General features: G+C 31.4%; 36 protein-coding genes. 20 read left to right on the top strand and 16 right to left on the bottom strand.

What is annotated here, in order from left to right; all coding sequences use genetic code 11:
• Positions 1–207: 207 nt before the first annotated feature.
• The 8 genes from ACKTTV_RS01870 (at position 208) to ACKTTV_RS01835 (ending at position 16,792) form a co-directional block, all read left to right on the top strand.
• Positions 208–2,091 (top strand): tetratricopeptide repeat protein, encoded by a 1,884-nt coding sequence (locus ACKTTV_RS01870; protein ID WP_408029107.1) that lies wholly within the window; start codon positions 208–210, stop codon positions 2,089–2,091.
• 177 nt (positions 2,092–2,268) lie between these two features.
• Positions 2,269–3,987: a hypothetical protein gene (locus ACKTTV_RS01865; RefSeq protein WP_408029106.1), complete on the top strand. Its 1,719-nt coding sequence runs from the start codon at positions 2,269–2,271 to the stop codon at positions 3,985–3,987.
• Between the two features lie 410 nt (positions 3,988–4,397).
• A complete protein-coding gene (locus ACKTTV_RS01860) occupies positions 4,398–10,919 on the top strand; it encodes a hypothetical protein (protein ID WP_408029105.1) in 6,522 nt (2,173 codons plus the stop codon).
• Positions 10,920–11,307: 388 nt separating this feature from the next.
• A complete protein-coding gene (locus ACKTTV_RS01855) occupies positions 11,308–13,170 on the top strand; it encodes an autotransporter outer membrane beta-barrel domain-containing protein (protein WP_408029104.1) in 1,863 nt (620 codons plus the stop codon).
• A gap of 94 nt (positions 13,171–13,264) precedes the next feature.
• On the top strand, positions 13,265–14,131 hold the full coding sequence (locus tag ACKTTV_RS01850) for a hypothetical protein (protein ID WP_408029103.1): 867 nt from the start codon (positions 13,265–13,267) through the stop codon (positions 14,129–14,131).
• Between the two features lie 77 nt (positions 14,132–14,208).
• A complete protein-coding gene (locus tag ACKTTV_RS01845; RefSeq protein WP_408029102.1) occupies positions 14,209–14,373 on the top strand; it encodes a hypothetical protein in 165 nt (54 codons plus the stop codon).
• A gap of 17 nt (positions 14,374–14,390) precedes the next feature.
• Entirely contained in the window at positions 14,391–16,619 is a 2,229-nt protein-coding gene (locus tag ACKTTV_RS01840) for a T9SS type A sorting domain-containing protein (protein ID WP_408029101.1), read from the top strand.
• Positions 16,620–16,633: 14 nt separating this feature from the next.
• Positions 16,634–16,792, top strand: a complete 159-nt coding sequence (locus tag ACKTTV_RS01835; protein WP_408029100.1) for a hypothetical protein — start codon at positions 16,634–16,636, stop codon at positions 16,790–16,792.
• A gap of 194 nt (positions 16,793–16,986) precedes the next feature.
• Here the strand turns inward: ACKTTV_RS01835 and ACKTTV_RS01830 are convergent, their stop codons facing one another.
• The 3 genes from ACKTTV_RS01830 to mnmE all read right to left on the bottom strand — a co-directional run bounded on the left by ACKTTV_RS01830 (position 16,987) and on the right by mnmE (position 24,129).
• Positions 16,987–21,117: a P-loop NTPase gene (locus ACKTTV_RS01830; protein ID WP_408029099.1), complete on the bottom strand. Its 4,131-nt coding sequence runs from the start codon at positions 21,115–21,117 to the stop codon at positions 16,987–16,989.
• A gap of 519 nt (positions 21,118–21,636) precedes the next feature.
• Positions 21,637–22,353 carry a hypothetical protein gene (locus tag ACKTTV_RS01825; RefSeq protein ID WP_408029098.1) on the bottom strand — a complete coding sequence of 239 codons (717 nt, stop codon included), beginning with the start codon at positions 22,351–22,353 and terminating at the stop codon, positions 21,637–21,639.
• A 381-nt stretch (positions 22,354–22,734) separates the two neighbouring features.
• Positions 22,735–24,129: a tRNA uridine-5-carboxymethylaminomethyl(34) synthesis GTPase MnmE gene (gene mnmE / locus ACKTTV_RS01820; RefSeq protein WP_408029097.1), complete on the bottom strand. Its 1,395-nt coding sequence runs from the start codon at positions 24,127–24,129 to the stop codon at positions 22,735–22,737.
• A gap of 165 nt (positions 24,130–24,294) precedes the next feature.
• Between mnmE and ACKTTV_RS01815 the strand changes: the two genes are divergently transcribed.
• The gene (locus ACKTTV_RS01815) at positions 24,295–24,630 is read left to right on the top strand and encodes a DUF4870 domain-containing protein (RefSeq protein WP_408029096.1); all 336 of its coding nucleotides are present in this window, start codon (positions 24,295–24,297) and stop codon (positions 24,628–24,630) included.
• Positions 24,631–24,686: 56 nt separating this feature from the next.
• On the opposite strand, the gene ACKTTV_RS01810 is transcribed toward ACKTTV_RS01815, so the two are convergent.
• The 3 genes from ACKTTV_RS01810 to miaE all read right to left on the bottom strand — a co-directional run bounded on the left by ACKTTV_RS01810 (position 24,687) and on the right by miaE (position 26,414).
• Positions 24,687–25,169: a CAP domain-containing protein gene (locus ACKTTV_RS01810; RefSeq protein WP_408029095.1), complete on the bottom strand. Its 483-nt coding sequence runs from the start codon at positions 25,167–25,169 to the stop codon at positions 24,687–24,689.
• Positions 25,170–25,204: 35 nt separating this feature from the next.
• Entirely contained in the window at positions 25,205–25,642 is a 438-nt protein-coding gene (locus ACKTTV_RS01805; RefSeq protein ID WP_408029094.1) for a DUF4268 domain-containing protein, read from the bottom strand.
• A 190-nt stretch (positions 25,643–25,832) separates the two neighbouring features.
• On the bottom strand, positions 25,833–26,414 hold the full coding sequence (gene miaE / locus ACKTTV_RS01800) for a tRNA-(ms[2]io[6]A)-hydroxylase (protein ID WP_408029093.1): 582 nt from the start codon (positions 26,412–26,414) through the stop codon (positions 25,833–25,835).
• Between the two features lie 478 nt (positions 26,415–26,892).
• Between miaE and ACKTTV_RS01795 the strand changes: the two genes are divergently transcribed.
• The 4 genes from ACKTTV_RS01795 to ACKTTV_RS01780 all read left to right on the top strand — a co-directional run bounded on the left by ACKTTV_RS01795 (position 26,893) and on the right by ACKTTV_RS01780 (position 36,749).
• Positions 26,893–32,418: an alpha-2-macroglobulin family protein gene (locus ACKTTV_RS01795; RefSeq protein ID WP_408029092.1), complete on the top strand. Its 5,526-nt coding sequence runs from the start codon at positions 26,893–26,895 to the stop codon at positions 32,416–32,418.
• Between the two features lie 94 nt (positions 32,419–32,512).
• Positions 32,513–33,640 (top strand): metallophosphoesterase family protein, encoded by a 1,128-nt coding sequence (locus ACKTTV_RS01790; protein WP_408029091.1) that lies wholly within the window; start codon positions 32,513–32,515, stop codon positions 33,638–33,640.
• An 87-nt stretch (positions 33,641–33,727) separates the two neighbouring features.
• A complete protein-coding gene (locus ACKTTV_RS01785; RefSeq protein ID WP_408029090.1) occupies positions 33,728–35,269 on the top strand; it encodes a basic secretory protein-like protein in 1,542 nt (513 codons plus the stop codon).
• Between the two features lie 163 nt (positions 35,270–35,432).
• Complete coding sequence (locus tag ACKTTV_RS01780; RefSeq protein ID WP_408029089.1) at positions 35,433–36,749, top strand: DEAD/DEAH box helicase; 1,317 nt, start codon at positions 35,433–35,435, stop codon at positions 36,747–36,749.
• Here ACKTTV_RS01780 and ACKTTV_RS01775 read toward each other — a convergent pair.
• On the bottom strand, positions 36,746–38,155 hold the full coding sequence (locus ACKTTV_RS01775; protein ID WP_408029088.1) for a cytochrome P450: 1,410 nt from the start codon (positions 38,153–38,155) through the stop codon (positions 36,746–36,748). The two genes, ACKTTV_RS01780 and ACKTTV_RS01775, sit on opposite strands and share 4 nt — an antisense overlap.
• A gap of 156 nt (positions 38,156–38,311) precedes the next feature.
• On the opposite strand from ACKTTV_RS01775, the gene pbpC reads away from it, so the two are divergent.
• Both pbpC and ACKTTV_RS01765 read left to right on the top strand, forming a co-directional pair.
• Entirely contained in the window at positions 38,312–40,648 is a 2,337-nt protein-coding gene (pbpC, locus tag ACKTTV_RS01770; protein ID WP_408029122.1) for a penicillin-binding protein 1C, read from the top strand.
• Between the two features lie 57 nt (positions 40,649–40,705).
• Positions 40,706–42,526: a cation:proton antiporter gene (locus tag ACKTTV_RS01765; RefSeq protein ID WP_408029087.1), complete on the top strand. Its 1,821-nt coding sequence runs from the start codon at positions 40,706–40,708 to the stop codon at positions 42,524–42,526.
• A 169-nt stretch (positions 42,527–42,695) separates the two neighbouring features.
• On the opposite strand, the gene ACKTTV_RS01760 is transcribed toward ACKTTV_RS01765, so the two are convergent.
• The gene (locus ACKTTV_RS01760; RefSeq protein WP_408029086.1) at positions 42,696–44,417 is read right to left on the bottom strand and encodes a DNA polymerase III subunit gamma/tau; all 1,722 of its coding nucleotides are present in this window, start codon (positions 44,415–44,417) and stop codon (positions 42,696–42,698) included.
• A 149-nt stretch (positions 44,418–44,566) separates the two neighbouring features.
• Between ACKTTV_RS01760 and ACKTTV_RS01755 the strand changes: the two genes are divergently transcribed.
• The 3 genes from ACKTTV_RS01755 (at position 44,567) to ACKTTV_RS01745 (ending at position 47,550) form a co-directional block, all read left to right on the top strand.
• Positions 44,567–45,178, top strand: a complete 612-nt coding sequence (locus ACKTTV_RS01755) for an alpha-ketoglutarate-dependent dioxygenase AlkB family protein (protein ID WP_408029085.1) — start codon at positions 44,567–44,569, stop codon at positions 45,176–45,178.
• Positions 45,179–45,305: 127 nt separating this feature from the next.
• Complete coding sequence (locus ACKTTV_RS01750) at positions 45,306–45,833, top strand: hypothetical protein (RefSeq protein WP_408029084.1); 528 nt, start codon at positions 45,306–45,308, stop codon at positions 45,831–45,833.
• Positions 45,834–45,843: 10 nt separating this feature from the next.
• The gene (locus ACKTTV_RS01745) at positions 45,844–47,550 is read left to right on the top strand and encodes a tetratricopeptide repeat-containing sensor histidine kinase (protein WP_408029083.1); all 1,707 of its coding nucleotides are present in this window, start codon (positions 45,844–45,846) and stop codon (positions 47,548–47,550) included.
• A gap of 39 nt (positions 47,551–47,589) precedes the next feature.
• Here ACKTTV_RS01745 and ACKTTV_RS01740 read toward each other — a convergent pair whose 3' ends face one another.
• The 4 genes from ACKTTV_RS01740 to ACKTTV_RS01725 all read right to left on the bottom strand — a co-directional run bounded on the left by ACKTTV_RS01740 (position 47,590) and on the right by ACKTTV_RS01725 (position 50,922).
• Positions 47,590–48,168, bottom strand: a complete 579-nt coding sequence (locus tag ACKTTV_RS01740) for an NUDIX hydrolase (RefSeq protein ID WP_408029082.1) — start codon at positions 48,166–48,168, stop codon at positions 47,590–47,592.
• Between the two features lie 112 nt (positions 48,169–48,280).
• Positions 48,281–49,369, bottom strand: coding sequence for a M42 family metallopeptidase (locus ACKTTV_RS01735; protein ID WP_408029081.1), 1,089 nt, complete (start codon positions 49,367–49,369; stop codon positions 48,281–48,283).
• 40 nt (positions 49,370–49,409) lie between these two features.
• Entirely contained in the window at positions 49,410–50,213 is an 804-nt protein-coding gene (locus ACKTTV_RS01730; RefSeq protein WP_408029080.1) for a lysophospholipid acyltransferase family protein, read from the bottom strand.
• Between the two features lie 55 nt (positions 50,214–50,268).
• The gene (locus ACKTTV_RS01725; RefSeq protein ID WP_408029079.1) at positions 50,269–50,922 is read right to left on the bottom strand and encodes an NUDIX hydrolase; all 654 of its coding nucleotides are present in this window, start codon (positions 50,920–50,922) and stop codon (positions 50,269–50,271) included.
• 76 nt (positions 50,923–50,998) lie between these two features.
• On the opposite strand from ACKTTV_RS01725, the gene ACKTTV_RS01720 reads away from it, so the two are divergent.
• Positions 50,999–51,295: a hypothetical protein gene (locus ACKTTV_RS01720; RefSeq protein WP_408029078.1), complete on the top strand. Its 297-nt coding sequence runs from the start codon at positions 50,999–51,001 to the stop codon at positions 51,293–51,295.
• 49 nt (positions 51,296–51,344) lie between these two features.
• On the opposite strand, the gene ACKTTV_RS01715 is transcribed toward ACKTTV_RS01720, so the two are convergent.
• Genes ACKTTV_RS01715 through fdhD form a run of 4 tightly spaced genes read right to left on the bottom strand, consistent with a single transcriptional unit; the run spans position 51,345 to position 56,662 of the window.
• Positions 51,345–52,832, bottom strand: a complete 1,488-nt coding sequence (locus ACKTTV_RS01715; protein WP_408029077.1) for a hypothetical protein — start codon at positions 52,830–52,832, stop codon at positions 51,345–51,347.
• 47 nt (positions 52,833–52,879) lie between these two features.
• Positions 52,880–53,521 (bottom strand): SPOR domain-containing protein, encoded by a 642-nt coding sequence (locus tag ACKTTV_RS01710; protein ID WP_408029076.1) that lies wholly within the window; start codon positions 53,519–53,521, stop codon positions 52,880–52,882.
• 51 nt (positions 53,522–53,572) lie between these two features.
• A complete protein-coding gene (locus tag ACKTTV_RS01705) occupies positions 53,573–55,867 on the bottom strand; it encodes an FdhF/YdeP family oxidoreductase (protein WP_408029075.1) in 2,295 nt (764 codons plus the stop codon).
• Positions 55,868–56,662 carry a formate dehydrogenase accessory sulfurtransferase FdhD gene (gene fdhD / locus ACKTTV_RS01700; protein WP_408029074.1) on the bottom strand — a complete coding sequence of 265 codons (795 nt, stop codon included), beginning with the start codon at positions 56,660–56,662 and terminating at the stop codon, positions 55,868–55,870.
• A 104-nt stretch (positions 56,663–56,766) separates the two neighbouring features.
• On the opposite strand from fdhD, the gene ACKTTV_RS01695 reads away from it, so the two are divergent.
• Positions 56,767–57,504, top strand: coding sequence for a DUF4294 domain-containing protein (locus ACKTTV_RS01695; protein ID WP_408029073.1), 738 nt, complete (start codon positions 56,767–56,769; stop codon positions 57,502–57,504).
• Positions 57,505–57,671: the final 167 nt, after the last annotated feature.

The raw sequence follows: 57,671 nt of genomic DNA, 5'->3' as shown, positions 1-57,671 counted from the left end.
TTTCAATGGGTAAAGGGAATGTTTGTAATTAAATTTAAGATGAACAGTAATGGAAATTATCCTTTTAAAGAACAAATAGATTAGGAGAAATTGTATTAAAAAATTGCTTTAAAGGCGCGGTCAAAGTATTTTTGCACTATAATTTAGTTATCTCTTGTTAGAGTTGACAATAAAAACAAAAAGTATCCCTAAACTTTAAAATATTAAATGAGTAAGCAAATTTTAGTATCTATTCTTTTTTTTATTTTTTCCCTTCAAGTTTTCTCTCAAAAGTCGATAGAAGAATTAACTCAGCAGTTAAAAAGTACTTCTGATAAAGAAGTTCGATTTAAAATTTTAGAAAAATTAACTAATAAAACCACGAACGAAAATTCTGACAGAAAAGTTGTTTTCTTAAAAGAGTATCTGTTGTTGGCTAAACACTTTGAAGAATATGATTTATTAGCTCAGAAGTCACGCTTTTTAATTGAAAATTTTACCAGTTTAGGTCAACTAGATTCAACGAAGTATTATGTCGATAAAATGTTGAGCTATCAACAATATTTTAAGGATGCTACAACTGAAGCTCATTTATTACTCAAAAGAGCTAGTTACTATTATAATACGGATCAATACCAAAAAGCACTTATAGATTATAAGCGCTCTGGAGATATATTTATTGAGGAAAATAAAGGGGTTATTAATGCAGCTGATGCAAGACTTTTTGCAGCTCAAGTATATAATGATTTAAATGACTTTTTAAATGCAGTTACTTATTATGAAGAAGCATATAAGCTGTACGATAAATTAGAAGATAATTTTTATAAAAACTTCACATTATCGGAATTAGCTAGCATTTATGCGAAAAATGGTTTTCATCAAAAAGCCATCACTGAGCGTGAAAGAAATTTGGCTAACGCGAAGGAAACGAAGGATTACCAAGCTTTGTATTATGCGTATGGTAATTTGGCGAGGATAAATTTTAAAGTTCAAAAATATGATAAAGTTAGAAAGTATATTGATTCAACATTATTGTATACGGATAGTATAAAGAATAAACAGCAGCATATATTATCAGAGCTTTTTTTGGCAAGTTTAAATGTAGACTATTATTTAAAACAAGATAATATAACAGAAGCCGAAAAATACTTAGAAAAAACGGAAAAATTAGCAAAAGAAACGAGTGCTCCTGATTTTTTTCAAAGAATGAATTATGAGTACCAAGCAAAAGTATACACCCAAAAGAAAGATTATGTTAAAGCTGAAAGTGCATTAAAAAAGGTATTAGCTTTGAAAGGGGTAGAAGGGCAAGGTGAAAAAGTTAAAAGGGCAGAAAAGGAAATAGCAAAAGTATATGGTGCGACACAACGATATAAAAAAGCATACGAACATTTAAGCGCCTATTTACAATTAGAAGAAGCCAGCAATAAAATAATAAAAGATAATACGTTTTTATATTACCAAGCAAAGTTTGAGACAGATCGAAAAGATCAAGAAATATTTAAGAAGAAAACTGAAATTGAGCTATTAGAAAAAGATAAAGAAATTGAAAAATACAAAAGTAGAGTTACAGTAGCTATTTCACTTATTGTTGTTTTAATATTATTTATGGTTTTTTATGTGCTTTGGAGACGAGCAAAAAGAAAACGAAAAGCTTTAGCAAGAGAGATAGTAGATTTAAATACAGAAGTTACTACAAAAAAAGAAGAAGTTAACGAACTCCTTACAGAAACGCTAACCCATCTCCGAACTAAAGAAAAACTGGCTGATAATTTGAATAAGTTATCTCAGGAAAAAGAAGGTGTTACACTTAAGAGTATTATAGCCGATTTAAAGGCAGATAAATTAGAAGATTCAAAAATTTTGGTGTTGAGGAAAAATATCGAAACTCTAAATTATGAATTTTTGAAAAAAATAAAAGAGCTTCATCCCAATCTTACAAAAACGGATATTGAGGTTTGTTCTTTTATAAAAATTGGATTTTCGAGAACAGAAATAGCAACACTCCGACAGACTAGTATTGAGGCTATTAAATCGACAAGATATCGATTGAAAAAGAAGCTAAATCTTACAGCGAACGATTCTTTGGATGATTATATTCGTTCACTTTAAAGGTTGTTAGTTATAGATATTGTTCTAATTTTTTCAATATATTAATTGATAGTAATTCTTCTTAAAAGAAGAGTTTTTTATGTCTTATTTGAGTAAAGTTTATAAATTGAAAGCGTGACTTCCTTTAGTATTCATAATTCCTTTAATTTTGTACTAGTTAATTATTTCTAAGAGTTTATGCGAAGAATTATTTACTTTTTTTTAGTTTTTATATCCTTAAAATCTTTTTCTCAGGAAACCGATTCGTTATTATTAAAAATAAAAAAAGAGATTGCTAACTCAAAAAATGATTCCATTAAAATAGTTAATTATCTATGGTTAAATAAATATTATCATGCACGCGATTTAAAAAAGGCTGATTCTCTTTTAACTGAGATTTTAACGATGTTAGACACAGTTAAGTTTGATACTAGAAAACATCGTGGTCAAATATTTGAAAGACGAGGAATTATTTCTCGAATAAGATCCGATTACCCAGAGTCTCTGAAGAATTATAATAAAGCTAAATCTCTATATGAGGAAATAAAAGACACGAATAAAATTATAAATGTTAATATCAACATTGGTAATTTATATGACTATCAATATGACTATAGTGAGGGAGCCAAGTATTTTAAAAAGGCTATTGAGATAAATAAAAAACCTTTCAAAAAACAACTAGGAATAAGTTATAGATTGCTTTCTGGTAATTTTGACTTCAGAGAGATGAAAGATTCTGCTTTTTATTATTTAAAAAAGGCAAGAATTATTTTTAAAGATATAGGTGCTGATTTCGAGTATTTTGCATCTAATATTACATTTGTTAGATTTTCATTGGAAGATTTTGATCCCAAATTTTACTCAAAAAATTTGGATGGTAAATCGATATTGGATGTTTCAGCTCAAAAATATTCTTTGAATGATTTAGTAAAAATGGCCAGAAAAACCACAAACTATTTTAAAAAAGAAGAGCATAAACATTATTTAAGTGAATGCTATTATGACTTAACAAAGCTTTATTTTATGCTCAATAGGTTTTCGTTAGCAAAAACCTATGCAGATTCAACAATTCAGGTAGCTCATCGAGTTGAAAAGAAGCATCTAGAATCAATGACGTATAAATTGAGGGCACAGATAAATGAGAAATCGGGTAAACTTTATAAAGCTTTAGATGATTTTAAGGTATATGATAAAATGCAGAATGAAATTTATACCGAAAATAAAACTAGGGAAGTATTGGAGTTGGAATTTGCTAATAAAAAGACGAAGGACAGTATCCTTTTTGTTAAGCAAAAGGAAATATTTGTTTTAGAAAAAGATAAGGCATTAGCTCAAAATAAATTTATTCTTCTTTTAAGTCTTGTTGGGGTGTTTATTGCATTTTTTGTTATTAGGAATATAAGACTAAAATGGTTAAAAGAACGTAGAGAAGGGAAGAGGTTTAAGCAGCAGTTAAAACAAAGCGATAATGAGATTTTTGCTTTAAATACTGATAAGCAAAAATTGACAGAGGAAGTAAATGAACTCCTTACAGAAACTTTAACACATCTTCGAACTAAAGAAAAATTGGCTGATAATTTGAATAAATTATCTCAAGAAAAAGAAGGTGTTACACTAACTAGTATTATCGCTGATTTAAAAGCAGATAAACTGGAAGATTCTAAAATTTTGGTATTGAGAAGAAATATCGAAACTCTAAACTATGAGTTTTTGAAAAAAATTAAAGAACTTCATCCGAACCTTACAAAAACAGATATAGAGGTTTGTTCTTTTATAAAAATTGGATTTTCAAGATCTGAAATAGCCAGACTAAGACAAACCAGTATTGAGGCTATTAAATCTACAAGATATCGATTAAAAAAGAAGCTAAATCTTACAGCGAACGATTCTTTAGACGAATACATTCGTACACTTTAGAACTTTTTAACTCAATTATATCCTTGCTCATTTTCGACAAGGGTGCAAAAAGTGTAAATATAAACCTTTGATAATTAGGTTTTTTAGGTGTTTGCACCCCTTTTTGCACCCTATGATTTCTTTTGAAAAGGTAAGGAACTGAATATTTTTGCCACGTCTTTTAATCTAATAATGAAGAACTGACATGGTAAAAAAACACTATCTACTTTTTTGTTTCATTGCAATACTTTCAATAAAAACAAAAGCGCAATACATTTCAATTCAAATTATAAATTTTGATACTACATTAAATGTTCTTTGGGATCATGTCATTTTAAGTAATGAGCAAAAACAAAACATAGAAATCAATAGTATTCAACTATCTAATCAATTAAAATAATTTTTATTCAACATAACACATCAAAGACATTATGAAAATAAAATTACTTTGTATTACAATTTTGGTTTTTATGTCAGCATATAGCCAAGATTCCTGTTCACTTAATGAAACACTTTTTTCAGGAACAGTTACAACTGCTGCTGTAGGAGGTACGAAACTTAAGGCTAGTGATGCAACTTCAAATCATAGATTTGGAGAACGCGTTGCGATAGACGGTAATGTTGCAGCAGTGTCTTCACGAAGTAATGCTGAAGCAGCAGGGAAAGTTTACATTTTTACGAACGATGGATCAGGGAATTGGACACAGCAAACAATAATAACTGCTAATGATGGTTTTGCTGGTGATAATTTTGGATCGGATGTAGCTCTAGAAGGAAATTACTTGGTAGTAGGAGCACGTTCTCAATTAGATAAGAATGATGTAGATACTGGAGCAGCCTATTTATTTGAATACAATGGCATAAGTGCATGGACTCAGGTAACACGTTTTGAGCCTAGTGATGGTACAACAGACAATCGTTTTGGAACTTCGGTTGCTATTGAAGGTGATTTAATCCTTATTGGGGCTCGAAAGGGATGTACAGGAGGATGTGCATATTTGTTTGAAAATGATGGTACAAATACATTTACATATACAGAAACAAAGTTAGAGCCGCAAGTACAGTCGGGATATGATGGTGCTCGATTTGGTGAAACAGTAGTTCTAGAAGATGGCCGTGCTTATGTTGGTGGACCTTACGATTACTCTTCTGTTGGTAGAGCTTCAGCAGGGTCAGTACAAGTATGGGATCAAGCAAATGATGGTACTTGGTCACGTACACATAGATTAAGAGGAACAGAAACTTCGGAATCATTCGGTTGGGAAATGGATGTAGAAGGAGATTACTTAGCGATTGGAGCTATGAATTTTGAATTATCAAGTACGCCAGAGGCAGATCAAGGTAGGGTTTATGTATATAAAGCCGATAGCAATGGAGATTATTTGGAGGAGAATCGAGTAATGATTCAAAATGATGACAAAGATAGTTTTATGGATCAACGCTTTGGAAGTGCGGTAGCTTTAGAAGATGGATTTCTATATGTAGGGACTTGGGGTGCTGGTAATACCAATGGAGATGCCGTTTATATTTTTAAAGATGACGGAACTAACAATTGGACCCAAATAGCGAAGATAACAACAGGTTCGGGTTGGGATGAATTTTCTAACAAAGCTGTAGTTGTTTCTTATCCTAACTTATTGATAGGACAAAATGAAGATGATAGTCCTTCAAATTCAGGAGCTGTACATTTTATTCCATTAGCAAGCACTGTTACGCCAACTGCATCTATAACTGAAGTAAGAGGAACATTCATTAATCAAAATAATGGAAGTATAAAAGTGAATTTTGATGATGAAGCAACGCGATCTGAAATCAAATTCAGTATTGATGGCGGAACTACGTATCCCTATGTGTTTAATGATGATGCTCTTACAGGAGAGATTACAAATCTAGGGATAGGCTCTTACAATTTAAAAGCGACATTCAATAACGGTTCATGTGTTTTAAATTTAGGTAACGTTAGCGTGAATCAAGTATCCTATACAGCAATCCCTGATGCTGCTTTTGAAGCTGCTTTGGAATCTTTGGGATATGATGATATTTCTGGAGATGGTCAAGTGCCAACTTCCTTAATTGAATCGCTTACCATATTAAACATTAGTAGTAAAGGAATAACAGATTTAACAGGGATAGAAGATTTTACTGCATTAACAGATTTAAACTGTGAAAATAATACACTTACTTCTTTAGATGTAAGTATGAATACCAATCTTCAAAATTTAATTTTCAATGAAAACGATGTCGCTAGTTTGGTTCTTGGAGCGAATACAAACTTAGCGTCTGTTGAAGGAAAATATAATCAATTAAACTCTATTGATATAACACAAAATACAGGGTTAACATTTCTGAACATTAGAAATAATCTTATTACAAGTATTGATGTTTCTAATAATACTTTGCTTCAAACATTGAATATACGTGAGTGTGCCAACGTAACCGATTTGAATGTATCAAACAATGTTAACCTTAAGTATTTGTACTTACAAGATGTATCCTTAACGAATTTAGACGTTTCTCAGAATACATTGTTAGAAGTAATCGCTTTAGAACGAAATAACCTTTCTAGTATTGATGTGTCAAACAACTTAGCACTAAGACAGCTTAGAGTTGCTGATAATAATTTAACCAGATTAGATGCTTCTGGTAATCCAGTATTAACTCGAGTTTCTTGTGAAAATAACAATCTGTCATATTTAAATGTTCAGAATGGAAACAATACAATAATATCCAATGGTGATTTTAATGCAACTGGAAATACTTTATTAAGCTGTATTAAAGTGGACGATGCCTCTTGGAGTAATTCTAATTGGACAAATATTGATTCAGGTGTAACATTTTTCAATACAGGGTTTTGTCGATACACATCTATTCCTGATTCAAACTTCGAAGCTAGTCTATACAATTTAGGTTATGATGATGTTTCGGGTGATGGGAGAGTACCTACCGACAATATTGAAAATGTAACTTCTTTAGATTTAAGAAGTGATGCCATTGCTGATTTAACAGGTATTGAAGATTTTATCTCATTAACATTCTTAAATCTTAAGAATAATAATTTAACGTCTATAAACTTAAGCAATAATGCAGAATTAGAAACTCTAGGAGTTAGTGAGAATAGTTTAACAGCTATTGATCTTTCTAAAAATTTAAAACTAGCATCTTTAGATATTGGAGCTAATCCAATTACATCGCTAGACGTTTCGAATAATACAGCCTTAACTAGGTTAGAAGCTCCCGTAACAGATATCACTTCCATTGATGTAAGTAAATTAACACAACTTAGTTTCTTGGAATTATTTCAAACGGATATTACCTCTTTAGATTTAAGTAACAATTTGGCTTTAGGAAAAGTAATTCTTTATAAAACTAAGCTGACCGCTCTTGACGTATCATTAAATACGGAATTGACACAGTTACGTATTGATAATACGAATATTGCTTCAATTGATTTATCTACAAATACAAAGCTCGATGAAGTTAGAGTAAATGGTTCTTTGATTACCTCAATAGATTTGACAAATCAATCTGCTTTAACTCAGTTTTATGGGCAAACAGGAGTTTTAGAATATATTAATATCAGAAATGGTAATAATTCCAACATAACCAATTTTGATGTTAGAAATAATGATGATTTAACTTGTATAACTGTTGATGATGCAACCTATAGTACAACTAACTGGACAAATATTGGAACATCAACAAATTTTATAGAAGGTCTTTATTGTGATTATACTGATATTCCTGATGCAAACTTTGAATCACAATTAGAGTCTTTGGGGTATGATGATATCCCTGGTGATGGTAAAGTTCCTACAAGGTTAATTAAAGAGGTAAGCTCGTTAACCATAAATAACAAATCAATAACCGATTTCACGGGTATAGAAGACTTTGTTGGGTTAACATATTTAGATGTTGGAAATAACAAAGCAACGAGTATTGATATTTCTAATTTGGTGTTACTTGAGTTTGTAAGACTAGATGGAATGTCGCTAACGTCAATTGATTTAACGAACAACACCGCTCTTGTCGATTTACGTTGTTCGTTTAACTCAGGGATTACAAGTATTGACTTATCTAAGAATACTTTGCTTGAAACGGCACATATAGGAAATAATAGTATTGCTAATATCGATATAAGTAGTAATACGTTGTTATATGATTTACGTCTTTCTGGTAACAACTTAACAACAATCAGCTTAACAAATAATACTGCGTTACAAACACTAATAGTAAGTAATAACCCTATATCAAATTTAGATTTATCAACAAATACAGCGCTTACATCTTTATATGCAAGTAGTTGTGGTTTAACAACGGTAACCAATATAAATTCAACGGTTTTACAATATTTATATCTTCAAAAGAATACACTCACAAGTATTGACTTTTCGAAAAGTGCTGCTAGCATAGAAGCTATTTATCTTTTTGAAAACAGTTTAACCGATATTGATGTTTCAGGAGCAATTAATTTGAAAAAAATATCTATTTATGATAATAACTTGATCGATCTAAATTTATCGGAGGCAACAGGTTTGGAAGAAGTATATGCTTCGGATAACGATTTATCTAATTTCAATTTAAAAAATGGAAATAATACAGCAATTCATGAGTTTCATGCTGATAACAATCCTTCTTTAACTTGTATTTTAGTTGATGATGCTTCGTTAAGTACTACTAGATGGTCTAGCGATATAGATAATAAAGCTAGTTTCAGCGATACTTACTGCCGTTATACAGCGATTCCAGATTCAATATTTGAAACAAGATTGGAATCTTTAGGATATGATGATATTTCTGGAGATGGACAAGTTCCAACTGTATTAATTGAAACGGTAACATCATTAACTGTAAATGATCTTGGAATTAACGAATTAACGGGAATAGAAGATTTTACAGCTCTAGTTACATTAAATGCCAGAGGTAACAATTTTACTACGTTAGATATGAGTCAGAACCTTCTATTGGAACACTTATATATCAATAGCAATAACTTGTCTTCAATAGATGTTTCTACTAATGTTTTGTTAAGAAATTTAAATATTGGTTCTAATAGTATTACCTCGCTTGATCTATCTAAAAATCCTGACCTTAGAGATCTTTGGGTACAAGGAAATGGAGGGTTAACTTCTTTAGATCTTAGTAATAATCTTGAATTAAGAGAATTGTATACATACAGCTCTGGTGTATCAACATTAGACTTAAGTATTCATGCAGAATTTAGAATACTTTCTGCTTATAGAACACCTCTAGCATCGATAGATCTTTCGAATAATCCTGAATTAAGGTCGCTACGTGTTGACGAAACTAATGTTACATTATTAGATTTAACTAACAACACAAAACTTGAAACATTACGTGTGAATGATACAGGTATTTCAAGTTTAGATTTAAGTAGTCAAAGTGCTTTAGAAAAACTTTGGGCACACGATACTAGTTTAAGTTACTTAAATGTTAAAAACGGAAATAATACTAATGTAATTACATTTGAGATAGAAAACAATCCTTCTTTAACTTGTGTTTTGGTTGATGATGCTGCATATAGCACAACAAACTGGACCAATAAAGATAGCACGACAAATTTCGGTGTTAACTATTGCGATTATACTAGTATTCCTGATCCCAATTTTGAGGCGGCCTTAGAAGCTTTAGGATATGATGATATCTCAGGTGATGGACAGGTTCCAACAGATTTAATAGAGGTAGTTACTAGCTTAAATGTAGGTAGTAAAAATATTACTGATTTAACGGGTATCGAAGATTTTAAAGTATTGGAGGTATTAAGAGTAAACGCAAACCAATTAACTTCTATAGATTTAAGTAATAATGCAGCTTTAAAAACGTTTGCAGCAGATTCAAATTTCTTGAAAAGTTTGAATGTTAATGGTCTTGTGAACTTAACAAGTATTAACGTTTATGGCAATCTTATTGAAAGTATAGATGTTAGCACAAATACCGCGTTAACGAGTTTAGACATTTTTCAGAATAAATTAACGAGTATAGATGTATCTGCTAATACAAATCTTGAACGCTTATTTTGTAACAGTAATGATATAACAAGTATAGATGTTAGTGCAAATAGTAAGTTAAAATCACTTGTTTGTAAAGACAACGACTTAGTTTATTTGAATGTAAAAAATGGAAACAATAGCAATTTCACTGAATTTGATGCAGTAAACAATGCTGAATTAACATGTATTACTGTTGATGATGTTGCTTATAGTACTACAAATTGGACAAACATAGATAGTCAATCGAATTTCAATGAAAACAGATGTGATCAAGTTCAAGTGTCTTTAAAAGTTTATTTACAAGGAGCCTACATAAATCCAAATATAGGAGAAGAAGCTTTAATGCGAGATGATTTAAGAATTGGTGGTGGTATTTATGGAGGCACATCTCCATATGCAGATGGAGCAATGGTTTCTGAATCTATAAAAACAGATGATGCAGGAATTGATTCTATGGTAGACTGGGTTTGGGTAGAGTTGAGAGATGCTAACGATCCAAGTATAGTAATAGCAGGAAAGTCTGGAGTGCTTCAACGCGATGGTGACATTGTAGATGTTACAGACGATAGAATTTCACCGCTTTCTTTTCAAACAACTCCTGGTAATTACTATATCGTAGTCAAGCATAGAAATCACTTAAGTATTATGACTTCAACGGCGATTGATTTATCAGATATTTCTACGAATGTTGATTTAACATCTGATGTTTCAAATGTTACCGGAGGAATAAATTCAGTTACCGATTTGGGGAATGGAATATTTGCAATGATTTCAGGAGACTATGACGAAAATGGACAAATTCAGAATATTGATACGAATTCCATTATTCAAAAACTAGGTGTTTCAGGATATAATAATGCCGATTTAGATATGAACGGTCAGGTACAAAATGCCGATATCAACAATTTATTAAATCCGAATGTTGGTAAAGGCGAGCAGTTTTAATATTAAAAGTAGTGTTCAAAGTTGTTTTGTCACCTCGAGCACAGTCGAGAGGTTATTTTTGGTAGGTTAATTACTAAAAATTACTACTGGGCTCGATAAGACAATCCTTTTAAATAATGTAGAAATAACATTTTTATAAGTAAAATAGTAGAAGGGGGCATAAAAACACCTCTGTAATACTAGTAAAATAAGGTTTTTTGTTTTTTGCACCCCTTTTTGCACCCTATGATTTCTTTTTAGAATCTTTAAAATGAAATAGTATTGCACCGTTGTTTTGCCAGAGTGTTTAAAACTAAAAAATGAGAGAATACTCATGAATTTTTGAAATCTAGCGAGCAACAATTTTAAAAACATAAAGAATAAAAACGTAAATAAATTTTCCCTAAACATGAAACTTAAAAAAGATTTAAAAAATAATTTTAGCTCGAATGGTGTGAAGAGATTGAGTGCATTTTTATGCTTATTTCTTTTTTCATTAATTGCTTATTCACAAACTCCAGAAGGATTTAATTACCAGTCGGTAGTAAGAAATGCTTCAGGAGAAGTATTATCAAGCACCAATGTAGGTGTACAGTTTAAACTACATGAGGCAACAGCAGACGGAACAGTGGTTTATACAGAAACTCACACAGCTACTACAAATGCATATGGAGTGTTTAATTTAGTAGTAGGTCAAGGTACTACAGGAGATACTTTTTCAACGATAGATTGGTCATCTAATAATCATTTTTTAGAAGTAAGTATCGATACTGCAGGAGGAACAACTTACGTGAGTATGGGGACTACACAGTTGTTAAGTGTGCCTTATGCATTACAAGCGAAGTATGTAGAGAATGGAGATAATTTAGGAAATCACACATTAACTGAAAACATAAAAACTGATGGAAAATGGATTTCAAATGATGGTGATGATGAAGGACTTTTGGTAAATTCTGGAGGAAGAGTAACTACATCACACAAATTATTCTTAGGTAGTAATATTAATCTAGATACGCATTGGATTAATGGAGATGGAACAGATAATAAAGGTATCCAATTTGATGCAAGCGGGAATGTAAATTTAGGTGGAAATATAAAGTTAAATGACAACTGGTTGTCTAATGATGGAGATAACGAAGGAATTAAGATATTAGATAATGGTACTATTGAACTTACTGGTAACATAAAATTAGGAGACAATTGGATTAACAACGATGGGGGAGATGAAGGTATTGCGATTAAAACTGATGGTAGTGTTGGAATTGGAGAATCAAATCCTCAAACAAGTTTAGATGTTGTAGATAATGCTGTTATAGGAAATATCGCGGTAGGTTCGCAGAGTACTACTCAGAGTGCTTCTAACCAAAAAGATGAAGGTTACATGACTACACCATGGATATATACCTCTGCAATACAGGCACCAGGAGAGCGTGATAGCTCACCAACAATGATTGCTGTTGGAGGAGATAATAATTTTGGTAAATCAGATGAAATCCATTTTGTTACTAATGGAGCATCTCAAGTTGAAGTATCAAATAACCTATTAAGTGTTTCTGGAGACATTAAAACAACAGGTAGTTTAGAGTTTGATGGTATAATAACCACTACTTCTACAGAAAATCAGGTTTTTGGTACTTATGATAATACTAGTAATCTTTCAAATCTTGAAAGTAGAAATGTGGTTATTGGATACCAAGCCGCAGAAGGAGCTCAATCTGGAGATAGTAATGTTGTTATTGGATACTTTGCTGGTTATAATTTAAACGGAGATTCTAATGTATTGATTGGAACAGCAGCAGGAGCAGGTGGTACATTTTCTAATCAGTTACATATTCGGGATTTAATTTATGGAGAGTTTGACAACGATTTATTACAAGTAAAAGGACAATTAAAAGTTGATGAAAACATCGCTACCGATGGAAATGTAATTATTGACGAAGATGGTGATGATCTTAGAGCAGCTGGTGCGGCGAATAATGTAGAAATTATTTCTGTAATCGTCGATACTGATGGATCATTAAATTCCAATGTTACTAACTCATCAGGTATTACGACATCCTTAAGCGGTAGCACATATACCGTAAATTACTCTAATCACTTTTCGGGTATTCCTTCTGTGACTATAACATGCGTAGCTTCAAGTTCTAACACTAGGGCGGCACAAATAACTTCTCTGGCGCAAGGAAAAGTTGAATACATGGTTAGAAGCTCAGGGGGTGATAATAAAACCGATGCTATAACTGTTTTGCAAATTATAGGAAAAAGAAAGTAAGAATATGAAATGAGCCATAACAAGTCCTCATATTCATTGAGATGCTTATTGGCGAATTACATCTGACTAATTAAAAAACAATAAAAATAAACAGATGAAAAGGTATACACTTATAATATTCTTATTTCTTGGAAATTTCATGTTTTCTCAAACACTAGAACGTTCAGTAATTGGTTCAAGTGGGAAAACGTTGAGTAATGCTAATGGAAGCCTAAATTTTACTGTTGGTGAATTGGTGACAGCAACTGCTTCAAACAATGGAGTAATTTTAGCTCAAGGGTTTCATCAAGAAGAAATTAAATTAAAGATAAAACTTTCTCCAGTGGTATTTCTTCAAGGTCCTTTAGTTACTTCTGGAACAGCCATTATGGATGACAGTTTAAGAAGTAGTGATTTAATTCCAACTACAAGCCCTTATGCTGATGGAATTACTTGTGAGTCTTCAGTATTCAACGTTTCAGGGAGTGATGCCATCGTTGATTGGGTTTGGGTAACACTACGTGATAAAAATGATTACAAAATAATACTTTCAAGTCAATCTGCATTATTGCAGGCAGATGGAGATATCGTTGATACGGATGGAACATCTGAGTTAGCTATAGATTTACCTATTGATAGTTATTATATAGCAGTAAATCATAGAAATCATTTAGGAATACTGAGTGCGACTACATATGCTCTGAATACAACGGGAGTAACAACGGTAAACTTGAGTAATTCATTGTCTTCAATACATGGTACGGCAAATTCAGTTATTGATATGGGCAATGGAATTTATGCCATGATTTCTGGAGATTTTGATGAAAATGGACAAATTCAAAATACAGATGCGAATTCTGTTATCCAATTATTAGGTGTTTCAGGATATTATAAGGCAGATGTTAATATGAACGGTCAAGTTCAAAATTCAGATGTTAACAACCTTGTAAAACCAAACATTGGTAAAGGAGAACAGTTTTAAAAGGAATTAATTCAGAGAATAATAACAATAAGATTTTAAAAAAGATTACACAAAAATATAGTTTTAAGGAAACAGGTATGAAATTATTAAAGCGTAGAAAATTTAAAGTTAGAAAGGAAACCAAAAAGTTTGCCTATTTACCAATTATCTATCATGGAGATTTTTTCTGGTTATCAAGTGTTAGAATTGAAAAATCATATAACGGAATGTCTATGAAAATAATCAACATTCAAAAAGCTTAATTTAAAACCCCATTTAAATGATGAAAAAATTACTTTACATTTTTATAGCTCTGTTTAGTACACAGCTATTTTCACAAAACATTAGTTTTTCTTTTGTAAATGCAAGAAACACTTCAGATGGAACTAATGATTTTTATGAGGCAGATATCTATATTGCTTCGGACAGCGATGTTATCATTGGATCAGGTCAAATTTATTTAAATTATAATACCGAGGCATTCGGAGAGAATGTTCATACTAGTGGTAACTTTGAAATGTTACAACCAAGTGGTTCTATTTTGGCAACTAACTTTTTTGGTGGAACTGTAAATGCATATAATTCATTTGTAGTAAATGATAATTCAACTTCAAGAGTTTCTACTTCTTTTCAGCAATTAGCAAGTAGTGGAACAATAGGAATGCCAGTTGTAAATAGCACAGCACTTCATTTGTTTAGTATTAAAATTAAATATATTGATGTAAACAAAGAGCCTAATATTACTTTTGAAACAGGCGGTGTATTTTTAGATCAGTTTTATACAGCTTGTGGACCAACAACAGCGGTTGCTTTTGGAACAGCAGACTGTACGAATGAACCGGGAACGCAAATAACAGGTGACACGTATGACTCTTCTGGAGCATCATTACCTACAGGGGTAAATTGGACGGGTAATTCGAGTGCTTTTTGGGCAGTAGCATCAAACTGGGGTGATAGCGTTGTTCCAGATGCTACAAAAAACGTAACCATTCCTAATGTAGCTAATGATCCTATTTTGAACAGCGGTAGTTACGAAGTAAATGATTTAACTCTAAATGCAGATGCTAACTTAACTATTGATAGTAATGGGAACTTAAAAGTAAAAGGGAATTTAACCAATAATGGTTTAATTTCTTTAGAAGCTGATGAAAGCAATGGAGGTGTTTTTATTTCTGAAGGAGTAACTTCTGGACAAGTTACCTTTCAAAAAGATGGTTTGTTAGCGAATCAATGGACCATTATTTCTGTGCCAGTTAATGGACAAAGTATTAAAGAATTTGCTGAAAATCCAGCGAATGATATTCGTGTAAACACATCAGTTACTCCAAATAGATATGCAATAGCATGTTATGATGACAGTAATGCTAGTGGAGCAAAGTGGGTGTATTATACTGAAAACGATTTAAGTACCAATACACTTACTTTTGAACCAGGAAAGGGATATGCTATTTCGAGAGCTACAGATGGTAGCGTTACATTTACGGGTACTATTGATAATGCTGACGTAACTCAAAGTGTTAATGAAAGTGAGTGGAATGCTATAGGTAATCCATATACGGCGTATGTTCCTTTAAATGATATCTCCGGAGAAAACTTTATAGCTAAAAACTCGGCTAAATTCGATCCTTCTTTTGTTGCTGCCTATACTTGGGATAGAACACAAAATAAGTACGTAGCAAATACATTACTCGACTCAGAAGTAAAGTTAGTCCCAGGTCAAGGATTTTTCGTGAGAACAACAAGTGGAGTTACCGATGTTATATTCAATGAAAATCAAAGAGGAGAAGCTGTTTCTGGAGGTGCATCAGGTAGAAGTAGAAATAGCAATAATGAAGTGAAAATTGAGCTTAATGCCTTAGCTAACGGAACAAATGTAACCACAAAAATTTTATATAATGAAACGGCAACTACAGGATTGGATGCAGGTTATGATATAGGAAATTTTGACGGTGCATCATTCGACATTTTTTCAAAGTTAGTTGAAGGTGAATCGGAACATAATTTTACAATTCAATCGTTACCAATAAATAATTTTGAAGAAATAGTTGTTCCAATAGGTTTAGTAGTTGAAAATGGGACTGAAGTAGTGTTCTCTATGAACTCGACGCAAGTACCATCAGAAACTGCAATTTATCTTGAAGATAAAGTAAAGAATACCTTAACTGATTTAACAAACTCAACTTATACGGTAACTATTGAAGAAACAGGGAGTGAAGAAGGAAGGTTTTATTTGCACACTTCATCAGAAGTATTAAGTACAGATGATGCTTATTTAATCGATGAAAATATTAGCATTTTAAATTCTGGTAAAAAGGAAATAACAGTGAAAGGAAATACTTCTCACGCTGAAATAAAGATATTTTCATTAATAGGAAAGGAAGTTTTGAGCACTGAAGCAGAAGGAAATACCACAACAAATGTTCAGTTGAATCATTTATCAACGGGTGTTTACATTGTAAATGTTACATCTGATACATTTAATATTAGTAGAAAAATAATTTTAGAATAAAAAGCATTGAAATCATGGATAATAAAGAGAATAAAATAACAAGAAAAGAGGCTATAAAGAAAATTGGTGATTACGGAAAATATACAGCATTAACGGCAATAGGAACGTATTTAATGTTGAATCCGAAAAAAGCACAAGCAACATCACCTGAAGCTCCAGGAGAGGGGTTTTAAAATTTAAGGTAAGGGAATTATTTAAGGGCGAAGGTCAGTTCATTTATATGGACTGGCCTTCTTTTTATATGTTATTAGTAATAGTAAATATGTTGTTTCTTGGTTTCGACTTGATATATTCATTTAATATCTTAGAATTTCTCAAACTTACGAAGCAGATACTTTAAATAATAAGAAATAATAAGCTTCCTTTTTTATTCATCGTAGCACAGAATCATTGTTTTGGAGTAATCTTCATAAAGAAATTCTAAATCCTTAATATTAATTATATAGTTCTCAAATCCATTTTTCATTATAGCTTGCGTAGAGTTATATTTATCTAAAGAAATTATTTTAGTTTGTAAACTTTGTAAAGCCTTTGAAACTATAATGTTAGAACTTGATAATTCTGTTAATTTCGTTAAATTCTCAATTGATTTTTTTACTATTTTCTCATCTACAAAAATCGAAAATTTCTCATAATAAGATTTCAATATAATAGTTCCAAGTTCATCTATATCATTAAAGTTTTCTATGAGTTGTTTAACAAAAATATTTAGATATTTGACAGAGGATAATAAACCTATTATATCTTCTATTAATTTAAGTTCTACTATAATTTTATTCCAAAAACGAACTTTTTCTTTTTCAAATATTTCTACATTATAATCATCAGGGAAACTGAACAATTCAAAATAATTAGTGAAAGTATAACCCGAAAATAATTTCTCCTTTATTGAATCAATTTGAGAAATTGAAAGCTGATAGAACTTATCGTTTAAAGCATTTCCTTTTATTAAAGGGATAATTAATATATTTTCAAAATTCAACTTACAAATGAGGCGTTTTAACGATGTGTAATGCATATCACTAAATATATTAACTATAGCTTCGAAACATTTCCCTAATGCATCAGAAAATGTCTCAAAATCAATATTTAAGAAAATATAAATATTTTTATTTTCATTATCTGTTATCAGAGTATTGTAGTAATCTGTTCCTAAAAATACTTCTTGGAGTTCTTTAATGATGCGCATTTGAAAGTCTGATTTGGTCTTTTCGAATTGCAAAGAAGCAGATTTTATAATGCTTGGCTGATGTCTATATTTCGAATAAATAAAAGCTTTCCAAATACTTATCAAGGATAAAGTAATATTGGTCTCTTTATTATAAATATTATTAATTTCTTTTGAGTTAACATATTTACTGAATTTATCATCAAATTCTTTTTGAAAATCAATTAAATGAATAAAAGAATCAAATAATACTACTTCTGATAAATTTCTAAGATTGTCATTTTCAATTTCGTCTTCCTTTCCTAAGAGTCTTTTGACTGTATTAGCAGTCTCATTAAAACCATGATTAATAAAATTTCTTACGCTTGTGAAATAATCTCTTCTTAGTTTAATAAAGTTCTTGTACTTTGCCAAAGAATAGGCTATTTGTGTATTATTTACTTCTAAACGGGTACTATCTCCATGATAACACCACTTATCAGCAATTAAAGAGGGTAACATTTGGTAATCTACATCATAAACTTTTTCTTTAATTATGTTTTCATTATCTTCTAAAAATTTAATGCCTTTAATTTGATTTTTAAAATATTTGGATAGTCCATTTCGAAATTCAATTAAAGCACTAAGATGTTGTTTTCTAATTGAAACAGTTTCTTCAATATACTCATTCCAAGTATTAGGTCTTTTAGTATAATCAAATAGGTGTATTATTAACCCATTTAATCTTGTAATAAAGCTAATAGGTAAATTTTTAATAGGAATATCTTTACTTGTTGGATCATATCCCGTATCTGTTCCAATAGCATTATAACCCACCCCATTAATCTTAAATTTATTTCTATCAGGGAATGCTTTTCTAAGTAGTTCAACAATAGTCATAGTTCTATCGTGAAACATATTTGGAGATTCAGAAGGTAATGTTAAATCATTTGAATCATCAAGTTCAGGCGCAAAAGATTTATGATTTGATTTCTTATTATTTGTTGTTTCATCCGTAATGTCAAAAAAATATTTCAACTCAAAGTTTATACCGTCATCTCTAAAAAAAGGTACTAAATATTCTGTTCTAAAATGTTTTAGAAATGATAACTCTAAATGAGTCTTTTCATCTTCTTTTTCTTTAAAATAGTCAAATGATTTTAGACCTAATAAGAATACAGCCTTTGACTCTAGTTCATTTTTAGTATTAACAAAGAAATTTGATATGGACTCAATATTGATGTTTATTTTAATGTTCTTTTTTTTCAAATAGCCTAACCAAAATAGAAACTCACCGGTACTTTTATAATCAGTATCATCCTTTAACTCAAATGGAATATCTATGAGTTTGTTTAACCAACGATTACAATACTTAAAGACTTCCTTTTTGTCAGAAAGTTGGGATGTTAACTTTTCTATTAACTTTCTCTTTTCTTTAGCATTAGCGTCATTCTTATGAATTGTCTCGAACAAATCTAATATAGAGTCGTCTGTTCTCATATCTGAGAAATCAATGACTATAAAAATCCACCAAGCACTTTTGAAATGTTTATAGGCTTCATCAAAAATATTGTAATTATCTTTTATTGTATAATCATAAGTCCCTTTCCACAAAAGAGCATTAAATATGTTTATAAAGCCGTTTGGGTGTTTAATTTTTGTTTTAAATAGAGATTGAAGTAAAGAGTCCACGTCATACCCCACATCAAAACTGTTTAGTAAAAATTTATGTAAGTCTTTTTCATTAACAATAGGCACCGAATAATCAATGTAATCGTTAATCTGTAAATAATCGTTTTCAAAGAAAAGAATCTCACACAACAGTTTTGAACGAATAGGATGTAGACCAGTTAAATACCTTTTATCGTCTGCAAATTTTAATAGATATTCTTTTTCTAAAAGTTTGACAAATGAATTAGATAGACCTTTATTAATCTTAAGGAAGTCAATTAACTTTAAATAGTCGATTTTAGAATTAAAGGCATCAGATAAACAAACAAATCTTAAAATCTCTAGTTCTTCAACCTTCTTTTCTTTCTCTAATCTTCCTATTTGGTTTTGTAGTCTATTTTTTAACTTATCCCCCTGATTAATAAAGTAAACATATTCTAATAACATTCCTTTATTACCAAATTGTAGCCACGATTCTTCAAAGTCAGTGAATTTTAAATCTAGCTTATATTGGGAAAGTGAATCATATATTATTTTGGCTTCATTTTTATTAAAATTGAGTTCAATATCTTCAAAATCAAAATCTTCTCCTAAAGAGGTTCTATTCCAATCTTCCTGTCTTATTGTAATTAGAAATTTTAAGTTTTTCTTACTATTTAACTCTTTTAATATATTGCTCCAATTACTGTTTTGTGGAGATATGTCAATGTATAAGGTTATTGGAAACTTTAACCCTTTACAAAGTGAATCTAAGCTATTAATAAGTTCAAATGTATCATTTAAATTGTTTGATAGTTTTAATTCATAAGTGGCATAATTATCGGAAAAATCATTTAAATAACGATACGCTAATGTACTTTTGCCTTGCCCAGATGCTCCATGTATAAAAACAATACTTTTCTTTTCAAATGCCTTACTAATTAGATTTAATTTTTCTTCCCTTTTGACATCGAAGTTAGCAAGAATATGTTCATACTTCACGGATACACCATAGTAAAAACCTTTCTGCAAATCTTCTAGATCTAGTTCGTTTAGTGATTTAGTTTTAAAGGGAATTATAGTATTTCCAAATTGATTGTAAATAGCATTTTGCTCACTAATGTATTTACCTATCCTATCTAGATCATCAATTAAGTTTATAGTAGTTATTGGTGTTTGATTTTCTCCAGCTTTATAAATCCAGAACAATAATAGTTCTAGTCCAATGTTAGGGTTTGAAAAAATACATATAGACTTTAAATATTTAAATATTTTATCTTTTAATTCTATTTCTGAAACAATTTCAGGCTCAGAATAGTTATTTAGTATTTTTTCAACTTTCTGTTGTGTAAATCCTTTTTTTAATAGTTTTTTCTTTAACCTAATTTTATCAGTTAAATCATTACTTATATTACCAAATGATACGATTTTAATTTTTGCTTTGGGATTAATATTAATTAACCTAATACTTCTTTTAAAAAAAGAGTCTTTAGAGGAAAACATATCGGAAAAGCTCAGAGTAGCTCCCTTATTTTTTATTTGAATCGACTCAATGTAATCATTGGATTCATTTAAAATATCTAAATCTTCATAGTTGCCTTCTACTTTAAAAATATAATTTTTATTATAGTCTTTCAAGATCCTATATAAAGAGTATAAAAATTGTGTGCGGTAACCCTTTAATGCTGAAATTGCGCTCATAGTAATGATATAATTAAGGTCAATTTACCGATAATCCTATTCATAGAGTAATGTTTTTATCAACAGTTTTTAACATTATTTGTTTAAAATTTAAGGGGGTTGAAAATCTATAAATTTTGTAAACTTCTCTTTAAAAAATAGAAACAAGCAAAGATTGGAGGTAAGAAGTGAATACGACTTAACGAGAATTTTGTGAAGTTCGAATGAGATAAGGTTATTTATCTCATTTACTCCAAGAAAATATTTAAGTTCTAATTTTGAATAAATACACTTTAAATAAAGTCTAATTTTTTTTATGAAGATAAAATAATACTCCTCCAACAATACTCAGTAAAAACGTAGGAGTGAAAACTTTCAAGCTTACGTTTTTTGCTTTACAAGTAAACTCTGAAAAATCAATTATACTTTTAGGGTTTGGTGGTTTGCAATCAGATTCAAAATAAACAAATAAGCTAATAAGGCAGGTAAAAATTACAAGTCCCCATAATAACAACAAGTTTCTATATATAAAATTCATTTTTAAAAAGGTTTTAGTATTAAGTATTCAAATGAAATATTCATAAAATTATCCTCTGGAGTATACTTCAATTTGGTGACTGGAAGTTGTGCCCAATCTATCCAATCTCTATCAATTAAGTTAGAGTTTTGTTTTATTCCATGGAAAGAGAAATAAATCATTAAGCTCGGATATTCTCTCCATATTTCTCTTAAATACTGTATAAAATATAAGGTGTCTTGAGAATTTAATACACCTCTATAGGGTTCAACATATAAAAAGTTACCAGATATAAGGCCGTCTTCTGTATTATAACTTTCATTTAAAATCTTCCTGTAAAGGATCTCAGTACCATTGACAAATGGTAGTATGGCATTTCGGCAACATGAACGAAGATAATCATCTATATAAATAAATTTCAAATCACTATATTTTGGTAGGTCAAATTTAAAAGTAATAAAAGCATGTTCAGGTATATTGTATTCGTGCTTTAACTGCTTTTTATCATGATCATTAATACCATCCAATGGATGAGGAAAATAAGAGTGATAACATTGTTTTTCGGCTTTTATTAATTCTGACCAATTACCAAAATGCCAACAATTAGCTAAAATATTTAATGCCTTATTATGACTAATAGTTAGTTCTTTCTTTAATCGTTTTGCTTTAGATTTAATTCTATGCGACCAAAAGGAATTATAACCAAAATCTTCGGTGTTTTTTGAGAGAGAAAAATTCATAATTATTTATATTAAAAAAAAGCAATAGCACACCCACAAGCCAGTACCATTATTAATATAAAGTACCTATGAAATAATAAATGATTGTGGAAAAATCTTTGCCTAAAAGTGAGTGTGGCTAGCATCAACCATAATGCTTGCCCTAATATATAAAAAAGTTTTTAATCTATTATAAAAGAATATAAACTTTGTTTTCTGGACTAAAGTGATAAATGATTTTCTAGAACTAATATAAACAAAAGAGATGTAAAAGTGAGGTTTTAAAAAGTATTCTATCTTTAGTTTTAAGAGTTAAAGCAAAAATTATCTGTATTAACAATAATTAATAGTTTCTGAAACTTTAAAGTATTTATTATTCCTGGTGTTGTGTATGTTATTTCCTTACTTCCCAATACAAAAGTTCCCAAAAATATGACCTAAAATGTCCTTATCTACATCATATTCACCAGTAATATTCCCTAAATGACGTAAACATTCGCGAATATCAATAGCAAATAAATCGGAAGAAATATCTAATTCAATTCCGTTTTTAACCGATTCAATACTTTCCAAGGCTAAAGTTAGGGCTTCAAAATGACGAGAGTTTGTGACAATGGTTTCATTATTACTCAAAGCTCCCGTATTTACTAAGGATGTTAACTCACTTAATAAGCTATCAATACCATTTTTTTGTTTCGCAGAAAGCAAGATAATATCATTTACTTTAGAAGTTAAATCGGTCTTTTGAACTTCATTGATAGTATCAATTTTATTAACAATAGTTAATACTCGTTTTTCTGGGAAACGTTCTTTCGTTTGATTGATTTCGGCTAAAAAAGAAGTAGAACTATCAATAAACTTCTGCGCATTAATTAAGAAAATTATTAATTGAGCGTTTTCTGCCTTTTCATAAGCTTTTTGGATACCAATATTTTCTACTACATCTTCCGTTTCTCTAATACCTGCCGTATCGATAAAACGGAAAGCAACTCCATTAATAATAACTTCATCTTCGATAGCATCACGAGTCGTCCCAGCAATATCTGATACAATTGCTTTTTCTTCGTTAAGTAAAGCATTTAAAAGAGTCGATTTACCAACATTAGGCTCTCCAATAATAGCTACGGGAATTCCATTTTTCATGGCGTTACCAAAAGCAAAAGATTCAATCAATCTTTTTAATACAGAAGAAATAGTTGCTACTAACTCTTTAAATCGAGTTCTATCGGCAAATTCAACATCTTCACCAGAAAAGTCGAGCTCCAATTCAATTAAAGCAGCAAAATCTAATAGTTGTGCACGTAGTTCTTTTAATTTATTGGTAATACCTCCTCGCATCTGCTGAATAGCAATTTGATGAGAGGCAGCAGAATTAGAGGCAATTACATCGGCAACGGCTTCTGCTTGACTTAAATCCATTTTTCCATTTAAAAAGGCACGCATGGTAAACTCACCATTATCAGCCATTCTGCATCCATTTTGCAAAAACAATTGGATAATTTCTTGTTGAATAAAACTTGATCCATGACATGAAATTTCAACTACATTTTCTCCTGTGTATGAATGTGGATTTTTAAAAATAGATACTAATACCTGATCAATTACTTGATTGTTATATACAATATGTCCCAAATGAAGTGTATGCGACTTTTGTTCCAATAACGACTTATCGTGCTTTACAGATTTAAAAAAATCATTAGCTATGGAAATAGCATTCTCTCCAGATAATCGAATTACAGCAATTGCTCCTACACCAGCAGGAGTTGCCAAAGCAACTATGGTATCATTTTGTATCATGTTGCAAATATACATAGTAGGGAAGCATCCAACAAGTATCTAGAGGATTGAAAACTTCTCTCAAAAAATGTTAAAATCTTAAGTTTTGACTACGAAAACTGAATAGTTTGTAACAAAAAGGATGTTTAAGCGTCTATTTAGTATAACCAACACACGAAAGAGTAGATGAAGAGAAATAGTCAATTATTAGCAATTACCCATTTAAGTCAATTATTAGATTTTGTAACAGGAATCGGAGGACTCATAGTTCCTTTAATTATTTGGGCAGTAAAAAAAGATGAAATAGAAGATATGGATGAACATGGACGTTCTATTATCAATTTTAGAATTACCATGTTTTTATACTTACTAATATGTATTCCGTTGGTAATATTGTTTGGTTTAGGATTTTTAGGAATGCTTGTTATTGGAGTGTTCTATCTAATATATCCAATTATTAATGCCGTAAAAGCTAGCAATAATGAAGAGCCAAGTTATCCATTTACAATAAAGTTTATCTAGAAACAGAAATAATAATTATTTAAATAAAAAAATCGCCAACTAGGCGATTTTTTTTGTTATTGTACTTTGATGAAAATATTTGTATAATACCAAACCCCATTTGCATGCTGTTTTGCAGTGAGGTTAAAGTGACTGAAATCACCTTCGATATTTTCTCTATGTCCGTTACTACTGATCCAGCCATTAACAACAGCTTGTGCAGTAGTGTAGCCATTGGCAACATTTTCAGCTATATTGGTTGCATTAGCATTTGTTCTTAGATAGTCTGCTCGTACATTGAAATCATCATGAGATAACTCAGCTTTGGCAATCATATAATCGGTATGATTATCGGTTTGTGATTTAATGATTTCAAGAATATTTAAAGCAGTTAATCCTTTATTTGTTCTGTGTTGATTAATTAAGTTCATGATTTCAATTTCGAAATCGGAGTTGGTTCCGTTATCATTCAAATTTTCAGTTTCTACTGAAGAATCAGAACAAGAAATAAAAAATAGGAATAAACAAGCAATTGCGCTTTTAAAGGGGAAATTATTCATAGTTTAAATATTAGGGGGGTACTAAGTAAATTGATCTAGATAGCCTGCTTTATAAAATCTTCATACTCGTAATAGAAGAGTTCAAATTGTGTCATGGTTTCTACAAAGAATTCATAACAATCTCTCCACGTATTTTTATTGTGAATACTAAACTTCTTTTCATGAAGCACATGAATACGACGAATAATTTTTCGATTATCCAACTCGAAATTATCATCGAAAATGACTTCTGGAAGATATTCAGATTCTAAGATTTTTTTCAAAGAAAGTAGCTGATCATATAACAATTCATTCGCAATTTCTTCTGGATGTTCAAAATCAAGACAAACCGAAGCTCTTTTTCTATCAGCTTGAAATTTAAATGCGAATCCTTTGATTTTTGTATTGTACAAAAGCCATTTTCTAGGAAACGATTTTCCAAAACTTGTCCAAAATTCTTTGCGAAGTTTCGCCGATTCTTCTTTGCTAAACATTTACTTAGTTATCAGTTATCAGTTATCAGTTATCAGTTATCAGTTATCAGTTATCAGTTATCAGTTATCAGTTATCAGTTATCAGTTATCAGTTATCAGTTATCGGTTATTAGTTATCAGTTATCGATCATTGAATTATATCTAAAAGTTACATTAACTCAAAACTCAAAATTTACAATTCATAATTAAATTACCCGTGTACTTTTGCGATATTACCTCTGTTTTTCATCATTTCCGCTTCGAAATTTAGAAGATCGTTCCACTTCTTATCAACAACTTCTCTGTCCATATACTTTCTAGCATAACTTAAGAATAAAGTATAATGATTCGCTTCAGAAATCATTAAATCCGTATAAAATTTTGATAATTCCTCATCGTTCATATTATCTGCAAAAACCTTGAATCGTTCACAGCTTCTAGCCTCGATTAAAGCGGCAACTAATAATCTATGAATTAAAGCTTCTTTTCTATTTCCTGTATGAGGAAAAAACTTTTGAAGCTTTAAGGCATAATCATTTTTTGTAGCCTGACCTAAAACCATCCCTCTATCCACCATAATATTATGAACCATTCTAAAATGTTCCATTTCTTCAATAGCAATATCGCTCATATCTTTTACGAGCTCAGTTTCTTCAGAATAGTTAATAATAATGGAAACAGCATTTGAAGCGGCTTTTTGTTCAGCAAAAGCATGATCAGTTAACAATTGTTGTAACCCATTTTTAGCTACTTCAACCCATGATGTTTCAGTTTCGAATTTTAATCCAAGCATAATATTAATCTAAATAATAAAAGGATATTCCCTTTTAAGTAATTTTTATTGTTTTATGTTACTGTAAAAAGATAAAGGTTAGAAATCAATCTTTTTAGTTTCAGGAACAAAATTATAAAATATAGAGGCTATAAGATGAATAAATCATCTAAAAATAGCTAGTTTTGTTATATAATGCTATTTCAGTACTTTATATTTTATGGAGAATTAAATTGCACTTAAAATGATTATTCTTTACATAACCTAATTTTATATGTATTCCTAAATGGTATAAGTCTTAAATATAGATTTATAAGACTTACAACACAATGAAGAAACGAATACTCATTAAACAACAACGAATTCTAAATTCGGTGGTTTTATGTATACTTTTTAAGTAATTTTAAACTCAAGAACAACTGAAGTTGTCATTATTTGATAGAATCGTTATGATGATATCTAGCTATTAAAAACTTATATGACTGTAAAAAATAATTAAATGAAAACGTATGCCATGAAATTCAAATCACGAATTTTAATTCTTTTCTCCCTAATAATATCTCTTGCGACATTTGAATCTTGTAAAAAGAAAGTTGAAAACGAGAGTAATATTAATGCTTATAGTGAGTATATAAGTGTTTTCCCAGAAAAAGTAATTTCTAGTGGTGCTAACTTACAATTTCTCTTGAAGAAAACTCCTAATATTACGGATATTGGTACGGATGTTATAAGCATTGAACCGAAAGTAAAAGGAGAGGTAACTTTTAAAAATAATATGTTGACGTTTGTTCCTTCAGAAAAGCTAAAAGGTAATAAGGAATACAAGGCTACACTACATTTATCAAAGTTATACGATAATATTGAAAGCGATTTGGAAGATTTTACAGTGAAAATGAAAACAAAAGAATTGCTATTCAATGTTTCATTAGAATCTCCAAAAGTATACGATAATGATTGGTATTATGTAGAAGGACTTCTAACAGCAAGTGACATTATAGAAAGTAAACAATTATCAAGTCTTGTATCTGCTAATTTCAATGGAAAGTTAAAGAACCTTAAATTTGATGTAGCGGATGGTTTTACTTCGAAAGCATATTTCAAAATAGACAGCCTAAAACGATTTGTTGAAGATAAAGCGTTAAAAGTTTCATGGGATGGAGGTTCAGTAAATTCATCATCTAATGGAGAAAAAGAAGTTGTTATTACTGGAAAGAATAATTTCAAAGTATTAAATGTAGAAGTAACGGACAGTGATAAACAACACATAGAAATTAGTTTTTCTGACGCTATTGAAAAGAAACAAAATTTAAAAGGACTTATTCAATTTGCAAACACACAAAAAAGAAAGTTTACATATAAAGTTAATAACAATGTAGTTACAATTTATCCAGCTGCTTCATTTAAGGATAAAGTTACCATTGAAATATTTAAAGGTGTTAAAAATATTCAAGGTTATGAGCTTAAGGAAAATTACACAGAAACCTTACATTTTCAACAGTTAAAGCCTTCTGTAAGTTTTATTAAAAGTGGAACTATTTTACCTGATTCTGATAATTTAAAAATAAACTTTAAAGCAGTCAATCTTCGTGCAGTTGATGCTACAATTTACAAAATATACAAAGACAATATTCTTCAGTTTTTACAATATAATAATTTGAACAATAAAGGAAATATTAGATATGTGGGTAGGCCAGTGGCGAAGTATACAGTGAATTTGTCGGATCAAGGAGTAGACTTAAGCAAAGAAAATGCCTTTGCCGTGAATTTAGCTGATTTTGTTGAAGTTGATAATGGAGCTATGTACAGAATAGAATTTAGTTATTCAAAAGAGTATTCAAATTATACATGTGATGGAAATACTCCTGAGAATACTATTGTTTTTGGTAAGAAAGAAATAGATACAAAACAGTACGACACAACAGGTTATTATTATAATGATTATTATGACGGTGATTATCGATGGCGAGATAGAGATAAACCATGTACAAGCTCATATTTTTATAATAAAAAAGTTAGTTCTAATATTTTGGCAACAAACTTAGGAGTTATTGTAAAAAAAGGAAGTAACAACAAAACATTTGTAGCAGTAACTGATTTATTAACGGCAAAGCCTGTAGTAGGAGCTAAGGTAACCTTACACAACTTGCAGCAGCAGCCAATTGCTGAAATGACGACCAATGAAAAGGGAATTGTAGAGATTGAAGAAGAGCACAACGCCTTTTTTGCAGTAGCTACTAAAGGTAAGAGCACTACTTATATCAAATTGAATGAAGGAAACGCTTTATCAATGAGTAAGTTCGATGTTTCTGGTGCAAAATTACAGAAAGGACTTAAAGGGTATATTTATGGAGAGCGTGGAGTATGGAGACCTGGAGATCAATTGTTTTTAACCTTTGTATTAAATGATAAGGGCAATCCTATTCCCGAAAGCCATCCTATTAAATTTGAGTTAACAAACCCTCAAGGGAAAATTGTGGACAGAACAGTCGTGCATAAAACAAATACAAACATGTATAGTTATGCTCCCAAAACAGATCAAGAAGCCATTACAGGTAACTGGAAAGTAAAAGTAGTAGTAGGAGGAGCATCTTTTCATAAAAATTTGAAAATAGAAACTATTAAACCGAATCGTTTAAAGATTAAGATGAATGTAAACGATGATGTTATAAAAGCGAGTGCTCCTATTGCTGGAAATGTAGAAGTAAAATGGCTACATGGTGCTATTGCTAGAGATTTAAAATTAGACATTAATGGTAAGTTTACACAGTCGAAAACCACTTTTTCAAAATTCGACAACTATAATTTTGATGATGTAACAAGAAAGTTTGGAACAGAAAATTTTAAAGTTTTACAAGGAAATTTAAATAACGAAGGGAAATCTAACTTCTCTGTAAAACCTAAATTGGATAATAAAGCTCCAGGAATGTTAAAGGCAACTTTTATTACAAAAGTTTATGAAAATGGAGGTGATTTTAGCACTGATGTTTTTAGCAAGAAAGTATCTCCTTATAAGAGCTACGTAGGCTTATTAAATGCTGAAGAAGCACAATCGAGAAACTACTTATTTACTGATGAAAATTATACATTTAACGTAGCTTCGGTAGATGAAAACGGTAAAGGTATAGCTAATAATTTAGATGTAAAGGTGTACAAGTTGTCTTGGAGATGGTGGTGGAGTAGTTCTGATAATGGATTATCGAGTTATGACGGAACAAGATACCATTCAACTTATAAAACAACATCTGTTAAAACAAATAGTTCAGGTAAAGGATCTTTTGACTTAAAAATAAGTGAAAACGATTGGGGGCGTTATTTAGTAAAGGTAATTGATAAAAAAAGTAAACATGTAACTTCTTCAGTAGTTTATTTTGATTGGCCTTCATGGTATGGAAGAAAAAAAGGAAGTCAAGATAAAACCAATGCAACCATGTTGGTATTTACAACTGACAAAGAATCTTATAAGGTAAATGAAGATGCTATCGTAAAGTTTCCTAGCTCAGAAGGAGGAAGAGCTTTGATTACCATAGAAAATGGAACACAAGTTTTAGATCATTTTTGGGTAGAAACTAAAGCGAAACAAACAGAATTTTCTTTTCCTGTTTTAAATAGTTATACTCCGAATGTTTTTGTTAATATTTCTTTGTTACAAAAGCACAATCAAACAGTAAATGATTTACCAATTAGAATGTATGGTTCTATTCCAATGATGGTTTATGATCCTTCTACTAAATTGGAACCTCAAATTCAATTAGCGGACGAACTTCGTCCAGAATCAACTGCAGGAATAAGAGTAAAAGAAAAGGATGGTAAACCTATGACCTATACTATTGCAATTGTAGACGAAGGTTTATTAGACTTAACAAGGTTCAAAACACCGAACCCTTGGCATACATTTTTTGCACGTCAGTCGTTAGGTGTAAGAACATGGGACATTTTTGATGATGTTATTGGAGCTTATGGAGGAAAAGTAAATCAAATATTAAGTATTGGAGGAGATGAATCTGAGGCAGGAAGTAAAAATAAAAAAGCGAATCGTTTCAAACCAATGGTAACGTATTTAGGTCCTTTTAATTTAGAAAAAGGAGAAACTAAAGAGCATAAGTTTAAAATACCAAAGTATGTTGGTTCTGTTAGAGCAATGGTAGTAGCAACGAATGCTGATAAAGAGGCTTATGGAAGTGATGAGAAAACTGCGTTTGTACGCAAACCAGTAATGGTATTAGCTTCTTTACCACGAAAAATTACACCTCAAGAAACAGTTACATTGCCTGTAACAGTATTCGCGATGACTCCTGAAATAAAACAAGTAAAAGTAAAGGTTGTTCCAAATGAGTCGTATACCATTGTAGGAAATAGTTCAGAAACATTGAGCTTTAACCAACCTGACGAAAAAATGGCTTATTTTACCTTGAAAGTTAATGATTTTAAGGGGATTGGAAAGGTAAAAGTAGAAGCTAGTTCAGGAGGTGAAAAAGCGACCTATGAGGTAGAAATTGACGTATTAAACCCTAATCCAGTTAGTACAGAGGTAAAAGATTTAGTTTTAAAAGGAAAAGAACAAAAAGAACTAAACTTTACCGCGTTTGGAACTACTGGAACAAATGTTGCAACAATTGAGTTATCAACATTACCTCCAATGAACTTTACAAAAAGGTTAGGCTACTTAATTCGTTACCCTCATGGGTGTGTAGAGCAAACTACTTCAAGTGCCTTTCCTCAATTATACCTTCCTGAAATTTTTGAGTTATCTGAAGAGAAGAAACAAGATGTTGAAAGAAATATTAAAGCTACTATTACTAGATTATCTAACTTCCAAGTTTCAAACGGAGGATTATCATATTGGCAAGGTAATGGGTATGTTAATAACTGGGGAACATCTTACGCTGGTCATTTCATGATTGAAGCGGCTAAAAAGGGATATGCTTTACCTATTGGGTTTAAAAACAAATGGATAAATTTCCAGAAAGGACAGGCTAGAAAATGGAGAAATAATGATCGATACTATAATAATGCTTTAAATCAAGCATACCGTCTGTATACCTTAAGTTTGGCCAATAGCCCTGATTTAGCATCAATGAATAGGCTTAAAGAAACGTCAAATATATCGAATCAAGCAAAGTTACGTTTGGCGGCGGCCTATGCACTAATTGGGAAGAAGTCAATAGCAAACTCTATTATATCAACCGTATCGACTGATGAATCTAAAAGAAGGTATTATTATAATTATGGTTCTGAAACAAGAGATAAAGCAATGGCTTTAGAAACGTATACATTAATTGAAAGTGAATCTCAAGCGATTAAATTGGCAAAAAGTATTGCAGAATCGTTATCTAGTGATAGGTGGATGAGTACTCAAACAACAGCTTATAGTTTGCTGGCAATAACTAATTATGCTTTACGAAACGGAGAAAGTGCGGGTATTAAATCCAAGTATACTTTAAACGGAGCTAGTGAAGAAGTTAATACGAGCAAATCACTATTTGCAAAAGATATTGCCATAAGTAAAAAAGAAAATATTGTTAAGGTATTGAATAACGGTAACGGTGTTTTATATGTAAGAGTGTTAAATAAAGGTATTCTTCCAGTAGGAGAAGAAAAAGTGGTACAAAGAAACTTAAAGGCAAATGTTATGTATAAAACGAAAAAAGGAGTTCAAATTAGCCCAGAGAGTTTAACGCAAGGAACTAATTTTATAGCGGAGGTAACCATTAAAAATGAAACTAGTTCTAAAGTTGAGAATATCGCATTAACACAATATATTCCTTCAGGATGGGAAATTATAAATACAAGATTTACTGATTTTGGTAATAATACGATTTCTTCAAAAGTGGATTATACCGATATTAGAGATGCCAGTATAAGTAATTACTTTACGTTGAAAGGATTTGAAACAAAAACGTTCAGAGTGCTTTTGAACGCATCATACTTAGGCGATTATTATTTGCCAGGAGCACAAGCTGAAGCAATGTATGATAACGATTATGTTTCCAGAACAAAAGGGCAATGGGTGAAGGTTGTTAAGTAATATGATCCTTTGACCCTTTGGGATTTAGACACTTTTAAACGAGTTATTCAAAAAGAAGTAACTATCTTTAGAAGTGTCTAAACTTACCCAAATTATGAAAAAACTAATTATGTTGGTTGCAATAGGTGCGATATGCATTTATAGTTGCCAAAACAAACAGAAAAAAACTTCATCAAGCACAACAACTCTCCAAGTACAATCTAAAGATTCGGTTTTATTTAGCTTTGTTTTTTTAGGATGTAATCGAGTGGATCGTCATCAACAAGGTGATTCTACTGCAACGAATGCTTCAACAGCGAATTTATCAGCAATGAAGAGAATTTGGACCGAAATTTCCGCTTTAGAAAGAAAACCAGATCTATTCTTTTTCCTTGGAGATATGGTTTTAGGAGAAACAGATACTACAAATTTAGAAAATCAACTAGTCGCTTGGAAAAAACTTTATTGCGATGTTGACTTTAGCCCAATAAGTCTTTCAAAAATAGAAATGGTCGCTGTACCTGGAAATCACGAAATGCTTTACTGGCATGACTATAATGTACCACACCATGATGAATGGCCGTTAAAAGGAGCTACTGAAATTTGGATGAACGAAATGGAGGAGTTTATGCCAGAGGATAGAGAGGTCGTAACAGGAAATGATAGTATCAATAATCAAATGACATTTTCCTTTGTAAGACAAAATATAGGTTTCATTTTAATGAATACAGATACCTATAACGAACCAACGAAAGAAAACCCTTATGGATTAGAAGGGCAAATACCAACACAGTGGATTGTTAATAAGGTAAAAGAGTATAAAGATAATCCATCGATAGATCATGTTTTTGTGTTGGGACACAAGCCTTATTATGTAAGTGGAAAGCCAAAGACAGGACACAAGGGATTACCGGAAGGACCGATATTATGGCCGAAATTAGAAGAAAACCATGTAGTTGCTATGCTTTCTGCTCATTTACATGATTATCAGCGTATGCAACCAGGAGGTAAAGGTACCTATCAAATTATAGCCGGTAATGCTGGGAGTCCTGGAGAGGCGAAATTCTTTGGGTATTCAAAAATTGATATTTTAAACAACGGAGAAGTAAAGCTTACATCTATGGGATATAATATAGGTAACCCATATTATAAAGCGGTACCAGAAAATCCTTCTACATTAAGAGATTCAACAACGCTTACTTGGGAGGCAAATAAGAATCCATATCAAAACCAGAACGATTAGAAATGATTTTTTAAATACTAAGAAGCTTCTTAGTTCATTTTTTATGTATTAATGATTCTTATATTTGGAATGTAATATAATTTAAAAATGAATTTAAAGAAGCTTTTTATCACTCTGTTCATTGGAGTGAGTGTTGTGTCTTGTAATCAGAAGATTACAAATATGAGACCAGTGAAAAAAGGTTACAAGAGTATTTTAAATAAGAATAGTGTTGTTACAAGTGAGCATAAAGGTATTAGTAAGTCGGAAGATTTATCGAATCTGTATGATAAAAATGGAAACACTAAATTTTTAGTCACTTCACCGAAAAATGTTGTAACCATTGAAAATAAAGAAGGTAGTGTGATTAAGACATATTCCATTACTACTGCTAATGATGCTCCCGGAAGAGATCCTAAAAATTGGATACTAAGTGGTTCAACTGATAGTAAAACATGGGAGGTGTTAGATAAGAAAGGGAATGAATTCTTTAAAGCCAGAAAAGAAACTCGTGATTTTGAGCTTAAGTCTAATAGCAAAGCATATTCTTTTTATAAAATAGAATTTGAACAAAATAAGAAATCTGTTTACGGTGATAACTTCTTACAAATTGCTGAATTCGATTTAAAAGCTATAACCAAAGCTCCTTTAGCAGAGTTTTCAAGTGATTTAAGCAGAACAAAAATCAAGGATACGATTCAATTTAAGGATGTATCGTTTAATGGGCCTACATCTTGGGAGTGGCATTTTGAGAATGGAATTCCTAAAGTTAGTAACGAACCAGACCCGAAGGTATATTTTCCTATTGCTGGGAATCATACAGTAAAGTTAACCGTTAAAAATAAGTTCGGAACTGATTCTGTAGTTTCAAAGAGATATGTTAAGGTGTATGATCCAGAACATCCTTGGAAGGGATTTCATTATCCTAAAGTAGAATTTACTTCAACAGATACATTATCAAAAGGGTATAAAAGAGCCATGCGAATTATACCTGATTTTACAAAAGCAATTAATGAAGTGACGTTAGGTGTTTGTAAGCAATTGTATAGAAATATAAGTGAAGTTCCAGATTTTGAAAAAGTGAATTTTACCTTTAATTGGAGTAATACAGTAGCAGCAAGAGGAGGTAACAATACTATTATGGATTTATGGTTTAGTACAAAATACATTCAAAATGCATTAAAGGATGAAGCTGATGATGCCGTTAAATATGAAATTTATGGAGTGCTATGGCACGAACTAACTCATGGATATCAATTCTCACCAAAAACAGAAAATGATAAATATAGACCTGGATATGATTATTTTGCTTTCTTAGAAGGGGAAGCCGATTTGGTCAGGATAAATGCAGGATATCATAAAACCCGTCATCCTGACTTAGGTTTCAAAGGTTATAAGTATTTATCAGGATATACCACAACTGGATTTTTTCTAAAGTGGATTGTAGACAATCATGATAAAGATTTTATATACAAGTTCAATAAGTCAGTACTAGAAATAGAACCATGGAGCTATAAAAAAGCAATTCAAGTTATATTAAATAAAGATATTGATGCTTTATGGAAGGAGTATGAAACTCATGTGACGGAATATAATAAAACAAAGAAAGTAGTAAAGAAGAAAAGAATTGACTGGAAGAATATGAAATAAAGATCTTTAAGTAAATTAAAAAATAGAAGCCCACACAATTGTTGTGGGTTTTGTTTTTATACCATTTATAGCAATTTCAATTTGTAAATGGTATTATAGGGTTTAATTGACTAAAAAGGCTTAAATACTATCTATCTTTGCAAAATCAAATTAATTCGTAGATATGAAAACAAACTTAAAGAAAACTCAAAAAGATATTTTAACAAAGTTAAATATCCATGAATTAAATGAAATGCAAAGAGAAGCTATTACCACGATTGACTCTACAGATAATACCATCATATTATCTCCTACAGGAACAGGGAAGACGATTAGCTTTTTACTGCCCGTTTTAAAAATGATTGATGTAAGTCTAAATGAAGTACAAGTATTAGTATTAGTACCGTCAAGAGAGTTGGCCATTCAGATTGAACAGGTAGTTAGAGAAATGGGAACAGGAGCAAAAGTAAATGCTGTATATGGAGGTAGAGCTATGGCGAAAGATAAGGAGGATTTAAAACATACTCCGAGCATTTTAATAGGTACTCCTGGTAGAGTTTCAGATCACTTTGCAAATGACCGTTTTGATAAGAGTTATATAAAAGCATTAGTGCTGGACGAATTTGATAAATCATTGGAAGTTGGTTTTGAGTATGAAATGAAAGGTATCATTAATGAGATTCCTTCAGTAGTAAAAAGAGTATTAACGTCCGCGACACAAGAAATTGAAATACCCGAATTTGTTGGATTAAAACATCCGACGGTATTAAATTATTTAACAGGTAAAATAAACGATAGATTAACTCTTAAACAGGTAGTATGGTCGTCTAATAAAAATGAAACATTATTAGAGTTATTGAATCATATCGGTAATGAACACCAAGGAATAATATTCGTTAATTTAAGAGATAGTGTTGAAAAAGTAAGTCATTTTCTATCAAAGAATTCTATTTCGCATAGTTGTTTTTCTGGTGGAATGGAACAAAGAGATAGAGAAAGATCGTTAATAAAGTTTAGGAACGGTACAAGTCAGATTTTATTAGCAACTGATTTGGCAGCGAGGGGTATCGATATTCCTGAAATGAAATATATAATTCATTATGAATTACCACTTCGCATAGAAGAATTTACACATAGAAATGGTAGAACGGCAAGAGTTGATAAAGAAGGAATGGCTTATGTTTTAAAATCGAAACAACAAGAACTACCGGAGTTTATAGAGAATATTCCAATAGCTGATATTTCTGATAAAAAACCAAAGATTAAGAGATATTGGGAAACTATTTTTATATCAGGAGGAAGAAAGGATAAAATATCTAAAGGAGATATTGCAGGTTTACTTTTTAAGAAAGGAAACTTAAAAAGAGATGAGGTTGGCGTTATTGAGTTGAAACAAGATTGTGCTTTTGTAGCAGTGCCCGTTAAAGAGGCAAAAAAGCTCGTTTCAAATTTGAATAATACTAGATTAAAGAATAGAAAGGTTCGTATTTATATTGTTTAATTGATCTTACTCAATTTGATATATAAATTCTCAGGATAAACAATAAAAGAGTGTTTTTCTGAAACCTCTTCTTTCTTAACGGCTAATTCAATGTCGAATTGTTTACAGATCATAGAGGTCAAAGTAACCATTTCTGAAAGTGCAAGATTCATTCCAGGGCATAGGCGGGGTCCTCCACCAAAAGCTTTGATAGTAGACACATCATGATTTTGATGCATGGGGCATTTACTTTTTAACCATCTCTCTGGTTTAAAAGTCATAGCATCTGTAAAATGTTCATCCAGTCTTTGAGCAAAACGATTCAATAAAATAAGTTTCTTGTTTTTCTTAATTTTTAAACCTTGTATTTCACAGTCCTCATTAGCTTGTACAATCTGTTGTGTTGTGGTAGGATGAATACGCAAGGTTTCTTGAACCACAGCATTGGTGTATTCTAATTGCTGATATTCTTCAAAAGATTTAGGAGTAAGATGATCACAATATATTGAATGTGCTTCTTCTCTTACTTTTTTTATCATTTCAGGATGCTGTGCCAAATAGTATAAAATCCATGATAACGAACTTGAAGTAGAATCTTCACCTCCCAAAAGCATGGTAAAGATATTTCCGTAAACTTCTTTATCGCTAAAAGCACCATCATTATTTTCTATAAGTAAAGCCTCTAAGAAGTTTGTTGGTTGCTCCTTTAGTTTTGGATCATTTTTTAAATTCTCTTTTGCTTGAGTTATAAACTTATAAATAGTAGATTCAATATGTTTTAGCGAAGATTCTAATTCTTTATCTTTAGTTCGTTTATAAATTTTCCAAATAGGAATGGGAGAGAAGTTACGCTCATTCAACATCATAAAAATTCGTTCCAAGTGTTTTTGAAAAACAGCATCTTTCCCATGAATAGCATCTAATTCATAACCAAAAGCAATAGCGGTCGTAACATCAATGGTAAATAGCATAAATTCTCGTTGAATATCAATAGACTTTTGAGATTTAGAAAATTGTTCGAATTTATGCAGCAGCGATTTTGACTTTTCGAGCACAATAGGAAAATATCCTTTTACTTTTTTTAAACTAAGAGATTCAGCCGTTAACTTTCTGTGTTTTTTCCATAAGTCACCTTCAGCATTAAATACACCCGAGATTCCCATTTCTTGTAAAACAGCATTAATTTTTGGAAGTCTTTTAAATAACTTTGGACGAGACTTTAAAATTTCGTTGTTCAATTCTGGAATAGCTGAAACCACAAACTTTTGTCCTACAAGGTTAATAGAGTAGAGATCTCCACACTCTTCTACGCTTTTTTCTAGAAAAACATGTTTGTCGTTCGATTTAAAATTGGGGTAATGACCTAGTATAAATGTTCCTTTCGGATTTGGTAATTTGTCTAGATTTATAGTTTCTAGTTCTTTCATAGTTTGGTTAGGATGAACAGAGCCAAAAATACTAGATTTAATTGTCAATTACTATTTATAAGAATCATATTAATTCTTTTTGATAGATTTGTTTAAAAGAGAAATAAAGCGTGATGAAGCGAACACCAAAAATGTAAAGATGTGAAAAGAATAAAAATGTATGTAAAAAGAAATAAGGTTAAAACAATCCTGTTCATTGTTGTATTGATAGGGTATTATTTTTGCCTTCCTAAGAAATTGTTTATCAACTCAACCTCTACAGTTGTAACTTCTAGTAATGATGAACTACTAGGAGCTGTTATAGCTAATGATGGGCAATGGAGATTTCCTGAGCTGGATTCGGTTCCAGACAAATTTAAGCATTGCATTCTACAGTTTGAAGATGCCTATTTTTACAAACATTTTGGGTTTAATCCTATATCAATAGCAAAAGCTTTAAAGGAAAATTATAAAGCAAAGAAAGTAGTAAGAGGAGGAAGCACAATTACGCAACAAGTAATTCGACTTTCAAGAAAGAATCAAAAAAGGTCTTATTTTGAGAAGTTGATAGAATTAGTACTAGCAACGAGATTAGAATTTAGAAGTTCAAAAGAGGAAATATTACGTTTGTACGCTTCTCATGCACCATATGGAGGAAACGTTGTAGGTTTAGAAATGGCGGCTTGGAGATATTTTGGTTTACACCCTTATCAGTTATCATGGGCAGAAAGCGCCACTTTGGCTGTTTTACCCAATGCACCTTCTTTAATTTATCCAGGAAAAAATCAAGAACGATTAAGAATTAAGAGAAATACACTTCTTAAAAAGCTCTTTACAGAAGGAATTATCGACCAAGAAACTTATGAGTTGGCAATCGAAGAGACATTACCTCAAAAGCCTTACCGATTACCAACGGTTGCATCTCATTTTGTCCAGGAAGTTGCAAAGACAAAGAAAGGACAGAGAGTAAAAACTTCTATTGACATCCATTTACAAAAACAAGTAAATGTTTTGGCAAAACAGCATTATGGTCAAATGAAGCAGAATGAAGTATATAACTTGGCTGTTTTAGTACTTGATGTTGAATCAAGAAAAGTATTGACTTATATTGGAAATTCACCAACAGATACTAAACATCAAAAAGATGTGAATAATATTATTTCTCCAAGAAGTACTGGAAGTACGTTAAAACCTTTTTTATATGCTCAAATGTTGCAAGAAGGAGCATTGTTGCCGACACAATTGGTAGTAGATGTGCCAACAGAAATAGCAGGGTATTCTCCAAAAAATTACGATCTTACTTTTGATGGAGCGGTACCAGCCAATGAGGCATTAACAAGATCTTTAAATATTCCTGCCGTTAGAATGCTGCAGTCGTATGGATTAGAAAAATTCAGAGGAGATATTGAAGCTTATCGTATAAAACACATTAATAAATCCTCAAATTATTATGGTTTGTCATTAATCTTAGGAGGGGCAGAAGCAAGTTTATGGGATTTGTGTAAAACATTTGCTGGATATGCTGGTATTGTGAATCACTATGAAGAGCTACGACACGAATATTATAAGAATGAGTTTATTGAACCAAGTTTTTTGTATGATGATAAGGTGGATTTTGGTGCTATTCATAGAGACTATGAAACTATTGATGCAGGAACGGCCTATTTAACATTAAATACACTTACAGAAGTAAATAGACCGTTAACAGATCAAGCCTGGAAATATTATGATTCTTCGCAAAAAATAGCTTGGAAAACAGGTACTAGTTTTGGAAATAAAGATGCTTGGGCTATAGGAACAACATCAAAATATGTAGTTGGAGTTTGGGTGGGGAATTCTGATGGGGAAGGAAGGTCCGATTTAACAGGAGTAGGGAGCGCAGCTCCTTTAATGTTTAACGTGTTTGATGTTTTGCCTAAATCGGATTGGTTTTTAGAGCCTTTTGAGAACTTATATGAAGAAGAAGTTTGCACTAAAAGCGGTTATTTAGCTTTGCCCATTTGCCCTTCGGAAAAAAGAATGATCTCAAAAAATGGTAGAAGAGCAGGTTCATGTCCTTATCATAAAGAAATATCCGTTGATATCTCAGAAAAATTTAGAGTGAATAGTAACTGTGAGTCTATTTCAAATATAAAAACTAAAGAGTGGTTTGTGTTACCTCCGCTAATGGCACATTATTATCAACAGAAAAATGCCGATTATAGACCTTTACCTAATTTTAGAAAAGACTGTTTGATGTCAGAAAATAACACGATGGAATTTCTTTTTCCAACAAAGTATAAATCAACAGTTTCTTTAACTAAGAATACAGAAGGTAAATTAAACTCAATAGTTTTGAAAATAACGCATCAGAATTCAGAAGCTAAAGTTTATTGGTATTTGGATGATACATTTGTTGGGATGACCGAGGATTATCATGAGCAAGAAATTCAACCAAACCCAGGAACGTATGTGATTAAAGCAGTTGATAATTATGGAAATGAAAAGCAAAGAATCCTAGAAATAAAAAACTAAGAAACTTGAAAAGGTTTGTGTTAAAAACTGTATTTTTAGAACTTTTAAAGAAACTATATGTTAGAGTTAGCGGGAATTATAATACTAGGGATATTGGCACAATGGTTTGCTTGGAAGTTTAAAATTCCAGCAATTTTACCTTTAATACTTATTGGTTTGTTGGTAGGACCTATAGCTGCTGAGTTTTACACAGCTGATGGTAGTAAGTTAATAGAGCCTATTTGGAATGGTAAAAAAGGACTATTTCCAGGTGACGGTCTTTTTTACTTTGTGTCTTTAGCAATAAGTATTATCCTTTTTGAAGGAGGGTTAACTTTAAAAAGAGACGAAATCAAAAGTGTTGGTCCAGTAATTACGAAGCTTATTACCTTGGGTTCAGTCGTAACTTTCTTCGGAGCAGGGTTAGCCTCATATTATATTTTTGAACTAAGTTGGGAAATATCTTTTCTTTTTTCTGCTTTAATTATTGTTACAGGACCTACTGTGATATCTCCCATATTAAGAAATATACCATTAAAAAAAGAAGTGTCAGCAGTCCTAAAATGGGAGGGAATTTTAATTGACCCTATTGGAGCTTTAGTTGCTGTATTAGTGTTTGAGTTTATTAGTGTAGGAGGAGGAAGTGGATTTACACAAACAGCATTGATCGAATTTGGTAAAATTGTTCTATTCGGAACCACGTTTGGTTTCACGTTTGCTCATTTTTTAATTTATATTATTAATAAAAAATTAGTACCACACTATTTATTAAATGTGGTATCGTTGTCAACGGTATTATTGGTTTTTGTAGAATCTGATATTTTTGCTCATGAATCAGGGTTATTAGCCGTAGTTGTTATGGGAATGGTGATTGGAAATAGTAAACTTAAAAACTTAAATGAACTTTTATATTTTAAGGAGTCGCTGAGTGTTCTCCTTATTTCAATTTTATTCATTCTTTTGGCTGCGAATATAAATATGTCCGATTTGTTACTACTTTATAGTTGGAAAACTGTCGTTTTATTTTCGTTAGTGGTCTTCGTAATAAGGCCTTTGGCTGTTTTTCTAAGTGCTTATAAATCCAATTTAAAAAGTAATGAAAAACTATTCATTAGTTGGGTAGGACCTCGAGGAATTGTTGCAGCTGGTATCGCATCTTTATTTGGAACGAAGTTAATGAAGCAAGGAGTTGAAGGAGCAGAATATATTACACCACTAGTTTTTTTAATTGTATTAGGTACAGTATTACTAAACGCTACTACTGCAAGGATGTTTGCAAAAGTAGTTGGAGTGTTTTTGAAGAATTCGGAGGCTATTGTTATGATTGGTGCATCTGATGCGGCAAGAATTATAGCAAAATACTTAATGGAAAACGGTAGAAGAGTTGTATTGTTAGATCAAAATAAGAGTTATGTTGAAGAGTCTCGAAATTTAGGAATTGAAGCATTTGACATTGATATATATACTGAAACATTGGATGATTCTGCAGAATTGAACGATGTAGGTTACTTAATAGCTATGACTGGTAGCGATGAGGTAAATAAGTATGCTATTAACCAGTTTTCTGGTATTTATGGAGAAAGAGGTACCTATCGTTTAGCTACTTTGAATGAAGTAAAAACGAATTCTGTTGATAATGATGATATGATTTTTACTCCAAAGGATGATTTTATCAACATTACTGAAAGTGCTCGTGATTATCCAGTAATGAACGAAGTAAATGTAAGTTCTGCGGAAGATTATCAGAATAAGTTAAACAGACTTTTTGATGAAGAGAGATCGGTTCCATTATTTGTGAAAAATGACGACAATATTGAGACAATTCAAGAAACCGAATTATCTACTGTAGGAAACAACCATAAAATTGTTTACTTAGGTAAAGAAATTAATTTTAATTAATACTACACAAATCTAGTTTAGAAGTCTTTTTTACAAGATGAATATAAGAACAGGTAACAAATAAAAAAGAAATCTAACGAAAGCGTTAATGCTTTTGTTTGAGTTAATTTATGTCGGAAGAGTTTATCTTAATCTTATAGAATAGGAGTTAAAGTACCTAATAAAATTGTTATAAATCCAAACCGAAAGTCGATCTTAGTTTGTCAATTAAAGGGTTTTTCTCCTTTAGTTTTTCAAATTTTTCGTGCGGAGTATACGCGAATTTTTTCTCCACAGTCTCATTTAAATTAACAATAATCTGAATACCATAGTTGTTTAATTTTTCCCTTAAAAAACGCAATAATTTTGGCTTTCCTTTATTTAACTGATTCAGCATTAAATCATTAGGTACAGATATTCCTATTTGGAAGTTTTCAAATAATTTTGGTTCATCAGAAGCAATAATTGCGGCCATACTTCGCTCACCGATATCTTGAAGTTTAAAATAGTACTTTTTCCAAGCATCTTTTAACTGCTCATGATTAAAAGGAGTTCTAGGATGGTTATCATAGTTTTCTTCTTCATCAGTACTTTTAGCCTCCTTCCTAGTGTGAATGCTCTTTAAAGAAAGTGCAGAAGTTCTACGTTTAATATCCTTTAATAAAGGCTTCGTACTTTTTTCTACTTTCCCAGCGTTTTGAGTTACCTCAATAGCTTTTGTTGTAGAAGCTGCTTCTTTAATAATATCACTAGCTTGCTTAGTTGATACAGAAGTTTTAGGTTTACTAGGAGTTAAAGCAGTAAAAAAAGTTGCAGGAATTATGTAGTTCCTAGATTTTTTTTTTGCTCCATCAAAAGTGATAGAGGCAATTTGCATTAAAGTAAGTTCAACAAGTAAGCGTTGATTTTTGCTAGCTCTATACTTTAAATCGCATTCATTTGCCTTATCAATTGCTTGCATTAAAAACTGCATAGAAGCTTTTTTTGCTTGTTCCAAATACTTCTTTTTTGCAGTATCTCCAACTTCCAGTAAAGGAATAGTTGATGCATCCTTTGCTACTAACAAATCTCTGAAATGTGAAGCAAGTCCATTAATAAAGTGATGTCCTTCAAAACCTTTAGCCAAAACACCATTATAGGCCATTAGAGCCTCTGGAATTTTGTTTTCAAGAAGTAAATCCGTCATAGAAAAATAAACATCATAATCTAATACATTAAGATTTTGAGTTACCGCTTCACGGGTTAAATTGTTTCCAGAAAAACTAACAACCCTATCAAATATAGACAATGCATCACGCATAGCACCATCAGCTTTTTGGGCAATAATATGTAGTGCATCATCGTCAGCGGTAATATTCTCTTTGGCGCAAATAGTTTTTAGATATTCTTTTGCATCAAGAACACCAATTCTTTTAAAGTCGAATATTTGACAACGAGATAATATCGTTGGAATTATCTTATGTTTTTCAGTTGTTGCTAGTATAAAAATGGCATGGGCAGGAGGTTCCTCTAAAGTCTTTAAGAAAGCATTAAAGGCTGCCTGAGACAACATATGAACCTCGTCAATGATATATACTTTATATTTTCCAGTTTGAGGAGGAATACGAACCTGATCTGTAAGGTTTCTTATATCGTCAACAGAGTTATTTGAAGCTGCATCTAATTCAAAGATGTTAAATGCAAAATCTTCGTCTTCACTCGCATTTTCTGAAGCTTCTTGATTTATTCTCTTAGCAAGTATTCTTGCACAAGACGTCTTTCCAACTCCTCTTGGTCCAGTAAATAATAAAGCCTGAGCTAAATGGTTGTTTTTTATAGCATTTTCAAGAGTATTTGTAATCGCTTGTTGACCTACTACATCTGCAAAGGTTTGAGGACGATACTTACGAGCTGATACTATAAAATGTTCCATTAAAGCCGAATTATTTTCTCAACAAAAATAGAAAACCGAAGTTCAACAAACAAGCAAAATGTTTTCCAGTTGTCAACAATAAAAATCTCGATTAGTAATGCATTGAAAATCGTAAATTTGATAACTCAACACTCAAAATTAGTAAGACAATGGATTTATTTTCTCAATTCAATGATACTCCTAAAAACTTGTTACCTAAAGATGGTACTGTTTTGTATTATGGACTAGTTATTGGGAAAAATGAATCAGATGAGTATTATGATGCATTATTGAATACTATAGAATGGAGAAACGATGAAGCAATAATTTTTGGAAAACGAATGATAACGAAGAGAAAGGTAGCTTGGTATGCCGAAAAACCTTTTGAATATTCATATTCTAATACAACAAAAACGGCACTGCCATTTACCGAGGAACTGTTAGAATTAAAGAAGTTGATAGAAAAAGAGACACAAGAAACTTACAATTCTTGTTTACTGAATTTATACCATGATGGATCAGAAGGAATGGCATGGCACTCTGATGGAGAAAAGGATTTAAAGAAAAATGGAGCTATCGCTTCTGTTACATTTGGAGCAGAACGTAAGTTCGCTTTTAAACACAAAGAAAGTAAAGAAGTAGTTTCGCTGATTCTACAACATGGTTCCTTATTGGTTATGAAGGACACAACTCAAACGCATTGGTTGCATCGTTTACCTCCAACGAAAAAAGTACATAGACCAAGAATTAATTTAACTTTTCGAACGATTGAAGAAAGTTAACTTCTTTTTATAAGATGAATAAACATTATCATTTTTTCCTGAAGCGTAAACAAAACCTAATTTTTTATTATAATTCAATTTTTATTGTAAATTTGAGTCATTATCAAATAAAGAAAACTAATTTACTATGGACAATACTACAATAAAAGGGGAGACTGTTGAGTCAAAGAGTATTACAATGAAATTGAATACATACTCTAAATTAAATGAAAAAATTAAGGCTAGCAAAGTGGCTGATGGTCCTTCTGTGAATATTTCACAACCAGAGAATATTGAAAATAAAAATTCTTATAAGGTTACAGTTTTAACCTATTTGCCAGATGCTGTATTATCAAAAGTTGAAAATAATGAAGGATTGGAACTCGATAAAGAGTTCGTTTATTTGAATTATGTAGGTATTAACCCAGTGCAATTTATGGGGAAAGATGGAAAATATACTACTTTGCAAGGTAGAGAATTTCGTTTTGATTATAACTGTGAAGTAGAGAAAGATAAAATAAAAGAGTATTTTTTATGTTATCTTCAATTTTCATATACCATTAATGATAATCAGTATGCTGATGTTATCTGGGTTAGAGATGAAAATGAAGACCCAGAAACTGATAGAGGAACGGTAACAGGACCTTCAGATTTACCTCCACCAACAACTTTATAAATTAAATAAGTTGGCTAGGTTCTTTTTTATCATAATCACTATTTTACTTAATGTTAATTTGGCATATGCTCAAAGAGATAACTTCTTGGAGGAGCAAGGTAAAAAGCTATGCTCATTAGATTCTGATATTACACTTTGTAAGGCTCATGAATTTTACCAAAAAAAGGTTTATGATTCGTGTTATACGTACAGTAGTAAAGCATTACTTTCTGAGCAAAAACATGATGCGAAGTGTTATCTGATTTATATACAGGGTTATAGTGCTTATAAAAAGCGTTTGTATAAGAAATCACTCGTTAATATGCTGGAGTTGATAAAGAACGAAGATTATAAGCAGAGTAGTTTGTATTTACTTGGAAGCATATATCTAAATTTGAAAGATTTTAGAAAGGCCATAATTTATATTGAAAAATGGATTAAAGATGATACAAATAAGGTACCAAGGATACAAAAGCTAATGTATCATGATTTGGGTATTTCTTATCTTCATCTCAAAGAATACACTAAGGCTAAAAAATATTTTGATATGGAAATAGACTTGTTAAATTCTAAGGATACATTATCAATTATAAAAACTAAAATGGATTTAGCGAATGTATATTATAATCAATATGTCGATAATGAAGCTATTCCACTTTTTAAAGAAGCTTTCGATTTAGCTAAGTTGTATTCAAATTTGGAGTGGAAGAAGTTAACGACTCAAAACATGGCAGTAGTTGAGCGAAACCGAAAGAACTATAAAGAAAGCGTAAAATATTATGAAGAATATATAAAATGGAAAGACTCTATTTGGAATAGGGACAATATTGTTGGGCTTGTTGAAAAAGACAAACAAATCGCAGTTGCGCAAAAGCAACAAGAAATTACTTTACATGAAGAGGAACTTAAACGACAAAAGTTGGTTCAGAATGGTTTGTTAGCAGGCGCTTCAGGGCTGGTTGTTTTTATTGGTTTTTTAGGATTTCTTTATCGAAAACTTAAAATACAAAATGAACTAATAACACAACAAAAGGAAGATTTAAATGTGGCTAACAAAACTAAAAACTATCTTTTCTCAGTGGTTTCACATGATTTAAGATCTCCAATGAATACGATTAAAAGTCAACATATAGATTTAAAGAATCACATTGAAGCCAATAATCTTGAAGGGATTAAAAAAGCAAATAATGCCGCTATACTTGTAACGGAAAGTACAAGTCATTTGTTAAATAACGTTTTACATTGGTCTTTAGAGCAAAGCAATCAGTTAGTTTTTAATACCAAAGAATACGCACTAAGACCTTTAGTACAACATGTTTTACATGATTATACACATTTAGTGGATGCTCGAGGAATTACTATTGAAACTGAGCTTGAAAATATATTGGTTAATATAGATAAGGAATCTATTAAAATAGTGTTACGAAACCTCTTGGACAATGCCTTAAAATATATGGGGAACAAAGGACGTATTACTATTAAAACAGGTAATTTTAACGATAATGAGGCTTTTATAACTGTGGAAGACACAGGTCAAGGTATTTCTGCCGAAAAACTTAAAAAGATTAATGCTTTAAAAGATTTAACAATTGATAAGATTGATAGATCCAAAGGAGTCGGTCTCGGACTTTTGTTATGCCAAACATTGGTAAAAAAGAATAAAGGAAGTATAAGCTTTGAGAGCGAGGAAGGTAAGGGAACTAGAATAACAATTGTACTACCTAAGGTAATAGAATAAAATAAAAAAGCTCAGTAATTATTTACTGAGCTTTTGTTTTTATGAACGTAGCATTCGTTTTATAATTTCATCATAAACGTAGCAGTAATAATCATGGTGCTGTGGCAATAATATATTTTCGTGATCTTTCGTGTTTTTTATAATGTCTAAATCAAAAAGTTTGATCTCATCTACTTCTGTTTCTTGAAGTTTTAAATCTTCTATTTCAACAGTTAATTCACCAATATATATGTGATGGAATTCATTATCAATAATTCCATTAGGATGGTTAACTTGATGTTTTCGAGTCCCAATTTTGTGTAAATCTCCAGGAAGAATTGTAAAATCTATTTCTTCTTTTACTTCACGTAATGCCGCAATTTTTATTTTTTCTCCGGCAGCAATGTGCCCAGCAACGGATATATCCCATAATCCCGGGAATACTTTTTTTGTTAAAGCTCTTTTCTGTAATAATATTTTTTTATCCGAAGTATACAACCATACATGTATAGTAGGGTGGAAGTATCCATGTTTATGGGCCTCCGATTTCAAACAAGTTTTTCCAGTATAGTTTCCATTTTCATCAACAATATCAATAAGTTCGTCCATATAAAGTAGTAAATCTAAAGTTTTATTCAATTTTGAATATTAGGATTATAAATGAGAATAGTTAAGTTTCAAAATAATTCTTTAATAGTCTTCATTAAATAAAGTAAAAAACGCCATTGAAATTTCAATGGCGTTCATATTTTTATTTAAAATAAGAGAAATCTTCTCCGTCTTCAATTTTTAGAAGACTTTCATAAATTATTTTAATAACGTTTTCTACATCTTCTCTATGAACCATTTCAACAGTAGTGTGCATATACCTCAGTGGTAATGATATTAATGCTGATGCTACACCTCCATTGCTATATGCAAAAGCATCTGTATCAGTTCCAGTAGCTCTTGATAAAGCTGAACGTTGGAAAGGAATTTCATTAGCTTCAGCAGCATCAATAATCAAATCTCTTAATTTTTGTTGAACCGCAGGTGCATAAGCTACAACAGGTCCTTTACCAATTTCTAAATGACCTTCTTTCTTTTTGTCAATCATTGGAGTTGTAGTATCATGAGTTACATCAGTAACAATGGCTACATTAGGTTTAATGGTGTCAGTAATCATTTGTGCACCTCTTAATCCAATTTCTTCTTGCACAGAATTGGTAACATACAAACCAAAAGGAAGTTTTTTACCATTTTCATGAAGTAATCGAGCCACCTCTGCAATCATAAATCCACCCATTCTATTATCTAAAGCTCGACAAACGAATTTATTTTCGTTTAAAATATGGAACTCATCAGGGTAGGTGATAACACATCCAACGTGAACTCCTAAAGCTTCAACCTCTTCCTTGGTTGCACATCCACAATCGATAAAAATGTTATCAGGTTTAGGAGCTTCTTCTTTAGCCCTATTTCTCGTATGAATGGCTGGCCATCCGAAAACACCTTTAACAATGCCATTTTTAGTGTGAATGTTCACCACTTTACTAGGCGCGATTTGGTGGTCACTTCCTCCATTTCTAATCACATAAATTAAACCATTATCAGAAATATAATTTACGTACCAAGAAATTTCGTCAGCATGACCTTCAATTACTACTTTGTATTTGGCATCAGGATTAATAACACCAACAGCAGAACCATAAGTGTCAGTTATAAATTCATCAACATAAGGTTTAAGATAATCCATCCAAATTTTTTGACCTTCCCATTCATAACCTGTAGGAGCGGCATTATTTAGATATTTTTCTAAAAAGTCAATTGATTTTTTATTTAAAATTGATGTTGAAGCCATAATAAATATTTTGATTTATTGAGTAAGAAATGAGGCTAAATTAGCTCCAAAACTTACGTTTTTCGTTAAGTTCTTCTTGTTCTTTAATTTGTGCAGGAGTAAGTACTTTTAAAAAGGATGGATGTTGTTCTATCGCATATTGAATTTTTTCAACGATACTATCAATACTTTCATTTTCATAGTCAATTTCTAAAGGCTCCTTGATAATCATTGATTGAAGGACATTACGTTTTTTAATTTGTAAGCCTTTTTTATCGAAAGATCTTCTGAAACCATCTATAACAATAGGAACAACTATAGGTTTGAAAGTTTTAATAATATGAGCTGTACCTCTTCTAATAGGCTTAAATGCAGTAGTCGTTCCTTGAGGAAACGTAACAACCCAACCATCATCCAATGCCTTACCTATGTTAGAAATATCAGACAGTTTTACCTGACGATTAACATTTTTTCCAGCACTTCGCCAAGTTCTATCTATAGATACGGAACCAGTATATGCAAATATTTTCGGTAAAATTCCCGCTCGCATTGTTTCTCCAGCGGCAACATAATATACATTTAATTTAGGATGCCATATATAACCGATGTTTTTGATGTTGTCAACCCTACCTTTAAGAGCTGCATTAAACACATGGAACATCGCTGCTACATCGGCAAAATATGTTTGGTGGTTCGAGATAAAAAGAACGTTTTGTTCAGGAAGTTGACGGATAATCTCAGAGCCTTCTATTTGTAACTCGTTAAATCTACGGTATCTACCGTGAGATATAACACCTAAAATACGAATTAGCCATTTTTTTATCCATAAAATGTGTCCAAACGGATTCCTTTTAAACAGGGGCATATAAGTGGTTTTTATTAGTAGATCGCTAAATTACAAAAGAAAAAGAAGAATGTTATTATTTTATTAAATCTTTAATTTCAGATAGCATCATTGCAGTTGCCCCCCAAACAGTATAATCGTTAAGTTTAAAGCTAGGTACCTCGATATTATCCATATAAGATGTGCGCATTGGTGTGTAAACAATATTACTTTCATCTAACAAATCTCTCAAAGAAACTTCGATGATTTTAGCTACTTCGTAATTTGGAGTAAATGTTGGTTTAAAATCGACATACCCCATAAAAGGAGCAACTAAAAAATTACTTGGAGGTATGTAAGTATCTGAAAGCTGTCGGATAACTTTAACATTTTTATTTGAAATCCCAACTTCTTCATCAGTTTCACGTAGAGCCGTTTCTTTTAAGTCAAAATCGTTTAAATCAGATTTACCTCCAGGAAAACTAATTTGAGCTGAATGCGTTCCTTTATAACTAGCACGCTGTGTTAGCAGAAATTTGGTATCATTTTTTTCATCTGGATAAAATAATGCCAAAACAGCAGCTCTTCTTGGATTTTTACTCAAAATCATTTCTTCTGAGTATTTTTTTCGAACTTCAGGAGCTAATTTGAAATGAGAATTAAGACCTCCCAGAGAACGCTGTTGAAAATGATCTATTTGGTTTTTAAAATCAGAAAAAAACATATAACTTTCATAATTTCTGACAAACATATTATTTTTAAAGAGGTTAAACCAATTTTTTGGCTTGAATTTTGCTCAACAATACATGTAATATCTAACAATAAATATGAATAAAGAGAATAAATATTTAAAACTGGTTTTAAGCTTGTTATTTGATGGAATTGGATACTTATCCTATTTATTTCCTGGGTTAGGAGAGATAACCGATGTTGTCTGGGCTCCAGTAGCAGCTTTTTTAATGGCTAAAATGTACAAGGGTAATAAAGGGAAAATAGCAGCGGCAGTTACCTTCATTGAAGAGGCTATGCCTGGTTTAGATGTAATACCAACATTTACATTAATGTGGTTGTTTACATATGTTTTTAAATCGTCAAAGGAAAATAAAAAAACAATCGAAGTATAGAATAAAGAATAACAGTGACTAAAAGGTCACTGTTATTCTTTTATAATGGTTAGTTTTTCATACTTAAAAATGAAAAACTATAATTAAATCCTAAGTTGAAGAACGTAGTACTTAGACTTCCTCCTTTAGCTTTTACATATCCGGCAGCACCTCGAATACTTAAGTTTTGGTTCAGTTTAAAATCTAAACCTACACTTGGTTTTACAATTAGTCCTTGCCCAGTACTTATACCACCACCACCTGCAGCTCCTCCAAGCATTTGTGTAAATATATAGGTGGAATTATTAAAGAAGCGATTCGTTTTTACACCCAATCCAACAATTCCTTCCGCATATGCTCCCGCATCACCGAAATTAGCAAAAGCTGTTTGACCCGCGGCATATATGTGCTTATTTAGGAAAAAGTTGATTTGTAATGATATTTGATGCATATCTTGTTTAATTCTTGTATCTCTTTGTGCATTTGAGTAGACATCATGTTTTACAATTGTTTCCAGTCCTTTCAGCTTACCAAAAGAAAATGAATTGTTCTTTGAGTTTATTCCATCTTTGTCAACATAGTATTTTACCCCAAAACCAAACGATGATGATGCAAAATGACTATCAGGACTTAATATGTACCCTTTATCTATTGAAACGTATACATTTTCAAATAATTTCTGTTCTAGTGATATATCTGGATAAATTAAAAAACCACCCTTAGTGTCTACACCTCCGCCACCGCCAGCTCCAATTCCGAATTTAGCCAAAATGTTGGTTCGGTTTTTATTCATTCCAAAGTGATACCCAGCTCCAACAAATACGTCCATATAACCAGCTTTAATACCTTGATAAGCTCCATCTGCTTTTACAAAATAAAAGAAATCATCATTGATGTACGAATTATATTCAAAACCAGCTAAACGAATCGTTCTGCCTTCATAATTACCTTTAGTGACATTCATATTATTCAAATGAACAAATAAAGAGTTTCTATTGCTTTTACTATTCCATTCAGTGGATGATAATTCACCTGTAGAGTATTTACTTTCTATGTCGTCAAAATTGGAACGTTTGAATGATAATGGAATTTGCACAGCAATATTAAATTGACTGCTTTTAATGAGTCCTTTATCAAAGAAATTAATATAACTATATCCGGCAGTTGTAGAAAAATGTTTAAAGTCATATCCCAAATTAAAATGGGGAAGAATAAATGCGCCACCTCCATCTGGAGCGGATGCACCACCACCGCCACCGAAATGAATACCCGTATCGATAAACAGTTTATCGGTTAAATTCTTTTGAATTCCTGCATTAACACCTAAGGTAAAAAAACCTCCACGTATTCCTCCAATGGAACCATATATTCCAACACCTGCATAACTCCAGTCATTAATTTTCAGATTATAGTGAATTCCTGAAAAATCCATGTTAACTTCATTCTTAGGCATTTTAATAGATAAAAAATCTAATTGTGCAAAGGCGTTTTGAGTTTGAGGATTTTTTGGTTGTTCTTGTCCGTAAAAAAAACAAGCACTCAACGCTATATTAAACATGAGTGCCTTTTTTAATATGTTTTTAAACATGAATTTCTTTTAGTTGTTTAGTGATGAATTTGTTGTCGCTCTCCATTTATATAAGATGCTACAAAAGCATCTTTAAAGCCTATTTTTACTAATTCAGATTTTAACTTTTTGGCTTCAGAAAGAGATGCAAATATACCTAAAGAATATTTAAAATAATCACTGTTTTTAGAGGCGATTCCAGCCAATGAATTTTCGGATAATAAAGGGTATTTATTTTTAGAGAAAACCCCTATTTGAACTGAATAGACCGTTTGCCCATTGTTATTTTCTTCTATAGTAGCCATCTCGTCATCTAAATTGACATCTTCTTGATCCAAATCATTTGAGAGATCGGAACCATTATTTGAGACGTTCGTAATACTATCAATAACACGCTGTGCTTCTTCTGCTTTTATTTGATCAATATCAATCTTTTCTGTATTACTTGTTGTAAGACTACTTGTGGAAAAACTCCCATTTTTTACCATAACAAATATGATTCCTAAAGAAAGCCCTAAAAGCAAACCTAAAACAATAGCAATCGTTCTCGATTTTTGCTTTTGATGTTGAACATTTTCTTGTAATTCCGTAAATTCTTTTTCCCTTTCTTCAAGTTTAAGCTTCGTAGCATCAATATCTTCCTGCATTAACTGATACTTAGCTTCTTCAATAAATGGCATGCTTTAATATTTAAAGTTGGTTTCGGGTACTAAAATACAAATCTTTTTTAATTACACTTTTTTGATGCTAATGATAACACCTTTAGAGGCAGGAGTATTGCTAATTCGAGCTTTACTTTTAATAGGAACTAATACATTAGCCTCTGGAAAATAAGTAGCAGTACAATTTCTAGGGATACTATAAGGTATTACCAAGAACTGTCTTGCAATTCTTTCTTCACCTTTATAGTGACTTATCAAATCTACTTTATCCATTTTCTTTAGATTGTGAGTTTTCATATCTTCAGGGTTCATTAAAACAACTCTTCTTTCATTCATAATTCCTCTATACCTGTCATGCAATCCATAAATTGTAGTATTATATTGATCATGAGTTCTTATAGTCATTAAAATAAACTGATTTTCTCTTAACTCAATATCTGAAGCTTGGTTTAATGTAAAGTTTGCTTTTCCTGTTGAAGTAGGAGAGAAGTCCGCTTTTCTAGCATTATTAGGAAGATAGAACCCTCCTTTTTTGCGAACTCTTTCGTTGTAATTATCAAATCCCTTTATGGTGGCTTCAATTTTATCTCTGATCAAGTCGTAGTTTGAAGTTAATTCACTCCATTTAATTTCGGAGTTTTTAAGGGTGTGTTCAGCAATACCAGCAACAATTTTAGGTTCGCTGAGCAATAAAGAAGAACATGGTTTTAAGTGACCTTTGGATTGATGAACCACTCCCATTGAGTTTTCAACAGAAACAAATTGTTCTATATTGTCTTGAAGATCTTTCTCAGATCTACCTAGGCAGGGTAGGATTAACGCTTTTTTACCGTGAATTAAATGACTTCGATTAAGTTTTGTTGAAACATGTACAGTTAAATCGCAATTTCGCAGAGCATCGGCAGTGAACTCTGTGTCAGGAGTAGCCGAAATAAAATTACCTCCCATTCCAAGAAATACTTTTGCTTTACCCTTATGCATAGCTTCAATGGCTTCTACAACATCATATCCATGTTTTTTTGGTGCATTAAAATTGAACTCCTTTTCAAGTGCATTTAAAAATGGTAATTTAGGTTTTTCCCATATTCCCATTGTACGATCTCCTTGAACATTGGAATGACCTCTAACAGGACAAGTTCCAGCACCTTTTTTTCCAATACTACCTTTTAAAAGGAGTAAATTAACGACTTCTCTAATATTATCAACTCCGTTTTTGTGTTGAGTAAGCCCCATGGCCCAACAAATAATAATGTTATCGTTATTGATTATAAGTTCTGAAGCTTTTTTTATTTCAGGAAGAGTTAAACCAGTTTGTGGTAATAACTCATCAATAGAATAGGAATCAAGATCGTTCATTAATTCATCAAATCCATGAGTCTGGTTTTTTATAAATTCATGATTAAAGACTGTACCAGGTTGTTCCTCTTCCTTTTGCTTCATTAATTTCATGATAATCTTTAATAAGGCAACATCCCCATTTATTTTAACTTGAAGAAACTGATCAGTTAATTTTTGACCGCTTCCAAACCATTTAATAGGGTTTTGAGGGTCAACATAATTCATGAGCCCAACTTCAGGTAGAGGATTTATAGTCATTATTTTACCACCATTCTTTTTGGTTTCTCCTAAGGCTGTTAACATTCTTGGGTGATTAGTTCCTGGGTTCTGACCGATAACAATTACTAAATCCGCGTGATTGAAGTCGTCAAGTGTAACAGAGCCTTTCCCAATACCTAATGTTTGTGATAAACCACTACCACTACTTTCATGACACATGTTCGAACAGTCAGGAAGATTGTTTGTCCCAAATTGTCGCACAAACAATTGATAAAGGTAAGCAGCTTCATTGCTGGTTCTACCAGAAGTATAAAAGATAGCTTCGTCAGGGGAATTTAACTTATTTAATTCTTTGCCTATTAATGAGAATGCATTATCCCATGAGATTTCTTCGTAATGAGTTGCATTTTCTTTTAAAAACATAGGAGCAGTTATTCTACCACTTTTCCCAATTTCGTAATCAGACCATTCCGATAATTCTTGAACTGAATGAGTAGCAAAAAACATAGGGCTGACTTTATTTTTTGTGGCTTCTTCCGCTATTGCTTTGGCTCCATTTTCGCAGTACTCGGCCAAAAAAGCTCTTTTTTCATCCGGATCAGGCCATGCACAACCTGGACAATCGAATCCATCGGTTTGATTGATGTTTTTTAATAGCCCTATTGTTTTTCCAATCCCAGTTTCAGAAATAACATGCTTTAAAGCAGATTTTATAGCTGTTGTACCAACTGCTTTTTGTGGGATTTCTGTTAACTTAATACCTGTAAACTTTTCAGGTGGTTGTGCATTTGTTTTTTTTGTACTCATTTATATTATATATTGAGGGTTTGAGTATATTGTCATTTTATTTTGTCTAGTAAAACCAATAAGGCAAATACCAAACTCCTTAGCAAAATCTACAGCCAAAGAGGAGCAAGCGGACACTGCAATAATTATTGGAATTTTTGCAAAAAAAGCCTTGCTGACAATTTCATAAGAAACTCGTCCACTTACCAACATAATTGATGCTTGAGTTAATTTATTTAACTCTAATAAATGTCCAATGCATTTATCAACTGCATTATGTCTTCCAATGTCTTCTTTGGATGTAATAATACTTTTATTATTATCAAATATAGCGCAAGCGTGACTTCCGCCAGTTAATTTAAAAGCATTCTGTTGTCTTGTCATAATATCAAACATATTTTGAATATCAACAAAAGACAGTTTTAATCGATTATGAAGAACGCTTCCTTCAACTTTTATATCTTCAATCTCTTTTTTTCCACATATACCACAAGAAGAAACGGATAGTAACGTTCTTTTGTTTAAATACCCTTTTCCTAAGTCACTTTTAGCAATGGTAATATCAATTACATTATTAAAATATTCATCTTCATCAATTCTTTCTGCATTGAAATTATCGTACTTCTTATATATGTCTTCTGCAAATAGTAAACCTCTAATAAGATACTTGTCGTCTCCAGGTGTACGCATAACAACAGTATATGGTTGATTATTAATGTTTATCTGAAGAGGAGCTTCTATAACTAATTTGTCTTCTAGTTTTAACGAGTTTTCCTGAGAAGCTTTAATAGCATCATATACTCTAACTTGTTCCATAAAAACAAATATAAATAATAAAAAAGTTAAAATTGAAATAGTGTAAAATTTAAAATAATTACCTTTAACGCTTGTTTAAAAACAATATAGTTGAGTTTATTGGAATGAAAAAAATTGTAGTCATATATATACTTATTCTAGGTTTCGTGGCACATGCTCAGAAGAAAGATCAAGTTCCTAATTTTAGTGACAAGTATTATTCTTTAACTGAAGCAGACTCCGTGATGATACATTTAAATGAGGTAGCAATACTACCGAAACACAAATTTAATTCTAGAATTGATGTAAGGTATTATTTATGGTTTAAACGTAAAGTATATAAAGCCTACCCTTATGCGGTCTTGGCATCAAAGAGATTAGATAGTTTAAATTCAAGATTGGGTAAAATTAAATCTAAAAGCAAGAAAAAGAAATACGTTAAGACTGTTCAATCATATTTGGAGAAAGAGTTAACTAATAGATTAAAAAAGTTGACAAGAACAGAGGGGAGGATTTTGTTAAAGTTAATTCATAGACAAACAGGGAAAACTGCTTTTAATAATATAAAGGAGTTGAGAAGTGGTTGGAAAGCTTTTTGGTATAATACAACAGCAAACTTGTTTAAACTTTCCTTGAAGTCAGAATATAAACCAGAGACGGAGAATGAGGATTATTTAATAGAGGATGTTATACAACGTGCTTATATAAATGAGGTATTGGTATATCAAGAACCTAAATTAGAAAAGGACTATAGGCAGATTGTGTCTGATAAAAAAGGGGCAATAGATGTTGAAGTATATAAAGAAATGTTTGCAAAAAGAAAGAAAAAGAAGAAGAAGCCTCAAAAATTAAAAAAGTCTTAAAAAAGTTGATATTATAACCCATTGAAAATTAGCTTGTTTTTAGGTTGGGTTAAATGAGTTTTAAAAATAGTTTAAAAAAAGTGTTGTTGGAATAAAAAATGGTTGTATGTTTGCAGCCGCTAACACGGAAACACAGACACAGCGTTAGCAAGTTCATTGAGGTTAGG

This window comes from Tenacibaculum xiamenense (assembly GCF_964513065.1).
GTDB lineage: Bacteria > Bacteroidota > Bacteroidia > Flavobacteriales > Flavobacteriaceae > Polaribacter > Polaribacter xiamenense.
The sequence above is the reverse complement of the archived record's forward strand: the minus strand, read 5'-3'. Positions and strand labels throughout refer to the sequence as shown.

Excerpts from the sequence above, each read along its gene's own strand:
- ACKTTV_RS01795 (WP_408029092.1), top strand. The coding sequence starts at position 26,893 with ATGAAAACGTATGCCATGAAATTCAAATCACGAATTTTAATTCTTTTC.
- ACKTTV_RS01805 (WP_408029094.1), bottom strand. The coding sequence starts at position 25,642 with ATGTTTAGCAAAGAAGAATCGGCGAAACTTCGCAAAGAATTTTGGACA.
- ACKTTV_RS01790 (WP_408029091.1), top strand. The coding sequence starts at position 32,513 with ATGAAAAAACTAATTATGTTGGTTGCAATAGGTGCGATATGCATTTAT.
- ACKTTV_RS01830 (WP_408029099.1), bottom strand. The coding sequence starts at position 21,117 with ATGAGCGCAATTTCAGCATTAAAGGGTTACCGCACACAATTTTTATAC.
- ACKTTV_RS01775 (WP_408029088.1), bottom strand. The coding sequence starts at position 38,155 with ATGAAAGAACTAGAAACTATAAATCTAGACAAATTACCAAATCCGAAA.
- ACKTTV_RS01810 (WP_408029095.1), bottom strand. The coding sequence starts at position 25,169 with ATGAATAATTTCCCCTTTAAAAGCGCAATTGCTTGTTTATTCCTATTT.
- ACKTTV_RS01735 (WP_408029081.1), bottom strand. The coding sequence starts at position 49,369 with ATGGCTTCAACATCAATTTTAAATAAAAAATCAATTGACTTTTTAGAA.
- ACKTTV_RS01725 (WP_408029079.1), bottom strand. The coding sequence starts at position 50,922 with ATGTTTGTCAGAAATTATGAAAGTTATATGTTTTTTTCTGATTTTAAA.
- ACKTTV_RS01755 (WP_408029085.1), top strand. The coding sequence starts at position 44,567 with ATGGATTTATTTTCTCAATTCAATGATACTCCTAAAAACTTGTTACCT.
- ACKTTV_RS01870 (WP_408029107.1), top strand. The coding sequence starts at position 208 with ATGAGTAAGCAAATTTTAGTATCTATTCTTTTTTTTATTTTTTCCCTT.
- ACKTTV_RS01710 (WP_408029076.1), bottom strand. The coding sequence starts at position 53,521 with ATGCCATTTATTGAAGAAGCTAAGTATCAGTTAATGCAGGAAGATATT.
- ACKTTV_RS01695 (WP_408029073.1), top strand. The coding sequence starts at position 56,767 with ATGAAAAAAATTGTAGTCATATATATACTTATTCTAGGTTTCGTGGCA.
- ACKTTV_RS01855 (WP_408029104.1), top strand. The coding sequence starts at position 11,308 with ATGAAACTTAAAAAAGATTTAAAAAATAATTTTAGCTCGAATGGTGTG.
- ACKTTV_RS01825 (WP_408029098.1), bottom strand. The coding sequence starts at position 22,353 with ATGAATTTTTCTCTCTCAAAAAACACCGAAGATTTTGGTTATAATTCC.
- ACKTTV_RS01860 (WP_408029105.1), top strand. The coding sequence starts at position 4,398 with ATGAAAATAAAATTACTTTGTATTACAATTTTGGTTTTTATGTCAGCA.
- ACKTTV_RS01765 (WP_408029087.1), top strand. The coding sequence starts at position 40,706 with ATGTTAGAGTTAGCGGGAATTATAATACTAGGGATATTGGCACAATGG.
- ACKTTV_RS01785 (WP_408029090.1), top strand. The coding sequence starts at position 33,728 with ATGAATTTAAAGAAGCTTTTTATCACTCTGTTCATTGGAGTGAGTGTT.
- ACKTTV_RS01705 (WP_408029075.1), bottom strand. The coding sequence starts at position 55,867 with ATGAGTACAAAAAAAACAAATGCACAACCACCTGAAAAGTTTACAGGT.
- ACKTTV_RS01730 (WP_408029080.1), bottom strand. The coding sequence starts at position 50,213 with ATGCCCCTGTTTAAAAGGAATCCGTTTGGACACATTTTATGGATAAAA.
- ACKTTV_RS01845 (WP_408029102.1), top strand. The coding sequence starts at position 14,209 with ATGAAATTATTAAAGCGTAGAAAATTTAAAGTTAGAAAGGAAACCAAA.
- ACKTTV_RS01760 (WP_408029086.1), bottom strand. The coding sequence starts at position 44,417 with ATGGAACATTTTATAGTATCAGCTCGTAAGTATCGTCCTCAAACCTTT.
- fdhD (WP_408029074.1), bottom strand. The coding sequence starts at position 56,662 with ATGGAACAAGTTAGAGTATATGATGCTATTAAAGCTTCTCAGGAAAAC.
- ACKTTV_RS01840 (WP_408029101.1), top strand. The coding sequence starts at position 14,391 with ATGATGAAAAAATTACTTTACATTTTTATAGCTCTGTTTAGTACACAG.
- mnmE (WP_408029097.1), bottom strand. The coding sequence starts at position 24,129 with ATGATACAAAATGATACCATAGTTGCTTTGGCAACTCCTGCTGGTGTA.
- ACKTTV_RS01865 (WP_408029106.1), top strand. The coding sequence starts at position 2,269 with ATGCGAAGAATTATTTACTTTTTTTTAGTTTTTATATCCTTAAAATCT.
- miaE (WP_408029093.1), bottom strand. The coding sequence starts at position 26,414 with ATGCTTGGATTAAAATTCGAAACTGAAACATCATGGGTTGAAGTAGCT.
- ACKTTV_RS01715 (WP_408029077.1), bottom strand. The coding sequence starts at position 52,832 with ATGTTTAATATAGCGTTGAGTGCTTGTTTTTTTTACGGACAAGAACAA.
- ACKTTV_RS01750 (WP_408029084.1), top strand. The coding sequence starts at position 45,306 with ATGGACAATACTACAATAAAAGGGGAGACTGTTGAGTCAAAGAGTATT.
- ACKTTV_RS01720 (WP_408029078.1), top strand. The coding sequence starts at position 50,999 with ATGAATAAAGAGAATAAATATTTAAAACTGGTTTTAAGCTTGTTATTT.
- ACKTTV_RS01780 (WP_408029089.1), top strand. The coding sequence starts at position 35,433 with ATGAAAACAAACTTAAAGAAAACTCAAAAAGATATTTTAACAAAGTTA.
- ACKTTV_RS01815 (WP_408029096.1), top strand. The coding sequence starts at position 24,295 with ATGAAGAGAAATAGTCAATTATTAGCAATTACCCATTTAAGTCAATTA.
- pbpC (WP_408029122.1), top strand. The coding sequence starts at position 38,312 with ATGTATGTAAAAAGAAATAAGGTTAAAACAATCCTGTTCATTGTTGTA.
- ACKTTV_RS01835 (WP_408029100.1), top strand. The coding sequence starts at position 16,634 with ATGGATAATAAAGAGAATAAAATAACAAGAAAAGAGGCTATAAAGAAA.
- ACKTTV_RS01850 (WP_408029103.1), top strand. The coding sequence starts at position 13,265 with ATGAAAAGGTATACACTTATAATATTCTTATTTCTTGGAAATTTCATG.